This window comes from Nocardia yamanashiensis NBRC 100130 (genome assembly GCF_001613325.1).
Lineage (GTDB): Bacteria > Actinomycetota > Actinomycetes > Mycobacteriales > Mycobacteriaceae > Nocardia > Nocardia yamanashiensis.
The window spans coordinates 1-55,716 of sequence record NZ_BDCD01000005.1 but is presented as its reverse complement, the minus strand read 5'-3'; the positions used below and the strand labels follow the sequence as shown (position 1 = coordinate 55,716).

Annotated in this window: 56 protein-coding genes and 2 tRNA genes (1 of these 58 only partly in view); 22 read left to right on the top strand and 36 right to left on the bottom strand. The window is 67.6% G+C overall.

The window, feature by feature from the left end:
- The 3 genes from NY1_RS05240 to pruA form a co-directional block, all read right to left on the bottom strand.
- Window positions 1-1,013: the 5' portion of an amino acid permease gene (locus NY1_RS05240; protein WP_067709005.1), read on the bottom strand. It extends 421 nt beyond the left edge of the window; only the first 1,013 of its 1,434 coding nucleotides appear in the window; it begins with the start codon at window positions 1,011-1,013; its stop codon lies off the left edge, out of view.
- Window positions 1,014-1,201: 188 nt separating this feature from the next.
- The gene (locus tag NY1_RS05235) at window positions 1,202-2,161 is read right to left on the bottom strand and encodes a proline dehydrogenase family protein (protein WP_067709003.1); all 960 of its coding nucleotides are present in this window, start codon (window positions 2,159-2,161) and stop codon (window positions 1,202-1,204) included.
- Window positions 2,161-3,810: an L-glutamate gamma-semialdehyde dehydrogenase gene (gene pruA, locus NY1_RS05230; protein WP_067709001.1), complete on the bottom strand. Its 1,650-nt coding sequence runs from the start codon at window positions 3,808-3,810 to the stop codon at window positions 2,161-2,163. Before pruA ends, NY1_RS05235 begins: the two co-directional genes overlap by 1 nt.
- Window positions 3,811-4,122: 312 nt before the next feature.
- On the opposite strand from pruA, the gene NY1_RS05225 reads away from it, so the two are divergent.
- The 3 genes from NY1_RS05225 (at window position 4,123) to NY1_RS05215 (ending at window position 8,422) form a co-directional block, all read left to right on the top strand.
- Window positions 4,123-5,352, top strand: a complete 1,230-nt coding sequence (locus NY1_RS05225; protein WP_067708999.1) for a PucR family transcriptional regulator — start codon at window positions 4,123-4,125, stop codon at window positions 5,350-5,352.
- A gap of 172 nt (window positions 5,353-5,524) precedes the next feature.
- Window positions 5,525-6,982 (top strand): MFS transporter, encoded by a 1,458-nt coding sequence (locus tag NY1_RS05220; RefSeq protein ID WP_157762046.1) that lies wholly within the window; start codon window positions 5,525-5,527, stop codon window positions 6,980-6,982.
- A gap of 60 nt (window positions 6,983-7,042) precedes the next feature.
- Window positions 7,043-8,422 (top strand): FAD-dependent oxidoreductase, encoded by a 1,380-nt coding sequence (locus NY1_RS05215; RefSeq protein ID WP_067708997.1) that lies wholly within the window; start codon window positions 7,043-7,045, stop codon window positions 8,420-8,422.
- Window positions 8,423-8,471: 49 nt separating this feature from the next.
- Here NY1_RS05215 and NY1_RS05210 read toward each other — a convergent pair whose 3' ends face one another.
- The 6 genes from NY1_RS05210 to NY1_RS05185 all read right to left on the bottom strand — a co-directional run bounded on the left by NY1_RS05210 (window position 8,472) and on the right by NY1_RS05185 (window position 12,925).
- Window positions 8,472-8,978 (bottom strand): NUDIX hydrolase, encoded by a 507-nt coding sequence (locus NY1_RS05210; protein WP_157762045.1) that lies wholly within the window; start codon window positions 8,976-8,978, stop codon window positions 8,472-8,474.
- A 143-nt stretch (window positions 8,979-9,121) separates the two neighbouring features.
- Window positions 9,122-9,838: a hypothetical protein gene (locus tag NY1_RS05205; protein ID WP_174567158.1), complete on the bottom strand. Its 717-nt coding sequence runs from the start codon at window positions 9,836-9,838 to the stop codon at window positions 9,122-9,124.
- 93 nt (window positions 9,839-9,931) lie between these two features.
- Window positions 9,932-10,723 carry an SAM-dependent methyltransferase gene (locus tag NY1_RS05200; protein WP_084534669.1) on the bottom strand — a complete coding sequence of 264 codons (792 nt, stop codon included), beginning with the start codon at window positions 10,721-10,723 and terminating at the stop codon, window positions 9,932-9,934.
- A gap of 133 nt (window positions 10,724-10,856) precedes the next feature.
- Window positions 10,857-11,366, bottom strand: coding sequence for a carboxymuconolactone decarboxylase family protein (locus NY1_RS05195; RefSeq protein WP_067708995.1), 510 nt, complete (start codon window positions 11,364-11,366; stop codon window positions 10,857-10,859).
- A gap of 36 nt (window positions 11,367-11,402) precedes the next feature.
- Window positions 11,403-11,777: a DoxX family protein gene (locus tag NY1_RS05190; protein WP_084534668.1), complete on the bottom strand. Its 375-nt coding sequence runs from the start codon at window positions 11,775-11,777 to the stop codon at window positions 11,403-11,405.
- Window positions 11,777-12,925: a serine hydrolase domain-containing protein gene (locus NY1_RS05185; RefSeq protein WP_067708994.1), complete on the bottom strand. Its 1,149-nt coding sequence runs from the start codon at window positions 12,923-12,925 to the stop codon at window positions 11,777-11,779. The genes NY1_RS05190 and NY1_RS05185 overlap by 1 nt, the downstream gene beginning before the upstream one ends.
- 167 nt (window positions 12,926-13,092) lie before the next feature.
- Between NY1_RS05185 and NY1_RS05180 the strand changes: the two genes are divergently transcribed.
- The 3 genes from NY1_RS05180 to NY1_RS05170 all read left to right on the top strand — a co-directional run bounded on the left by NY1_RS05180 (window position 13,093) and on the right by NY1_RS05170 (window position 15,962).
- Window positions 13,093-13,965 carry a sigma-70 family RNA polymerase sigma factor gene (locus NY1_RS05180; RefSeq protein ID WP_067708993.1) on the top strand — a complete coding sequence of 291 codons (873 nt, stop codon included), beginning with the start codon at window positions 13,093-13,095 and terminating at the stop codon, window positions 13,963-13,965.
- A gap of 83 nt (window positions 13,966-14,048) precedes the next feature.
- Window positions 14,049-15,341, top strand: a complete 1,293-nt coding sequence (locus tag NY1_RS05175) for an acyltransferase family protein (RefSeq protein WP_067708992.1) — start codon at window positions 14,049-14,051, stop codon at window positions 15,339-15,341.
- A 123-nt stretch (window positions 15,342-15,464) separates the two neighbouring features.
- Window positions 15,465-15,962, top strand: coding sequence for a hypothetical protein (locus tag NY1_RS05170; protein ID WP_233039889.1), 498 nt, complete (start codon window positions 15,465-15,467; stop codon window positions 15,960-15,962).
- Here the strand turns inward: NY1_RS05170 and NY1_RS05165 are convergent, their stop codons facing one another.
- The 8 genes from NY1_RS05165 to NY1_RS05130 all read right to left on the bottom strand — a co-directional run bounded on the left by NY1_RS05165 (window position 15,963) and on the right by NY1_RS05130 (window position 23,783).
- Window positions 15,963-16,730: a MerR family transcriptional regulator gene (locus NY1_RS05165; protein ID WP_067708990.1), complete on the bottom strand. Its 768-nt coding sequence runs from the start codon at window positions 16,728-16,730 to the stop codon at window positions 15,963-15,965.
- Window positions 16,731-16,762: 32 nt separating this feature from the next.
- Window positions 16,763-18,253, bottom strand: coding sequence for a flavin-containing monooxygenase (locus tag NY1_RS05160; protein WP_067708988.1), 1,491 nt, complete (start codon window positions 18,251-18,253; stop codon window positions 16,763-16,765).
- Window positions 18,250-19,170, bottom strand: coding sequence for a ferritin family protein (locus tag NY1_RS05155; protein WP_067708987.1), 921 nt, complete (start codon window positions 19,168-19,170; stop codon window positions 18,250-18,252). The genes NY1_RS05160 and NY1_RS05155 overlap by 4 nt, the downstream gene beginning before the upstream one ends.
- Window positions 19,170-20,066, bottom strand: coding sequence for an SDR family NAD(P)-dependent oxidoreductase (locus tag NY1_RS05150; RefSeq protein ID WP_067708986.1), 897 nt, complete (start codon window positions 20,064-20,066; stop codon window positions 19,170-19,172). The genes NY1_RS05155 and NY1_RS05150 overlap by 1 nt, the downstream gene beginning before the upstream one ends.
- A gap of 2 nt (window positions 20,067-20,068) precedes the next feature.
- Window positions 20,069-21,061 (bottom strand): alpha/beta hydrolase fold domain-containing protein, encoded by a 993-nt coding sequence (locus NY1_RS05145; RefSeq protein WP_067708985.1) that lies wholly within the window; start codon window positions 21,059-21,061, stop codon window positions 20,069-20,071.
- A gap of 86 nt (window positions 21,062-21,147) precedes the next feature.
- Window positions 21,148-21,684, bottom strand: a complete 537-nt coding sequence (locus NY1_RS05140; protein WP_067708984.1) for a cupin domain-containing protein — start codon at window positions 21,682-21,684, stop codon at window positions 21,148-21,150.
- Window positions 21,685-21,915: 231 nt separating this feature from the next.
- Window positions 21,916-22,677: a lysophospholipid acyltransferase family protein gene (locus tag NY1_RS05135; protein WP_067708982.1), complete on the bottom strand. Its 762-nt coding sequence runs from the start codon at window positions 22,675-22,677 to the stop codon at window positions 21,916-21,918.
- Between the two features lie 53 nt (window positions 22,678-22,730).
- Window positions 22,731-23,783, bottom strand: coding sequence for a fatty acid desaturase family protein (locus NY1_RS05130; protein WP_067708980.1), 1,053 nt, complete (start codon window positions 23,781-23,783; stop codon window positions 22,731-22,733).
- A gap of 304 nt (window positions 23,784-24,087) precedes the next feature.
- Here NY1_RS05130 and NY1_RS05125 point away from each other — a divergent pair, with 304 nt between their 5' ends.
- Entirely contained in the window at window positions 24,088-24,438 is a 351-nt protein-coding gene (locus tag NY1_RS05125) for a hypothetical protein (protein ID WP_067709196.1), read from the top strand.
- A gap of 120 nt (window positions 24,439-24,558) precedes the next feature.
- Entirely contained in the window at window positions 24,559-25,188 is a 630-nt protein-coding gene (locus NY1_RS05120; RefSeq protein ID WP_067708978.1) for a UdgX family uracil-DNA binding protein, read from the top strand.
- 69 nt (window positions 25,189-25,257) lie between these two features.
- On the opposite strand, the gene NY1_RS05115 is transcribed toward NY1_RS05120, so the two are convergent.
- Window positions 25,258-25,342, bottom strand: a tRNA-Leu gene (locus NY1_RS05115).
- 136 nt (window positions 25,343-25,478) lie between these two features.
- Window positions 25,479-25,793, bottom strand: a complete 315-nt coding sequence (gene mihF / locus NY1_RS05110) for an integration host factor, actinobacterial type (RefSeq protein ID WP_067708976.1) — start codon at window positions 25,791-25,793, stop codon at window positions 25,479-25,481.
- A 251-nt stretch (window positions 25,794-26,044) separates the two neighbouring features.
- On the opposite strand from mihF, the gene NY1_RS05105 reads away from it, so the two are divergent.
- The 4 genes from NY1_RS05105 to NY1_RS05090 all read left to right on the top strand — a co-directional run bounded on the left by NY1_RS05105 (window position 26,045) and on the right by NY1_RS05090 (window position 28,314).
- The gene (locus NY1_RS05105) at window positions 26,045-26,866 is read left to right on the top strand and encodes a tetratricopeptide repeat protein (protein ID WP_067708974.1); all 822 of its coding nucleotides are present in this window, start codon (window positions 26,045-26,047) and stop codon (window positions 26,864-26,866) included.
- Window positions 26,867-26,990: 124 nt separating this feature from the next.
- Entirely contained in the window at window positions 26,991-27,308 is a 318-nt protein-coding gene (locus tag NY1_RS05100; protein ID WP_067708972.1) for a hypothetical protein, read from the top strand.
- 86 nt (window positions 27,309-27,394) lie between these two features.
- Window positions 27,395-27,479: transfer RNA gene (locus tag NY1_RS05095), tRNA-Leu, on the top strand.
- A 172-nt stretch (window positions 27,480-27,651) separates the two neighbouring features.
- Window positions 27,652-28,314, top strand: coding sequence for a GAP family protein (locus tag NY1_RS05090; RefSeq protein WP_067708970.1), 663 nt, complete (start codon window positions 27,652-27,654; stop codon window positions 28,312-28,314).
- A gap of 13 nt (window positions 28,315-28,327) precedes the next feature.
- Here the strand turns inward: NY1_RS05090 and NY1_RS05085 are convergent, their stop codons facing one another.
- Window positions 28,328-29,353, bottom strand: a complete 1,026-nt coding sequence (locus NY1_RS05085; RefSeq protein ID WP_169815308.1) for an alpha/beta fold hydrolase — start codon at window positions 29,351-29,353, stop codon at window positions 28,328-28,330.
- A 369-nt stretch (window positions 29,354-29,722) separates the two neighbouring features.
- Between NY1_RS05085 and NY1_RS05080 the strand changes: the two genes are divergently transcribed.
- On the top strand, window positions 29,723-31,117 hold the full coding sequence (locus tag NY1_RS05080; RefSeq protein WP_218028310.1) for an MFS transporter: 1,395 nt from the start codon (window positions 29,723-29,725) through the stop codon (window positions 31,115-31,117).
- A 4-nt stretch (window positions 31,118-31,121) separates the two neighbouring features.
- Here the strand turns inward: NY1_RS05080 and NY1_RS05075 are convergent, their stop codons facing one another.
- The 3 genes from NY1_RS05075 to NY1_RS05065 form a co-directional block, all read right to left on the bottom strand.
- Entirely contained in the window at window positions 31,122-31,691 is a 570-nt protein-coding gene (locus tag NY1_RS05075; RefSeq protein WP_067708965.1) for a hypothetical protein, read from the bottom strand.
- Window positions 31,692-31,701: 10 nt separating this feature from the next.
- Complete coding sequence (locus NY1_RS05070) at window positions 31,702-32,703, bottom strand: papain-like cysteine protease family protein (RefSeq protein WP_084534662.1); 1,002 nt, start codon at window positions 32,701-32,703, stop codon at window positions 31,702-31,704.
- A gap of 209 nt (window positions 32,704-32,912) precedes the next feature.
- On the bottom strand, window positions 32,913-33,686 hold the full coding sequence (locus tag NY1_RS05065; RefSeq protein ID WP_067708962.1) for a helix-turn-helix transcriptional regulator: 774 nt from the start codon (window positions 33,684-33,686) through the stop codon (window positions 32,913-32,915).
- Between the two features lie 62 nt (window positions 33,687-33,748).
- Here NY1_RS05065 and NY1_RS05060 point away from each other — a divergent pair, with 62 nt between their 5' ends.
- Window positions 33,749-35,506 (top strand): ABC transporter ATP-binding protein, encoded by a 1,758-nt coding sequence (locus NY1_RS05060; protein ID WP_067708961.1) that lies wholly within the window; start codon window positions 33,749-33,751, stop codon window positions 35,504-35,506.
- Complete coding sequence (locus NY1_RS05055; protein WP_067708959.1) at window positions 35,503-37,215, top strand: ABC transporter ATP-binding protein; 1,713 nt, start codon at window positions 35,503-35,505, stop codon at window positions 37,213-37,215. The genes NY1_RS05060 and NY1_RS05055 overlap by 4 nt, the downstream gene beginning before the upstream one ends.
- Before the next feature lie 19 nt (window positions 37,216-37,234).
- On the opposite strand, the gene NY1_RS05050 is transcribed toward NY1_RS05055, so the two are convergent.
- Genes NY1_RS05050 through NY1_RS05040 form a run of 3 tightly spaced genes read right to left on the bottom strand, consistent with a single transcriptional unit; the run spans window position 37,235 to window position 39,907 of the window.
- Window positions 37,235-37,831, bottom strand: a complete 597-nt coding sequence (locus NY1_RS05050; RefSeq protein ID WP_067708957.1) for a cupin domain-containing protein — start codon at window positions 37,829-37,831, stop codon at window positions 37,235-37,237.
- Entirely contained in the window at window positions 37,815-38,936 is a 1,122-nt protein-coding gene (locus NY1_RS05045; RefSeq protein ID WP_067708955.1) for a 4Fe-4S binding protein, read from the bottom strand. The genes NY1_RS05050 and NY1_RS05045 overlap by 17 nt, the downstream gene beginning before the upstream one ends.
- Window positions 38,933-39,907, bottom strand: coding sequence for a 4Fe-4S binding protein (locus NY1_RS05040; RefSeq protein WP_067708954.1), 975 nt, complete (start codon window positions 39,905-39,907; stop codon window positions 38,933-38,935). The genes NY1_RS05045 and NY1_RS05040 overlap by 4 nt, the downstream gene beginning before the upstream one ends.
- Before the next feature lie 240 nt (window positions 39,908-40,147).
- On the opposite strand from NY1_RS05040, the gene NY1_RS05035 reads away from it, so the two are divergent.
- Window positions 40,148-40,399 carry a hypothetical protein gene (locus NY1_RS05035; RefSeq protein WP_067708953.1) on the top strand — a complete coding sequence of 84 codons (252 nt, stop codon included), beginning with the start codon at window positions 40,148-40,150 and terminating at the stop codon, window positions 40,397-40,399.
- Here the strand turns inward: NY1_RS05035 and NY1_RS05030 are convergent.
- The 4 genes from NY1_RS05030 to NY1_RS05015 form a co-directional block, all read right to left on the bottom strand.
- Window positions 40,396-40,761: a hypothetical protein gene (locus tag NY1_RS05030; RefSeq protein ID WP_067708951.1), complete on the bottom strand. Its 366-nt coding sequence runs from the start codon at window positions 40,759-40,761 to the stop codon at window positions 40,396-40,398. The two genes, NY1_RS05035 and NY1_RS05030, sit on opposite strands and share 4 nt — an antisense overlap.
- 102 nt (window positions 40,762-40,863) lie before the next feature.
- Entirely contained in the window at window positions 40,864-41,601 is a 738-nt protein-coding gene (locus NY1_RS05025; protein ID WP_067708949.1) for a glutamine amidotransferase, read from the bottom strand.
- Window positions 41,602-41,786: 185 nt separating this feature from the next.
- Complete coding sequence (locus NY1_RS05020; protein WP_439955994.1) at window positions 41,787-43,007, bottom strand: AI-2E family transporter; 1,221 nt, start codon at window positions 43,005-43,007, stop codon at window positions 41,787-41,789.
- A gap of 125 nt (window positions 43,008-43,132) precedes the next feature.
- Window positions 43,133-44,299, bottom strand: a complete 1,167-nt coding sequence (locus NY1_RS05015) for a polyprenyl synthetase family protein (RefSeq protein WP_084534661.1) — start codon at window positions 44,297-44,299, stop codon at window positions 43,133-43,135.
- A 237-nt stretch (window positions 44,300-44,536) separates the two neighbouring features.
- On the opposite strand from NY1_RS05015, the gene NY1_RS05010 reads away from it, so the two are divergent.
- Entirely contained in the window at window positions 44,537-45,235 is a 699-nt protein-coding gene (locus tag NY1_RS05010) for a DUF3592 domain-containing protein (RefSeq protein ID WP_067708946.1), read from the top strand.
- Window positions 45,236-45,355: 120 nt separating this feature from the next.
- Complete coding sequence (locus NY1_RS05005; protein ID WP_067708944.1) at window positions 45,356-45,802, top strand: nuclear transport factor 2 family protein; 447 nt, start codon at window positions 45,356-45,358, stop codon at window positions 45,800-45,802.
- Here the strand turns inward: NY1_RS05005 and NY1_RS05000 are convergent.
- The 3 genes from NY1_RS05000 to NY1_RS04990 all read right to left on the bottom strand — a co-directional run bounded on the left by NY1_RS05000 (window position 45,763) and on the right by NY1_RS04990 (window position 47,997).
- On the bottom strand, window positions 45,763-46,461 hold the full coding sequence (locus NY1_RS05000; protein WP_067708942.1) for a hypothetical protein: 699 nt from the start codon (window positions 46,459-46,461) through the stop codon (window positions 45,763-45,765). The genes NY1_RS05005 and NY1_RS05000 overlap by 40 nt on opposite strands.
- A gap of 11 nt (window positions 46,462-46,472) precedes the next feature.
- Window positions 46,473-47,036 carry a hypothetical protein gene (locus NY1_RS04995; RefSeq protein ID WP_233434210.1) on the bottom strand — a complete coding sequence of 188 codons (564 nt, stop codon included), beginning with the start codon at window positions 47,034-47,036 and terminating at the stop codon, window positions 46,473-46,475.
- A gap of 79 nt (window positions 47,037-47,115) precedes the next feature.
- Window positions 47,116-47,997, bottom strand: coding sequence for a TIGR03621 family F420-dependent LLM class oxidoreductase (locus NY1_RS04990; RefSeq protein WP_067708940.1), 882 nt, complete (start codon window positions 47,995-47,997; stop codon window positions 47,116-47,118).
- Between the two features lie 181 nt (window positions 47,998-48,178).
- Between NY1_RS04990 and NY1_RS04985 the strand changes: the two genes are divergently transcribed.
- The 3 genes from NY1_RS04985 to NY1_RS04975 all read left to right on the top strand — a co-directional run bounded on the left by NY1_RS04985 (window position 48,179) and on the right by NY1_RS04975 (window position 51,487).
- A complete protein-coding gene (locus NY1_RS04985; RefSeq protein WP_067708938.1) occupies window positions 48,179-49,414 on the top strand; it encodes a sigma-54-dependent transcriptional regulator family protein in 1,236 nt (411 codons plus the stop codon).
- 146 nt (window positions 49,415-49,560) lie between these two features.
- Window positions 49,561-51,078 carry an aldehyde dehydrogenase gene (gene adh / locus NY1_RS04980; RefSeq protein ID WP_067708936.1) on the top strand — a complete coding sequence of 506 codons (1,518 nt, stop codon included), beginning with the start codon at window positions 49,561-49,563 and terminating at the stop codon, window positions 51,076-51,078.
- A 1-nt stretch (window position 51,079) separates the two neighbouring features.
- Window positions 51,080-51,487 carry a DUF779 domain-containing protein gene (locus NY1_RS04975; protein WP_067708934.1) on the top strand — a complete coding sequence of 136 codons (408 nt, stop codon included), beginning with the start codon at window positions 51,080-51,082 and terminating at the stop codon, window positions 51,485-51,487.
- Window positions 51,488-51,536: 49 nt separating this feature from the next.
- On the opposite strand, the gene NY1_RS04970 is transcribed toward NY1_RS04975, so the two are convergent.
- The 3 genes from NY1_RS04970 to NY1_RS04960 all read right to left on the bottom strand — a co-directional run bounded on the left by NY1_RS04970 (window position 51,537) and on the right by NY1_RS04960 (window position 54,985).
- Window positions 51,537-52,358: a class I SAM-dependent methyltransferase gene (locus NY1_RS04970; protein WP_067709189.1), complete on the bottom strand. Its 822-nt coding sequence runs from the start codon at window positions 52,356-52,358 to the stop codon at window positions 51,537-51,539.
- A 58-nt stretch (window positions 52,359-52,416) separates the two neighbouring features.
- A complete protein-coding gene (locus tag NY1_RS04965; protein ID WP_067708932.1) occupies window positions 52,417-53,970 on the bottom strand; it encodes a succinic semialdehyde dehydrogenase in 1,554 nt (517 codons plus the stop codon).
- A 172-nt stretch (window positions 53,971-54,142) separates the two neighbouring features.
- On the bottom strand, window positions 54,143-54,985 hold the full coding sequence (locus NY1_RS04960) for a DUF11 domain-containing protein (protein ID WP_067708931.1): 843 nt from the start codon (window positions 54,983-54,985) through the stop codon (window positions 54,143-54,145).
- 253 nt (window positions 54,986-55,238) lie between these two features.
- Between NY1_RS04960 and NY1_RS04955 the strand changes: the two genes are divergently transcribed.
- The gene (locus NY1_RS04955) at window positions 55,239-55,703 is read left to right on the top strand and encodes a hypothetical protein (RefSeq protein ID WP_157762042.1); all 465 of its coding nucleotides are present in this window, start codon (window positions 55,239-55,241) and stop codon (window positions 55,701-55,703) included.
- Window positions 55,704-55,716 lie beyond the last annotated feature (13 nt).

The window sequence follows — 55,716 nt, the reverse complement described above, 5'->3', positions numbered from 1 at the left end:
ATGGCGTACCAGACTCGGGTCACGCCGAGCATGAAGGTCAGCACGACGGTGATGATGCCGACGATGGCGCCGATCGCGATGATGTTCGCGATACCGGGCATGCCCACCGACTTGAACGCGGTGGAGAAGCCACTGGTGGGGCTGATCTCGGTGTACTTCTGCATGCCGGTCAGCACCAGCGTCGCCGCCACATACAACACCATGGCGATGGCCAGCGAATACAGAATCGCCTTGGGCAGTTGCTTTTTCGCCTCGGTCGATTCCTCGGCCGCGGTGCTCATGGCGTCGTAGCCGAACACCGCGAAGAACACCGTCGCCGCACCCGTCCACACCGCACTCGTGCCGTACGGGAAATACGGGCTGTAGTTGGCGCTGTCGATCTGGAACACGCCCAAGCCGATGATCAGCAGCACCAGCGCCACCTTGATCAGCACGAACACCGTCTCGAACCGTCCCACGCTGCGAATGCCGCGCGAGAGCACCCAGGCGGTGCCGAGACAGAACAGCATGGCGAACACGTCCACCACGTGCCCGTCGCCGGTGCCGGACGCGCCGAGCATCCAGTCCGGCAGCGTGATGCCGATCTGATCGAGCAGGAAGTTGAAGTACCCGGACACGCCGATGGCGACCACCGCCGCCACCGCCACGTACTCCAGCAGCAGATCCCAGCCGATGAACCAGCCGGCCAATTCGCCCAGGGACACATAGCCGTACGTGTACGCCGACCCCGCCTTGGGCACCATGCCCGCGAATTCGGCGTAGCACAGCGCCGCGCACGCACTGGCCACACCGGCGATCAGGAACGAGATCAGCACCGCCGGCCCGGTGGTCTTGTTGGCCACCGACCCGGCGAGCGAGAAGATACCCGCGCCGATGATGCCGCCGACCCCGATGGCCGTCAGCTGCCACAGGCCGAGATGTCTGGACAGCCGCTCATCGGCGGGGGTGTCCTCATCGACGTCCGAAATCGGTTTGCGGCGCAAGATCTGGCCGCGCAACTCCGCAATGGACATGCGGGATCCTTTCGTTCCGCTGCGCCCCGCGCCGATGCGGGTAACGCAGGTCACACTCGAGCAGGCTCAGCTAATCCGACCATGACATACCCGCGGATCGGCCGATTGGTTAAATAAAGTTCAAAGCGGTTGGCCGATAGGACAACCGGCCGGGCGTCTCGCCCCTCATCCGACACGCCCGGCCGGGGTCACCGCCGCGCGCCGGGGCGCAGGGCGCGCAGGAAGAAGGCGAGATTGGCGGGGCGCTCGGCCAGGCGGCGCATGAAATAGCCGTACCACTCGTCGCCGTAGGGGACATAGACCCGCATCCGATGCCCGGCGGCGGCCAGGCGGCGCTGCTCGTCGTCGCGAATGCCGTAGAGCATCTGGAACTCGAAATCGCCGGGTGCGCGGGCGGCCGAGCGGGCCGAGCCGGTGGCGGCGGCGATCATGGCCGGGTCGTGGGTGGCGATCATCGGATAGCCCCGGCCGTGCATGAGGACATCCAGGCAACGCAGATAGGAGGCGTCCACCTCTGCGCGGGACTGGAAGGCGACGGACGCGGGCTCGCGATAGGCGCCCTTGCACAGCCGGATTCGCGAACCCGGCCCCGCGAACTCACGGCAGTCGTCCTCGGTGCGGTGCAGGTAGGCCTGCAACACGGTGCCCAGCCACGGGAACTCGCGGCGCAACTCCCGCACGATGGCCAGGGTGGAATCGGTGGTGGTGTGGTCCTCGGCGTCGATCGTCACCCACACGCCCGCCGCGTCGGCCGCCGAGCAGATCTTGTGTGCGTGTTCCAGGGCGATGGCGTGCCCCGAACGCGGCAGGGACTGGCCGAGGGCGGACAGTTTGAGCGAAACCTCCAGGGGGCGAACGGTTTCCCCGGAGGCCGGGAGGTCGGCGAGGGTGTGCAGCAGCTCGCGATAATGGTCCACGGTGGCGGCGGCCTGGGCGGGGTCGGTGGTGTCCTCGCCCAGATAGTCGATGGTGACCAACCGGTCCGTCTCCCGCAGTAGCCGGGTGGCCGCGGCGGCGTGCGCCTCCGATTCCCCGGCCACGAAGCGTTCCACCAGTTTCCGGGTCGAGGTCATCCCGGTGACGGTGCGCCGCACGCGCGGTGAGCGCGCGGCCGCCAGCAGTCCCGGGCGCAGCACGGTCGCGAACATCAGGCCTCCCCGTCGATCGCCTGGTGCGGATACCGGTGATCCCGGGGCGGCACGAAGGTTTCCTTGATCGTGCGCGCCGAGGTCCAGCGCAGCAGGTTCTGCGCCGACCCGGCCTTGTCATTGGTGCCCGAGGCGCGCGCCCCGCCGAAGGGCTGCTGCCCGACCACCGCGCCGCTGGGTTTGTCATTGATGTAGAAATTGCCCGCCGCGAACCGCAACCGCTCGGTGGCGCGGGTGACGGCGGTGCGATCGTCGGCGATCACCGACCCGGTAAGCCCGTAGGGCGTACCGCGATCCACCAGCTCCAGCACGGTGTCGAAGCCGCCGGGCGCGGTGTCGTCGTAGACGTGCACGGCCAGGATCGGACCGAAGTACTCGGTCCGGAAGGCCTCGTCGCCCGGATCATCGCCCAGCAGGACGGTCGGTTCCACGAAGTAGCCGACACTGTCGTCGGCCCGCCCGCCGGTGAGCACGGTCAGGCTCGCGGTCGCCTTGGCCCGTTCCAGTGCGGCGGCATTGCGGTCGAAGGCCCGCCGATCGATGAGCGCCCCGCCGAAATTGGCGAAATCGGTGACGTCGCCGTAGGTCAGCGCCGACACCTTGTCGATGAAATCGCCGGACATCCGCTCCCACACCGACTTCGGCACGAATGCCCGCGACGCCGCCGAACACTTCTGCCCCTGATAGTCGAACGCGCCCCGGATCAACGCCGTGGTCAGCACCTCCGGATCGGCGGAGCTGTGCGCGAGCACGAAATCCTTACCGCCAGTCTCGCCCACCAGCCGCGGATAACCCTCGTACCCCGCGATATTCGCCCCGACCGTCCGCCACAACTCCTGGAACACCCCGGTGGAACCGGTGAAATGGATACCGGCCAGCCGCGGATCGGCCAGCGCGACTTCGGAGATCTCCGGCCCCGGCCCGTTGACCAGGTTGATCACGCCCGGCGGCAGTCCCGCCGCCTCGAGCAACCGCATGGTCCAATAGGCCGCCACCGCTTGGGTCTGCGCGGGCTTCCACAGCACGGTGTTGCCCATGAGCGCCGGCGCGGTCGGCAGATTGCCCGCGATGGCCGTGAAATTGAACGGCGTGATCGCGTACACGAACCCTTCCAGGGGCCGGTACTCCACCCGATTCCACACGCCCGGCGAGGAAATCGGCTGGTCCGCCAGGATCTGCCGCGCGAAATGCACATTGAACCGCCAGAAGTCGACCAGCTCGCAGGGCGCATCGATCTCGGCTTGATACGCGGTCTTGGACTGCCCGAGCATGGTCGCGGCGGCCAGGGTCTCCCGCCACGGACCGGACAGCAGCTCGGCGGCACGCAGGAACACCGCCGCCCGGTCCTCGAATGCCATGGCCCGCCACTCGGGTGCGGCGGTAGCGGCCGCATCGATGGCATCCCGCGTGTCCTGCGGCGTGGCGGCGGTACAACTACCGAGCACCGCCGCATGCCGATGCGGCTGCACGATCTCGGTGACCGCCCCGTCCCCCCGCCGATGTCTCCCGCCGATGACGTGATTCACCTCGAGCGGCGTTGCCGCCAACTCGGCCAGCTTCGCGTGCAGCCGAACACGTTCCGGGCTCCCCGGCGCGAATGTGCCGACTGGTTCGTTCACCGGCCGGGGCGGACTGGTGACGGCGTCCATGAATCCTCCTGTATGCAATCGCGACCGGCGCGGCGATCGGCCGGGCCGGGCAGCTGGTGAGCCGTGCCCGAACAACTCGGGCGTCGAGGCGGTACGGCGAGTCAACTCCGCGCACCCCGGCCGGGGATTGAGCCGATCGGCCAAACCTGCCGCCCGCCTTGTTGTACGTTCGGCCTATCGAGGTCCATGGCGCGCCGAGGTTCGCCCCGATCGCGTTCCGCCGGAGCCGCGGTCGGCCGCCGCCGAGCCCGCGGCCGCACGCTCGCCGCGCCATGCGGGATTTCGGGCGACCGATCGAGGAGAGGCGGGACAGTGGCGGTGGACGAACCCGGCGGCGTGCTGCGCGACGAACTCGCCGCCGACACCGACCTGTTCGGGCTGGCGCGGATCGTGGCCCAGCATGCGGGCGGCATGGTGTCCATCGAGGATCCGCGCTCGCATGTGCTGGCCTACTCGGCCTCGAACGAGGCCGCCGACCGGTTGCGCATCCAGTCCATCCTCGGGCGCGAGGGGCCGCGCGAATACCTGCGGGTGCTGCGGCAATGGGGCGTTTTCGACCGGCTGCGGCAGACCGACGAGGTCATCGACCTGCCGCCGCAGGCCGATATCAAGCATCGCCTGGTGGTCAGCATTCGCCAGGCCGCCGGCGGAACAGCTTCCGCGCCAATGGTTCTCGGGTCCATCTGGCTCCAGGAAGGCGAACGCCCCTTCAAACCGGGCGCGGCGGAAGTGCTGCGCGGAGCCTCCGCGATCGCGGCCCGCATCATCTCCCGCAGCCTCGCCGCACCGTCCGCCGAAGCACTGCTCGTCCAGCGCTTGTTCGGCGCGGGTCGCGGCGAGCTCGATATCCCCGCGGTCGCCGACACCTTGCGCATCCCCGTCACCGGCCCCGCCGCCGTCATCGGTTTCGCGCGCCTGGACACCACCACCGCCCGCGACCATTCCGCCCTCGGCAGCACCATGCGCTTGCACGCCAGCGCTTTCCGTCGCGACGCACAAGCCACCGTCATCGGCGATCGCGCCTACATGCTGCTCCCGGCCTATCAATCCGCGACCGCCGTCACCGCCTGGGCGCGCCAGCTTGTCGAACAGCTGGAAGTGTTGCGCGCCTTGCCATTACGCGCGGCGATCGCCCTCCCCGTCGCGGACCTCGGCGCGGTGGCGAGCGCCCGCCACGAGGTGGACCGCGTGCTGGATTCCGGCACCGCCGCCCGCGTCACTACCCTCGCCGATTCCCGCACCGCCGTCCTGCTCGGCGAAATCCTCGACCTGGTCGCGGCCCGCCCCGACCTGCACGACCCCCGCCTGACCGTGCTGTTCGACTACGACCGCGAGCACGCCGCCAACCTGCGCGAAAGCGTCGAGGCCTACCTGCGCGAACACGGCGACGTCCGCAGCGCCGCCACGTCCCTGCGCATCCACCCGAACACGCTGCGCTACCGCCTGCGCCGCGCCGCCGACCTCACCGGCATCGATCTCGACGATCCCGCCGACCGCCTGCTGCTGGAAATCCAGCTCGCCCGCCACCGCCGCACCGGCTGACTTCAACCCGCACCCGCTACGCCACCCCGACGTGCTCCAGCCGGGATCCGCATCTCGCTCCGGGGTGTGCGGATTCCGGCTGAAAGCATGCAGAAATGACGAGGGTGGTCGCTGATTGGGCGGCGGCGCACCGGGTATTGCGGTCGGGGCGACGAGCGAAAGGCGGTGCGGGGTGCGAACCATTTCCACCGATATTCCGGCTCGGCTCGACCGGTTACCCTGGTCGCGCTGGCATTGGATGGTCGTGATCGGGCTCGGATCGGTGTGGATGCTCGACGGGCTCGAAGTCACCGTGGTGGGCAGTGTGGCTAGCCGGCTGTCGGAACCGGGGAGCGGGCTGAACATCAGCGCCGCACAGGTTTCCGGGCTGGCGGCGGCCATGTACGTGGCGGGTGCGGGCACGGGAGCCCTGTTCTTCGGCTGGCTGACCGACCGCTTCGGCCGCAAGAAACTGTTCCTGATCACGCTGGCGCTGTATCTGACCGCGACCGCGCTGACCGCCCTGTCGTTCTCGGTGTGGTGGTTCGTGCTGTTCCGCTTCCTGACCGGATTCGGTATCGGCGGCGAATACGCGGCCATCAATTCCGCCATCGACGAACTCATTCCGCGCCGCCTGCGCGGGCGCATCGACATCGTCATCAACGGCACCTTCTGGCTGGGCGCGCTGGGCGGTTCACTCTTGTCGATCGTCGCCTTGAACACCGATCTGTTTCCCCCGAATGTGGGCTGGCGCTTGACCTTCGGGCTCGGCGCGATCTTCGGCCTGATCATTCTGGTGGTGCGCCGGCACGTGCCGGAAAGCCCGCGCTGGGCGTTCATTCACGGCCGCGACGAACAAGCCGAAGCCACGGTGGCCGATATCGAGGACCAGGTGCGCGCGCAAACCGGCGCCACCCTCGAGGACGTCTCGGACCAGCGTATCGAGATCGAGCAACGCCGCCGGACCGGATTCGGGGAAATCGCCCGGGTGGTGTTCCGCGACTATCCCACTCGCGCGGTGCTCGGGTTCTCGCTCTTCATCGGGCAGGCGTTCCTGTACAACGCGATCACCTTCAATTACGCGCTCATCCTGTCGAAATCGTTCGATATTCCGGACGACCATGTCGGCTACTATTTCGCGCTGCTGTGCCTGGGCAATTTCTTCGGTCCGCTACTGCTGGGCCGATTGTTCGACACGGTCGGCCGGGTGCCGATGATCGCGGGCACCTACATCGGCTCGGCACTGCTGTTGCTGGGCACCGCCTGGCTTTTCCGCGGCGGCCACCTGTCGGCGCTCACGCTGACCGCCTGCTGGTGCGCGGTGCTGTTCGTCGCCTCCTGCGGCGCGAGCGCGGCCTATCTGACGGTGAGCGAGATCTTCCCGATGGAGATCCGCGCCATGGCCATCGCCTTCTTCTACGCCCTCGGCACCATCGCGGGCGGAGTGACCGGTCCCCTGGTTTTCGCCAAGCTGTGCGCCGACGGCGACCCCGGCCGCATCGCGCTGGCCTTCGCCATCGGGGCACTCGCCATGCTGCTGGCCGGGCTGGTCGAACTGATCTTCGGCGTTCGCGCGGAAGGACATTCGCTCGAGGACCTGGCGCGACCTTTGAGTGCGAGAACCGGCACGGCCCGCGCGGAGGAGAACTAACCGCCAGGACCGGCCGGTCGGCGTGCCGCTTTCGCCCCGTCGTCTCGTAACGTGAACCGCATGAGCGAACGCGTGGTGGTGATCGGCGGGGATGCGACCGGAATGTCGGCGGCATCGCAGGCGCGCAGGCTGAAGAACGCGGGTGAGCTCGAGATCGTGGTCTTCGAGCGCGGGCACTACACCTCGTATTCGGCCTGCGGGATTCCGTATTGGGTGGGCGGCGAGGTCGGCGAGCGCGACGATCTCATCGCTCGCACGCCCGCCGAGCACCGGGCCCGCGATATCGACCTGCGACTGCGCACCGAGGTCCTCGAACTCGACGTGCCCGGACAGCGGGTGCGCTGGCGCGACCTGGAATCCGGCGCCGAATCCTGGCTGTCCTACGACAAACTGGTGCTCGCCACCGGCGCGACCCCCATCCGCCCGCCGCTGCCCGGTATCGGCGCCCCGGGCGTGCACGGCGTGCAGACCCTCGACGACGGCCAGGCCCTCATCGACACCCTGGAATCGAATCCGGGCCAGCGTGCGGTCGTGGTCGGCGCGGGTTATATCGGCGTGGAGATGGCCGAGGCGCTCATCCATCGCGGCTACGAGGTCACCATGGTCAACCGCGGCCCCGAACCCATGTCCACCCTCGACCCCGATATGGGCGTGGTGGTGCGAAAAGCCATGGAGGGCATGGGAATCAAGGTCATCGGCGATGCCGAGGTGACCGGCATCCGCACCGCCGCCGACGGCCGCGTCGAAGCGGTCACCACCACCGACGCCGAATACCCCGCCGACGTGGTGGTGCTCGGGCTGGGGGTGCGCCCCAACACCGAGCTGGCCCGCGCCGCCGAACTGCCCCTGGGCCCGGCGGGCGGCCTGGTCACCGACCTGGCCATGCGGGTGCGCGGCCACGAGAACATCTGGGCCGGCGGCGATTGCGTCGAGGTCCTGGACCTGGTGTCCGGCACCCTGCGCCATATCCCGCTGGGCACCCATGCCAACAAGCACGGCCAGATCATCGGTTCCGGCGTCGGTGGCGACTACGCCACCTTCCCGGGCGTGGTCGGCACCGCCGTCAGCAAGGTCTGCGATCTCGAGGTGGCGCGAACCGGGCTGCGCGAGAAGGACGCTCGCGCTGTCGGCCTGCAATACGTCACGGTGATGATCGAATCCACCAGCCGGTCCGGCTACTACCCCGGCACCGCGCCGATGACCGTCAAACTGCTCGCCGAACGCCGCACCGGTCGCCTGCTCGGCGTCCAGATCGCGGGCCGTGAAGGCGCCGGTAAACGCATCGACATCGCCGCCGTCGCCCTGACCGCGCGCATGACCGTGGAACAGATGGTCGCCCTCGACCTCGGCTACGCCCCGCCGTTCTCACCGGTCTGGGACCCGGTGCTGGTGGCCGCCCGCAAAGCGGTCTCGGCGGTGCGCCGCGACAGCCGCGCCTAGGCGCGCGCGGGCCCGCGAACCGGCGGTTCCGGGCACGGCGCCGCGCGCCTCAGCTCCGATAGCCGGACAGGATCGCCCGGATCGACGGCGTCACCGGCAGTTCGCCGTCGAGCGGAACCCATCGGTAGCTGAAGTAATTCGACAGCCGGATCGGCCCGGTCGCTGCCACCCCGACCGCGAAATGCTCGCGTCGCACCGGTTTACCGGCATTGTCGAGGTAGTCGAAGCTGCCCAGATGCCGCTGGATATCGACCACGGTCAGGGCGGTCTCCTCGTACAGCGCTCGGGCGACGGCGGTGGAGAGCCGCTCGCCCGGGCGCACGATGGTTCCCGGCAGATTCAACGGGCTGCGCGTGGACGGGTACTCGTCCCGCTGTAGTAGCAGGATCGCCCCGTTCTGCTCCAGTACCAGCCCCACCCGCAAGGCCACCCCGTCCGTGACGGCCCGCGCCTGCAACTCGGTCAAGACCGACTCGCCGATCGACAATTCCGATGACACCTCGAAATCCCACACTGCGCACCACATCCCGTATGGCTGGACATCCTCGACCAGCACCCAGTCAACGCTACCGGTCGAGATGCACTCCGCGGCAGAGGAACTCACCAGTATCGGTGCTTCTCCGTCCAACGATTCGGCAACCCGGAAACTTTCTCAATTCGGGCGAGCCGTACCGATTCCGTACATCCCGGCGGTAGCGATCAGAAATAGACTCCGGGCTCACAGTAGCCGGTGACCATTTGCCGGTCGCCGTAGCGGACCGACCCCGGATCCCATTGCGCGCCCAGTCCTTCGACGAACCCGCGCACCGTGTCGAGATCGCCGCGGTCGGCGACCAGGATCAGGGCGCCGTCCTCGGTGACCGAACCGCCGCCTAGTCGATCCCGCGCGGCCGGATCGGCCAGGAGCGCGTCGTGCAGGCGGGTCTTGTCGACGCCGGGCACCCGCACCAGGAATCCGTCGGCGCGTTCGTTGTCGGCGGTCAGGAATTCGATGCCCAGCACGGCTTCCTGGTTGTAGCGCACCCGCAGGTCGTCGGCGATCCAGCACAGGTTGTCGCGCCCGGTGCAGGCCAGCTCGAAGCGGCGCGCGGGCTCGTAGGTGATCTGCTGTGAGTCCTGTGACCAGTACACGCCGTCGATGGCCTCGGAGTGCACCGTGAGCCCCAGCTCCATGGCCGCGGTCAGGTTCACCTCCAGCTCGAACTGGGTGAGCGGGTCGTTGAGCCGGGCGTCGGCGGGATCGGTGATGGTGGCGGTGTTCCAGGTGCCGAAGAGTTCGGCGGTGGGCTGCATCCAATTGTCCGCCGCGCACGACCACGGCCCGTAGGCTTCGGCGGCGCCCGAGCCCGCGACGAGCCCGGCCGCGGCGGCGATGACGGCGGCGGCACTAACGGCGGCGATTCTGGCGGTGATCATTCGACCGGCACCCCTCTCGAGAGGGTCGAAATACGACGACTGCACAAACGCGATGAAAGACAATCGCATTGTATTGCGCCGACTTGCCCGGCATTACGGTTTACGGCCGACCCCGCAATAGCAATTGATCTTCGCGTCGAAGGACGCCGGAATCTCCTCGGCCTGTTCGACCCGCCACCGGTGCGGCGGCACCACCCCCGGTTCCACCAGTTCGAGCCCCTCGAACCAGCTGAGCACCTCGTCGCGCTTTCGGATCTGCGCGGGCATGCGGCGCACCCGGTAGACGTCCTGCGCGGCGGCTAGCTGCTCGGGCGCGAAATCGCCGGTGATGATGCAGATCACGAGATACGAGCCGGGCGCGAGGGCGTCGAGGAAAGTCGAAATGATCTTGTTTACGTCGGCTTCGACGAAATGCAGCAGCGCGATCATGCTCAAGCCGACCGGTTGGTTCAGGTCCAGTACCTGGCCCAGCTCCGGCGCCCGCAGAATCGAATTCGGATCGGTGACATCGCCCTGGATATAGGTCATCGTCTCCGGCGCGCTGGCCGCCATGAGCGCACGCGCATGCGCCAGCACCAGCGGATCGTTGTCCACGTAGACCACCCGGGCGTCCGGCGCGGTCTGCTGCGCGATCTGGTGCAGGTTCGGCTCGGTCGGAATCCCGGTCCCGATATCGAGGAACTGCCGGACGCCGGCCTCGGCCAGGAACCGGGTGCTGCGATGCATGAACTGGCGATTCACCCGCGCGGCCACCCGAATATCCGGCCACGCCTTCAGGATCTCTTCCGCAGCAACTCGATCGACCTCGTAGTTGTCCTTGCCGCCGAGGAAGTAGTCGTAGATCCGGGACGTATGTGGTTGATCCAGTGGGACATCTCCGTCCATCCAATCACCGCTTCGAGCCCTTGACCGATAACAGCTTGTCCGCAACAGACTAGTTCCTAGCCCGGGCGCGGCAGGGCAAAAGCGCGGAGCCCTCCCCGGGTTCGGGAAGGGCGGTTTCACGCAGTCGTGGATCCTACTGTCCCGCTACGGGAGTCCACTGGTCCGCTGGCGACCGACCAGGTATCGGTTTGCCGATGAGCGCGACCGGCACGAAGAAGTTCACCTGGCCGATGGCCAGCGCCAGGGTCGCCAGGGCCTTGTCGTCGTAGTGCGCGCTCGCCCGCGCGTACAGCTCGTCGGAGACCCGTTCGCCGGCCGCCGGCGGTTGCAGCACGGCCTCGGTGAGGGCCAGCGCGGCACGTTCGGCCTCGGTGAAGAACGGCGCGTCCTGCCAGGTCGCGACCGCAGCGATGCGCTGCTCGGATTCCCCGGCGTTACGCAGGTTGCCGGCGTGCAGCAGCACCAGATAGGTACTGCCGACGAGCTGCCCAGCCCGCAATTGCAGCAGGGCGATGGTGGCGCGCGGGACCGAACCATTGCCCGTGGCCTTGAACAGCGCCGCGCCGACCTCGCCCATTTCCGGGACGAGCTGGCCGGGATTGGGCAGGCGCGAGCCGGTCGGTTCCTGCGTGGTGATCGACATGATCGTCCTTCTCTCTTTTGATATCGGTGTGGTGGATCAGGCGAGGGCGGCGCGGACCGCGAAGGTGGAGGCGGCGAAAACCAGTGGGCCGCCCCATTTGTCCGGTCCATCGCCGACGGCGATATGCGAGGCCGCCGCGCCGCCGTAGACGAAAACCAATCCGGCGTAGGCCCACTCCTTGGTGCGGGGATGGCCGGGGGTGAGGATGGCGGCCAGTGCCGCGACTTTGGCCGCGCCGAGAATGGTCGCGAAATACATGGGGTAGCCGAGTTTGTCGAAGACATCGCGGACATAAGTGATGCGGGCCAGGTCCCAATAGGAACCGACGGCGGTCTCGGCCAATACCGCGGTCGCGGGCACCCAGCGCGCCAAGCGCATGCCGCGGGAACTGAGAATCGAATTCTGGGTCATCAGCGATTGCTCCTGTGTAGAACGGATGCCAGCCGGGCGTTTTCGGGGGCGGTGAAGGCGAAGGCGGCGCGGCGGCGGGTGTAGCCGTAGGTGAGGCCGGTATGCGGGTCGGCGAAGCCGTCGGATCCCGCGGAGCCGGTGTGGCCGAAGGCGTGTGCGCCGAGGAATCGGTGGATGAGGGTCTTGGCTTCGAAGCCCAGGGCGTAGGGGGCGTTGTCGCCGCGTACGAGATCAGTTCCGGTGGAATGGATCTCGGTGATGCGGGCGATGGTGTCCGGGGACAGCAGGGGTGGGAGGTCGCCGAGGCCGGAGATCGCGGCGGCGTACATGGCGGCCAGGCCGCGGGCACTGCCGACCCCGCCCGCCGACGCCTGGCCGAGCCGGCGGAAGCGGGTGTCGTTGGGCAGGGTCATGACATCGGCGGGCGTGAATCCGCGGGCGTTGAGGTTGTAGGCGATACCTGGAATGCCGTACGGGTTGGGCGAATTCGCCTCGAACGCCGATTCCATTTCCGGGGTGGCGCGCCAGGGCAGAATCGGCAGGTAGCGGTCGTCCAGTTCCACCAGCAGCCCCAGATACACGTCCAAGTCGTAGGGTGCACGAATCCGCTGCTCGAACAGCTCCTGAATACTGCTGCCCGTGACGGCTCGCACCACCTCGCCCACGATCGCGTAGGTCACGAACCCGCCGTAACCCTGTGACGTACCCGGCGCGAAGAACGGCCGCTGATCCGCCAGCCGCTCGGCGATGACGCGATCGGAAGCCAGCTCGGCCACCGTGAACCCGCCGTCGGCATTGATGACACCGCAGCGATGGGTCAGCACCTCGCGGACGGTGATGCGCCCCTTGCCCGCCGCACCGAACCGCGGCCAGTACTCCGCCACCGGGCGATCGACCTCGAGCACGCCGTCCTGGATCAGCAACGCCACCACCAGTCCCGCCGCACCCTTGGTCGAGGAATGCAATCCGGTCAGCGTCGTCCCGGTGACCTGCGCACCCGCCCACAGGTCCACCACCGGCCGCCCACGCACATACGCCGCCAGCTGCGCCCCCGATTCCCCGTCCTCCGTGGCCACCACGGCGGCGAATTCGGTTCGCACATCCTCGAATCCGTCGGCCACGGTGCCATGTATCTCGATCGCGTTCACCGTCTTTTCTCCTTTCGCTCGATCCGTCTGCCGCACTGACGGGCGGCGGCGCGAAAAGGTGACCGATTGCCGGGAAACCCCAGGTAATGGCCGATATCCACCGGCCGTTGTCACATTCCCCCGGCGCGCTCCGTCATCGATACGGACATATCTCTCGAGGAGGAACCGTGCCCGACGCCCTGGCCGACAGTTTCGAACAGCACCGCCCGCACCTGCGCGCGGTCGCCCACCGCATGCTCGGCTCGCTCCCCGACGCCGAGGATGCCGTCCAGGAAGCCTGGCTCCGGCTGGCCCGCACCGGTTCCGCCGAGATCGACAATCTGGGCGGCTGGCTCACCACCGTCGTCGGCCGCGTCTGCCTGGACATGCTGCGCTCACGCAAGACCCGTCACGAGGAACCCCTGGAAGCCGCCCACCTGCCCGACCCGATCATCACCAGCGACTGCACCCCCGACCCCGAACACGAAGCGCTGCTGGCCGATTCGATGGGCCTGGGCCTGCTGATCGTCCTGGAATCGCTGTCCCCCGCCGAACGCCTGGCCTTCGTCCTGCACGACATGTTCGCCATGCCCTACGACCAGATCGCCCCCGTCATGGATCGCACTCCCCAAACCGCGAAGAAGCTCGCCAGCCGAGCCCGCCGCCGCATCCGCGGCGACCTCCCCACCCCCACCCCCGACCGCCACGCCCAGCGCCGCATCGTCGACGCCTTCCTGGCCGCCGCCCGCGAAGGCGACTTCGAAGCCCTCCTCACCCTCCTCGACCCCGATGTGGTCCTGCGCGCCGACTCCGGCACCCTTCGATTGGTCCACGGCGCCTTCGCCGTCGCGAACCTCGCGGAAACCTTCCAGCGCATGGCCACCCGCGCCCACCCCCACCCCGCCCTGGTCAACGGCACCGCAGGCCTGGTCAACACCCTCGACGGCCACCTCTTCTCGATCATGAGCTTCGCCGTCGCCGCCGACCGCATCACCGCCATCGACATCTTCTCCGACCGGTCCCGCCTCCCCCACCTGGACCTCACCGCAGTCCTCGGCTGACGAATAACACAACCCGATTCGACCTGGTTAGTATCGCTAACTGTGTGTTTGATCGACCTGGTTCGAATTTCCGGCGGTACCGCGTGACGAGTTCCGATGAGGCTGTTGCCGATCCGAGCGCGGCGGCCGAAGTGAAAATCAAGACCCGCGGGGGCAGGTTCGAGTTCTTGGACGCGTTGCGTGGTCTGGCCGCCTTGGCGGTCGTGATCCAGCATTGCTCCGAGCTGGCATGGCCCGCCTACGAACGATTCTCGGCGAACTACTTCGGCGCCGGCGTCTTCGGCGTCTTCGTATTCTTCATCGTCAGCGGGTTCATCATCCCCGCATCGTTGGAACGCGGCCGTTCGCTCGGCGGATTCTGGGTGGGCCGATTCTTCCGGCTCTACCCCCTGTATTGGGGTTGCCTGATTGCCGCGCTGGTGCTGCATTTACTCGGCATGTACGGCGGCCCGCCAGGCTGGATGGCCAACCCGGCCTGGAACCTGGTCACCAATTTCTCCATGGCGCACTTCTTCATCACCGGCCACGACTCGGAAATGCTCGTGGTCGCCTGGACGCTCTCCTACGAACTGGCCTTCTACCTGTTCGTCTCACTGCTCTTCATCGGCAATCTCAATCGCCGCTCGGTGCCGTCGGCGCTCATCGCCCTGGCCGCGATCCTTCCGGCCGGTGTGTTCCTTCCCGCCGCTCTCCTCAGCGGCCCCGAGGCGACTCTCGCCACCCGCGTGGCGGTGCTCATCACCACGGTGGTCGTCGCGGTCATCTTCGCCGCTCGCGCCGCAACTCGGCGCGCGGCGCTCACCGCAGTCGTGCTGTCCGCCATCGCAATTCCCTTGGCGCTCAACCAACCCGGCCCGTCCTGGTACTCGGTCGCCATCTTCGCCACCATGTTCACCGGCACGGTCGTCTACCGGATGACCTCCGGCGAGATCAGCCCGCGCGCCGGCTGGTCGGTCTTCGGCCTGGCCATCGCGCTCATCCCCATCCTCAAGATCATCCAGCTGAACCTGCTGCACCAGGCCGTGTTCGAGGTGAGCGGCGGCGCCTGGAAGGACGTCATCACCATCGGCGCGGCCTATCTCTTCTTCGGCGCCTTTCTGCTCCTGCGCGGCCGTTCGTTCCCGGCTCCGTTGCTGTTCCTCGGCCGGATCAGCTACTCGCTCTACCTGGTTCACGCCCTGGTGATGAACTTCGTCCCGCGCTGGCCGGATTTCGGCCCGGTCACCCCTTGGCTCACCTGGGCGACGTGGATCGCCGTCTCGATCGGCCTGTCCGCCCTGACCTACCACAAGGTCGAGAAACCCCTGCACGAACTCGGTCATCGGGTGATCGCCAAGATGGAGGCCCGGCGACAACCAGCGGCTGTTCGGGCCTGATCCGGCCGGAGCTGGAATCGGCTGTCGCACTGGGTGTTTCCGGTGTTAACGGCGGGAGTGCCCCCAAAAGCTGGGGTGCTTGCGTCTGCTAATGACTGCGGGGGTGGGGCCGACAGATCGGGCATGAGTGCAACGCAGAGTCACGTCCGCAAGTCGATGCTCGTTCGCGCCGGCGTGGTTGCCACCTCGGCCGCGGCGATCCTGACCGGTTTCGCTGGTCCCGCCACCGCGGTGCCGAGTGATCAGGCCACCATCTTCTCCACCACCGTCACCCGTATCCCGGGCCCCAGCTGCGCCGCGATCATAAACGCCACGGTGGTGCCGCAGCAGCAGTCCGGGGTGTTCGGGGTCAAGGTGCGGATCGTGCAGGACGGGGAGTTCTGCAGTACGTACCGGATCGCGGTGCGCTGGAAGAACCTCGATTCCGGGCTCGCGAGCGGGCAGTCGAATCAGGTGAACGAGCGCGGGGTGGTGCAGCAGGCGCCCGATGGGGTGATCACCGGGTTCGGTATGGGGCCCGGGGCCGGGCGGGTGGAGGCGAAGATCGTCACGCTGTACGACGACGGGTCCCAGCGTGAGCTGGAACAGGTCAGCGGCGCGGCGACGTTCACGCTGGGCTGATCAGTCGGGCTGGGCGCGCCGGCGCGCGGCGGTTTCGAGGTAGGCGCCGAGTTCGGCTTCCAGGACCCGGTCCAGGGCCTGGTCGAGACCGTCGCGGACGGCACGGGTGCCCAGATCGCGGAACTGGTTGAGCATCTTGGTGGTTTCGGCGATCTCGGTATCGGTTTCCGGGAGCCAGCCGGGGCCGTGCTCGGCGACGATGTGGTCCTTGGCAGCGGTCACCATCAGGCGCGCGATGTCCTCGAGTCGTCCGGCGACCGACTCGTACAGGTCGATCAGGCCGGGCAGGGTGATGCCGTAGGCGCTGAGCGCGGCGAACGTCTCCACCAGATCGGGCCGGGTCAGTTCGGCGGTCTCGGCGTCCAGGCGGATCAACCCGAGTTTTTCCAGCCGGTTCAGCTGATCGGCCTCGACCTGATGCTCGTCGGTATCGCCGAAGAAGGTGTTCACCAGCTCCCGCGGAATCGCCATGGGCGCATCGGGTTTGCCCCAGGTGGTGGTGACCGCCTGCTGCAGCCCCAGCACCTCCGACAGATCCTTGCCGGTCTCCCAGCTGGTGATGAAATCACCGATATGCGCGATGGTGAACCCGCGCTGCAACAACGCGTCGATGATGCGCAGCCGCGCCAGATGCGTGTCGTCGTAGATCAGGGCGCGGCCGCTGCGCCGCTCGGGCGTAGGCAGCAGGCCGCGTTCCTGATAGGCCCGCACATTGCGGGCGGTGGTGCCGGCGGCACGGGCGAGATCGTCGATGCGGTAGTCCGCCACCTGTGTCGCACCCGCCCTTTCCGCTGCGCCGATTACCTGGTGTCGACAGTATCCCGGGGAGTCAGCTCGAAATCAGCCAGGTCGACCCCGGCGAGCTGGCGGGCGTACTGGGTCCCGAACCCCGGGTACATGGTGGCATTGAAACCGTCCTCGGTGAGATACCAGCTGCGGCAACCCGAATTCCAGGTGGTCGCCGACAATCGCCGCTGAATTCCGGCGTTGTAGCGGTCCTGCCGATCGCGGCGCGGTTCCAGCATGCGCAGGTCCCGGTCGAGGATGAGCCGGATCGCATCGGTCAGATAGTCGATCTGCGCCTCCATGTACACCAGCGCCGAATTGTGCCCCGGCCCGGAATTCGGCCCGAAGGTCAGGAACAGATTCGGATAGCCCGCCACCGTGACGCTCTTGAAAGCGTATGCGCCGCCCCGCCATTCGTCGGCGAGAACCCGGCCGTCGCGCCCCGTCACCGGAATCGGCGTGCCCTGTTTGGACACCTCGAACCCGGTCGCGAACACGATGCAGTCGAAGCGGTGCTCGATCCCTTCGGCGGTGCGAATCCCGTGCGGCGACAATTCCGCGATGGGCCAGGTGATGAGTTTGCAGTTCTCGCGCTGCAACGCCGGGTAGTAATCGCTGCTCATCAGCAGCCGCTTGCAGCCCGCCCGGAAATCCGGGGTGAGCTGACGGCGCAGCCACGGATCACGCACCTGACTCCGCAAGTGCAGCAGCGAGATCCGCTCCACCACCCGGGTCAATGGCGTATTCCACACCACTCCGAGCGCCACCGATTCGTGCCCCCAGAACCAGGCCTCGCGCGCCAGCGATTGCGCGGCGGGCACCTGCCGATAGAGCTGCTTGGTGACCGGATTGGTGCGCCGATTCAGCCGCGGCAGCACCCAGCCGGGCGTGCGCTGGAACACCTTCACCGCAGCGGCCCGCTCCACCAGCTCCGGAATGATCTGCACCGCACTGGCTCCGGTGCCGACCACGGCGACCTTCTTACCCGTGAAGTCGTAGTCGTGATCCCAGCGGGCACTGTGAATCTTGTGCCCCTCATAGCTGTCGATTCCGGGCAGATCCGGGAACCCGGCATTGGACAGCGGCCCCGAGGCGAGCACGATACTGCGCGCCTTCACCTTCCGCCGACCGGCCGCGAAACCGATGCTCCACAATCCCGAGGTCTCGTCGAATTCCACCCCGGTGACGGTGTGCCCGAATCGGATCGAGGGCCCGATACCGAACTCCTCGACCATGGAATCGATGTATCCGAGGATTTCCGCGCTGCCGGAGTAGGTGTGCGACCAGTTCGGATTCGGCGCGAAGCTGTAGGAGTAGAGCCGCGACGGAATATCGCAGGCCGCCCCGGGATAGGTGTTGTCCCGCCAGGTCCCGCCGACCCGATCCCCGCGCTCGAAGATCAGGAAGTCGCTGATGCCCTTCTGCCGCAATCGAATAGCCGCCCCGATGCCCGCGAATCCGGCCCCGATGATCGCCACGTCCAGTGGCTTGACCGCCGCGCTCATGCGACCGGCTCGTAGGTGAGTTCCTGCGACCAGGTCGGTTCGGCGGGCAGCAGCCGCTCGGGAATGCGTGCGGTCAGCTTGACCATGGCATCGGCGAACAGGTGATAGGGATGGTCCCGGTTGATCACCCAATTGCTGTGCATCTTGACGATCCGGTACATGGGCACTCGATTGGCGAGCGGGGTGCGCTCCCCCACCTGCTTGAACCGGAGCATCGCCGCGTACAGCTTCTCCTCGTTCACGCCCATCTCGACGATATTGTCGCGCATCTTGTTCAGCAGCGGCACATAGCTGAGCACGCCGATCAGCAGCGACGGTTTGATCCACCCGCCCACCAGATCGATGGCGAGTTTGCGGGCGCCGGCGTGCCCGAGCAGTTCCATGACCGCGTAATCGGTGGCCAGATGCCGGGATTCGTCATTGTTGATCCGCTTGAACACCTCCTGCGCGACCGGATCCTCGATCTCGTCGGTGATGAACTTGATCAGCGCACCGTCCAGCGCCACCTCCAGCATGGGAATGACGGTGCCCAGGAACGACAGCGACATGCCGTCGGCGTGCTTGTCCAGGAAGTCGATGACCAGCTTCACATTGATGTTCGGCGCCGGGATCTCATCGCCGTCGAGCATCCCCCAGCGCCGCATCAGCGCCAGTTCGGCATTGGCGTGCCGCTGTTCCTCGGCGTGGAAGTACCGGTAGATCTCGGCCAGCACCGGGGTCGGCGCCTTCTTGGCCATGGCCGCGAACCCGCGCGCCCCCACATTCTCGATCCACATGAGATCGGCCAGGAACGGCTTGAGCTTGGCGTGCAGTTCCGGCTCGATGAGCTCGGCTCCCGGTGCGTCCCAGTCGATATCGGCCAGCGCCCACTGCTTGGACTTGATTTTGGCCAGCATGGCGTCGAAGTCGAACGACATCAGCGGACTCCTGTCTTCTCGATGGTCGCGCCGGCCGGATCGTCCTGCGGCAGGACACGATTCAGCACGCCGAGCGCGCGGGTGTAGAGGGCGGGGAAATGCCGTTTGAGCTGCCAGACGAGCTGGGCGTCCAGCTGCGGCAGCACATACAACGCACCCCGGTCGTGGGCGTCGAGCGTGGTGGCGGCGACGCGCGCGGGTGAGAAACCGGTCCAGCGCATGAGTTCGCTCGCCAGCCGCGAGGATCCGGAGGTGATGCGGCCGTCGGCGACCACATTCGTCTTGACGAAGGTCGGGCACAGCGCGGTGACCGTGACGCCGGTGCCGGACAATTCGGCGGCCATGGTCTCCGACAGCGACACCACGCCCGCCTTGGACACGTTGTACGCGGCCATCCCCGGCGCGGCCGCGAACCCGGCCGCCGAGGCGACATTGATGATCCCGCCCCGCCCGGCCGCCCGCAGCTGCGGCGCGAAGATCTCGCACCCGTGCACCACGCCCCACAGATTGATGCCCAGCGCCCACCGCCAATCGTCCAACCCGATGTCGCCCACCGGTTTTCCACCGATGCCGACCCCGGCATTGTTGATCACCAGCGTGGGCGGCCCACCGAACACCAGTTCCGCGTGCAAGGCCAAGCTCTCCACGTCCTCACGACGTGACACGTCACAGAACAGGGAATGCGCGGTCCGCCCGTGCTCACGTTCGATCAGCCGCACAGTCTCATCAGCACGTTCCTTGTCGATATCCGCACACAGCACCTCCCCGCCACGCGCGGCCAGCTCGAGCGCGAACGCCCGGCCGATACCGCTGCCCGCTCCGGTCACCACCGCCTTCGCCTGATGGGAGCGCCGCGGTCCGCCCAGCGCCAGGGCGATTTCGCCGATCGGCCACATGATCAGACCGCCTTTACCCGAGTTGTCGAATCGTGTTGCGCGAGAGCCGATGCCACGAATGCCGCGGCTCGCCGCAGCGCGGCCTCGGCTTCCGGGACCAGTAGCGGCAGCGCCTGGAAGACGTGAATCCGGCCCGGCCAGAGTTCGAGTTCGCACGGCGTCCCGGCCGCCGCGGCCATGGCGCCGATCTGCCGGGCATCGTCGGCGAGCATCTCACCGGCACTGGCCTGTACGAACAACGGCGGCAGGACCACTCCGGCCGGGATGACCAGCCGCAACCGCGGTGAGTCGGCGGGTGCGCCCGCGGTGTACTTGGCGATCAGCCTGCGCCCCACCCATGCCGGGGCCATCGGATCGGGCAGGACCCGATCCCGGCTCTCGGCCGCGGTCAAGGCCGGGTCCAGCAGGGGCGAGAACATGAACGCCCCCGCCGGCTGGGCCGCTCCCGCCGCATGGTGCTGCAACAGCAGATCGAGCGTGAGGTGGCAGCCCGCGGAATCCCCGCCGATCACGAGATTCTCGGGCCGGTACCCCTGGGCGAGCAGCCACTCGTAGCCGGCGGCCGCATCCTCGGCGGCCGCCGGAAACCGATGCTCGGGCGCGAGCCGATAGTCCACGACGAACACCGCCAGCCCGGTCGCTTTCGACAGCCGTGCGGCCAGCCCGCGATGGGTACGCGCCGAGCACACCACATACCCGCTGCCGTGGATGTAGTAGATGGCCCGCTCGCTGTGCTCGACCCCGGCCGCCCGCACCCATTCGCCGCGCACGCCGCCCGACCGGACCCGGGTTACCCGCGTCCCCGGCGGGACCGGCCCGCCCGCAGCCATGATCGCGGCGATCAGCCCGCGCCCGGCGGCGATGCCCAGCCGATTGTCCGGCAACAACGCATTGACCTGCCGCAACCCCATCACCGATGCGACCGCGGCAACCCGCGTTCGCACCGATTCCCGCTCGGGTACCGCCGTGGCGACCTGGGGCGAGGAGGTCGCCATTGACCCTCTTCTCGTCATACGCCACAGCATCATCGATCAATGTGCCATTAGTCAATGGCAAATATGTGCCCGAACCGTGATCCGCCTCAGGCGTTCGGCTGCCTGCGGGTGATGACCACGGGTTTCACCTCGGCCGGGATGGCGTCGAACGCCGACACCGGGATGCCGAAGGACGCCGCGAGCACATGCCGCGGCAGGCTGTTGATCGTGCCGACGATGCCGATATCGTCGTTCGGCTCCTGGGTACTCGAATTGAAGATCACCAGCACATCCAAAGGCTCTGTGTCACTGGCGTTCTCGAAATAGTGGAAGAACCCTTGCGGTGCGAACACCAGATCGGTGGGACCGGCCTCGAACAGCTCGTTGTGATACGACCCGTCCGGATGCGTACCCAGCATGCTCCACCGCGCCCGCCCGGCGATCACGTAATTCAATTCCCACGCCGTCGGATGCCAATGCGGCTCCCGCACCCCGCCGCCCTCCAGATGCACGAAATACACCGCTCCCTGCTGCCCGCGCAACACCGGAAAGTTGTCCTCGTGCGCCCCCTGCAGGGTTCCGCCGTCGAACTCGCTGGGCACTGCCTCGGAAAAGCGGAACAGGTACGGGTTGTCATCTCCCATGGTCGAACTCTCCCTTCGGTTTCGGCGCACATGTGGTCGCGAACCCCGAGTGGGCGGGCCTGTCCCGAACGTGGCCGCCGAATGAGGGCCCACCCGATCAGATTAGACCTACTGGTCTTTTGTATCGGTGGAGCGCCGAGCGGCGATATCGAAGCGGACCTGGGTCGGCCTGGGCGGCACGGATTGGGTCGACAAACTCGGTCGTGAATCCGAGCCCGTGAGATCCGAGGCTCAGTAGGCGGCGACTGCGCCGTCGAGTGCGGCTTGCAGTTCGTCGCGGGCGATGCGCGTGATGTCGGCGGGTTGGGACGGTAGTTCGCCGATCGGCATGCCGAAATAGAAGCTGGCGGAGCGGACGTCTGTCTTGCTCAGTTCCGCGGCGGGATCCGGGCGGGGGCCGTAGCTGAGGCCGAGGCTGACCAGCACCGGGTCCGCGGCGAGGGTGCGTGCGCGAGAGACGATGTGGCCGATGCCGCCGCCCAGTTCGAGCACCCGGGTGTGGTCGATGTAGTTGCAGGTGCCTTCGGGGAACAGGGCGATGCTGTCGCCGCGCGCCAGGACCACCGCGCAGGTGTCGATCAAGCGTTCCGACGCGGCGTTGACCGAGGAGCTTTCGTGGTCCTTGCTGCGGAAGACCGGCAGGCCGCCCATCATGTCGAGGGTGCCCCGCATTTTCCGGTCGGCGAATACTTCGTGCTTGGCCAGTACCCGGGTGTGCCCGATCACGGGGCGCAATGGGCTGCGCCAGGCCGCCGCGCTCACCGTGTAGGGGTCCTTCTCCGACAGGTGGTTGATCGAGATGATCAATGGCCGGCCGTCGGAGATGAAGTCCCGCAAGGCTTTCCGCGCACTGTCCGCGTAGTGCACGCGCGGCTGGAAACGTCGCCCGAGCAACCAGTACGCGGCTTTCGCTTTCACCAGATTCTGTCGATGATCGCGGTAATAGTCGTACACGGCGTCGGTGTTTTCGAGGCTGACCTCGGGCGGTTCCATGACCACAGCGTATCGCCAGCAAATAAGTGGTGATCGCCGTGCGGTGCCAGTGCTCAGCGGTCGGCGGCGCGGAGCGGCGCACCCACTTCGTGCAGGTGTTTCAGCGCCTCGCGGTAGGAGGAGATCAGCCCGGTCTCGTGGTAGGCGACGCCGATCTCGGCGCAATAGGCGCGGACGATCGGCTGGGCCCGGCGCAGGTTCGGGGTCGGCATGCTCGGGAACAGGTGATGCTCGATCTGATAGTTGAGCCCACCGAGAGCGATATCGGTGAACGTCCCGCCGCGCACATTGCGCGAGGTCAGGACCTGCCGGCGCAGATAGTCGGGGCGCTCGTCCCCGGTCAGCGTCGGCATGCCCTTGTGATTCGGGGCGAAGATGCAGCCCATGTACAGCCCGAACAGCGCCTGATGCACCACGAAGAACGCGACCGCTTTGTCCGCCGGCAACACCACCGCGAGCGCCGCCAGATACGCGATCGCATGAACCAGCAGCAACCCGCCCTCCAGCCCGCGATGCTTCAGCGACCGCCGCCGCAGCGCCCGGACACCGGCGACATGCAGATTGAGCCCCTCCAGCAACAACAATGGAAAGAACAGAAAAGCCTGCGCCCGCCCGATGATTCGAGCCAACCCCCGGCTACTGCGTGCCTGCCGCTGCGACCAGACCAGAATGTCCGGCGCCACATCCGGATCGAGTTCCTCGTGATTGGGATTGGCGTGATGCCGCGTGTGCTTGTCCTGCCACCACCCGTACCCCAGCCCGATCCCCGCGTTCCCGACCACCCGCCCGGCGATCTCCGTGGGCCGCCGCGTCCGGAACACCTGCCGATGCGCCACGTCATGCATGACGAGCGCGACCTGAGCGAATGCCACCGCCAGGAACGCGGCCACCGCGAGCGTCCACCACGAGTCGCCGACCAGCACGAATGCCACCCACCCACCGATGAAGGCCAACCCGACCAGGCTCAGCCGGATCGCGTAATAGCGTGGCCGCCGCTCCATCAGCCCCGCCGCGGAGACCCGGCGCAGCAGTCGAGCGTAATCACCGTCGGCGCCGCGTCGAGATGACGTCGGAGACGGCTCGGGAACCAAGGCAGATGTCGTCATGAGATCTTTCCTGAGAGCTGAATCAGCGATACTCCCCGACGCTCGTAATCCGCTGCGGGGATTGACGATTCGAAGCTATCGACCGGATTCTCGTCCGTTGTAGTACCGCGGTACGGCACGGCATCCCCCTGTGGCGTGAGGCCACCCCGGGCAACCCACCGCGCCCCTGTAACGCACAACGGCCAGTTTGTGACGTAAGTCACGTAAGGGCGGTCCGTGGCACGCGCGACGGTCCGCCGAAGCTCGAATTTCGCGTGGGCCTATCAGGGTCGGGGTATCGAACCCCACGCTGATGGAGGTCGTGATGAGATCGCTCGGCAAGAAGACACTGATCAGCCTGTCGGCAGCCACGCTGCTCGGCTCGGCGGCACTGATGGGCGCCGGGCCCGCAGCAGCGGACCCGTGGCAGGACCCATGGCAAACGGAATGCAATGCCTACCCGGTGAACAACACCTCGGCGTATTCGACCTGCAACTGGTTCGGCCGGCAACACCAGGTCAAGATCCAATGCCGCTACTGGTGGGGCTGGTTCGGCAGCAGCTGGGCCACCTACGAACGGCGCGGCCCGGTCGTCTGGGGCCCACAGCAGTCGTGGGCGCACTGCGACACCCCCGGCACGCTGCAGAGCTGGGAGGTCGTGACCTACTGGTGGTAGCGGCAGGCCCGCGTGCCGTCGCATTCGATGGCACGCCGGAGTCAGGAATTATCGAATACCGCCGCGCATAGCGGGTAAATCGCCGGTGACCACCAACGTCGAGCGGCGAAGGAGACGCCTGTGCGGGCACCCGGCGCGGCGGAGTACGTCCCACCCGGCGCGGATATCGCCGACCTGCGCGCCGCCGCCCGCGCCTGCCACGGCTGCGACCTCTACCGCCACGCGACCCAAACCGTCTTCGGCGAAGGCCCCGCCTCCGCCGACGTGGTCATGGTCGGTGAACAGCCCGGTGACCACAAGGATATCGACGGCCACCCCTTCGTCGGCCCCGCCGGCCGCCTACTGGACCGCGCCCTGACCGAAGCCGGCATCGATCGCGACCGCCTCTACCTGACCAACGTCGTCAAACACTTCAAATTCGAAGAACGCGGCAAACGGCGGATCCACAAACAGCCCGGCCGCACCGAGATCGTGGCCTGCTCACCCTGGTTCGACGCCGAAATCAACGCCGTCCAGCCACAATTGGTCGTCTGCCTGGGCGCGGTCGCCGCACACGCCGTGCTCGGCCCCACCTTCAAGATCACCGCCGAACGCGGCGAAACCCATACGGCCGAACGATTTTCGGTGATCGCCACCGTTCACCCGTCCGCGGTCCTGCGCGCCCCCGACCGCACCGCGGCCTACGCGGATTTCGTCCGCGACCTGCGCCGGGTCGAAGCCGCGATCCGCGGCCTGCGCGGCACCGCATAGCATCCCCGCGCAGGGCCGGATAAAGAAGAAGAGCAGTTCCCGGTGAGGGGAACTGCTCTGGCTTAACTGTGTCCGGAGGGGGACTTGAACCCCCACGCCCTAATACGGGCACTAGCACCTCAAGCTAGCGCGTCTGCCATTCCGCCACCCGGACCGGTGGTGCTCAGCAAGGTTATCGGATCAGACCGCGTGGACCAAATCGGCCTGTTTCCTGCGGGTTTGTCGAACCTGGGCGAGGCCGGGAGTGGTTGCCGCCGGGCCGGATTCCGGCCGGCGGCGACCTCCTGGCATCAGGCGTTCAACGCCTCCAGCAGTGCGGCGCGCTGGCGCGAGCCGAGTCCGCCGATGCGGCGATCGGCGGGGATCTCCGCCTCGTCCATCAGCTTGGCGGCCTTGACCGGGCCGATGCCCGGCAGGGCCTTGATGACCGCGGCCACCTTCGTCTTCTTGACCAGGTCCTCCTTGTCGGCACGCTTGAGGACCTCGGCCAGGCTGACCGACCCCTTCTTGACCTGCGCGATCAACTCGGAGCGCGCCTTGCGCACCGCGGCGGCCTTGGCCAGCGCCTCGGAGCGTTGTTCGGGGGTCATGGTGGGCAGAGCCATATGTCCTTACCTTTCACTCGTTCGCTGGTACGTCGCCGACGAGTAAACAGGACACCGGCCGCCACGCGGTTACGACACACCGCGCGGACCAGGGGAACTACTCCAGCGATCCCGCTTAGAGCCTCCGAAAACGCAGGTCATCCGACCAGAAGTTAGCTGGCATGGACACCTGGCAAATACCGGGTTCAACCTGCGCCGCAGGGGCTACGGTGGGCCGCGACAGCACATGCGCACCGGTGGAAGGCGGGGCAATGAAGGGGTCGTACTCGTACGCCGAACCGGTATCGACCGCGCCGCCCCTGGCCGACTGCTACAGCGGTGTCGAGCCGCTGACCTGGAACGGAGCCAAGGTCTATCCGCTGCACAGCGCACCGATCGGGCTCTCCCCCACCACCGTGAGCCTGAATCTGCGAGCCGTCGCACCGCGGCGCGGGGTGCGCAGCCTGGGCATCGGGCTGGCGGTGGACGCCGGTTACGTGCTGCTGAGCGGTCGCCAGTTGATGGGGGTTGACGTCTGGAGTGATGCCATGACCGGCGGCATCGACCTGCAGGTGTGCCCGACCGCCGACGCCGTCATCACCCTGACCCCGGTCTGGGTGGACGACACCGGCGCGGTGCTGTCGTGGTCGGGCAATTACGGCATGCTCGTCACCCGCGAATCCGCCTGCACGGTCCTGCACTGCAGCACCGGCGTCGGTCCCCCGGATTTCGGTGAACTGGTCGTCGAACTGACCACCGCGACCACCCCGCCGCCGCCCGAACCGCCCGCCGAACTCGGTCGCTACCAGGGCGCGCTCTACGACCTCGGCGTGGCCATGCACGGCCGCGGCGAAGTCCAGCAGGCGTGCGAATTATGGCGTCAGGCAGCAAGTTTCGGCCACACCGGCGCCGCCTACGATCTCGGCGTGGTGCGTTTCCGACAGGGTGAATTCGCCGAAGCCGAACGCTATTGGCGCAGCGCCGCCCACGACGGTGACGTCCGCGCCATGGCCGGCCTGGCCGCCGTGCTGGAACGCCGCGGCAATATCAGCGAAGCCCGCGTCTGGAGAGCCGCTGTCGCCGCCGAACAGTGACGCAACTCACACATATCCGGCGAATATCAGGGTCCAGCCAGGATTGCCGCCGGGTCGCGGCGCTCTACGCTGACGGGCGATCGCGCCGACCCCCTCCGGCGCGCCACGATCCGAAGGACTGACCATGACCACCCTGCGCTGGGCCACCGCCGCGGCCGCCGCCACCTTCGCCGTGACCCTGCTGTCCGGCTGCTCCGACGTCGAGAAGGCCCTCAACAAGGGCGGCGACACCAAATGCAGCGAGTACCTGACCCAGAGTGCCGACACCCAGCGCATCACCGTCACCAAGTTCATCAAGCAGCAGTCCGGCGACGAATCCGAACCCGCAGGCGTGACAGTCGATTTCACCATGGCCTCCGTACAAGCCCTCTGCAAGGTCCAAGCCAACGGCGACACCCAGATCAAGAACGCTGACATCGCAGGCATTTTCGTCAAGAAGTAACCCCCTGCACCCAGGCTCCGCCGCAGGTCAGACCATCGATTTCCGTTCTGCGGCAAGCCTCGGCTAATCTTTGTGTCACATCACCGGTCCGGGTGGCGGAATGGCAGACGCGCTAGCTTGAGGTGCTAGTGCCCGTATTAGGGCGTGGGGGTTCAAGTCCCCCTCCGGACACCGCGAATCCTGAATCCCTCTGCATCGCAGAGGGATTCAGTGTTTCTCCGGGTGCATCGACGGCCGACGCGAAGTCTTCCGGATGCCTCGCCCGTCTGTAGCGGAAGCGAAACGCGCGCCGCGAGCCCCTGCAATGAGCCGATCCAGGGCAATCTTCTGGCAACCTGATGCCGTGGGTGCGCTACTGGGTGAACTGTTGCCGCTGGCGGTGGGTGTGGCGATTTCGCCCATCCCGATCATCGCGGCCATTCTGATGTTGTTGTCCAGCAATGCCGGTCGCGCGAGTCTGGGTTTCGCCGCCGGCTGGGTGGCAGGCATAGTCGCGGTCACGGCCGTAGCCGCGGCGGTGGCGCAGGCGGGCGATGGCCAACATGCCGGTGGATCCACCTCTCCGGTCATCGCCTGGGTCAAGATCACACTCGGAATCGTGCTGGTACTCCTGGCCATTCGCCAGTGGCGCGGCCGCGGCGACGGCGAAGAGCCGGGCTGGATGAAAGCCGTCGACCAGCTCGGCACACTCAAAGCCGCAGGACTCGGTGCGGCACTCGCGGCAGCGAACCCGAAGAACCTCGTACTAGGACTGGCCGCAGGCGCGACCATCGGCGGAAGCGGACAGACCTCCGGCACAGCAACCGTCGCAGTGGCCGTCTTCACCCTGATCGCCGCGTCCACCGTGCTCGGTCCGGTACTCGCCTACGCCGTGGCCGGTGACCGGATGCGCGCCACCCTCGACAACCTCAAGAGCTGGCTGCAAACCTACAACGCCCAGGTGATGGCCGTGGTGCTGCTGATCCTGGGTGCCAGCCTGACCGGTAAGGGCTTGGCCGGCTTGTGAAAATGCGGCGCAGTCAGTCCTGGAAGTTCACTCGGACCCAGGCGAGCATCGCGTCATAGCCGTCGTGATTGTTCAGTGAGAGCGCGATGTTGTGCCCGGACCCCGGCTGGACATGGGCCTGCAGGTTCGATTGCGGGCCGTAGAACAGCCGCTGCGATTCCACGACCTGTTCCGCAGTGCAGGCGGTGTGCTCCGGCGGACTGCAGAAAAACGAGTCGGATTCGCCGACGACCAGCAGGGCCGGGGCCGAGATGGGGGCGAGGGCCGCCGAGACCCAGGGGACGGGAATCGTCATCATCTCGCCGACAGTGTCGGTCTGCTTGTAGCGCTCGTCGGCCGCGAGCAGCTCGGGGTCGTAGTTGCCCGCCTTATAGAAAAAGGAACGGCTACCCGGGGTCATAGTGAGGTACAGCGGCAGAGAATCCCCCTGTGGCACACCGTTTTCGGGTGCGGCGACGCCGTGCCGGGCGAGCATTCCGACGCTCGCGACCACGCCGGGCGGGATGAGCCATCCGGTCGCGATCACCCCGTCCACGTCCCGGTAGACCGCGGCTTCCTGTTCGGCGATCAAGGTGCCGAGGGAGTGCCCGACCGTGACGACCTTGTCCCAGCGCGCGCCCAATTCGCCGTCGCGCACCGCCTGCACGAGTTGGTGCACGGTGTCGGCATGGGTCACGGTCGTGAGTTCGAGGGCGGTCGGGCGCGAACTGTTGCCGGTCCCGAGCCGGTCGATCGCCAGCGTGGAATAACCTGCCGCAGCGGCATATCGGGCATAGGAGTATTTGCCGTCGAATCCCGGCATGTCCCAGTAATGATGGTCGTAGGTGATGCCGGGTATCAGCACCTGAAGCACCGTCGACGGACCGCCCGCAGGGTCGCAGATCTCGCCCCACATCCGTTCGGTCCGCCCGGCCAGCTGCACCGGAATGTTCACCTCGCGACAGACGGTGTCGGCTTCGGCGTGGCCGCGCGCCGGCGCCATCGTCATTCCGGCCGCCGCGATCGCCAGTGCCAGCGCCGCGCGCACCATTGTTGTCATCGAATTCCCCCGATCGACTGCTCCCGGCGTCATGCCAGGCGCTTAACTGCAACCGGTTCTAGTGAACTTGTCAAGCGATCAGTACGGGTTCGCGACCACAGTGAGGGCCGCTCCGCCGGGGCGGCTCTCACTGTGAGCCTCGACAAAATCAGTGGCATCTGCGTAGCAAATTGATTAGCCTAAGGAAAGTAATTGGGCTCCCTCGGCCACGACGACGATGTCGTAGCGCCTGTCCCGAGCCCGCTGGCGATATCCGAGTCCGCGCGCCTGCCAGGCGCCGGCGGTCATCATCACCCCTCCGGGCGATAGCGGTTCAGGGAGCGGAACCCCGCGTACCTGAAGCAAGTCGCACCCCCAGGAGGTAAATCTGTGAGGCCGGGAGTTGTGCCGCCCCAGACCGATGCTCGATACGCACCCGGCGACACCTCTCCCCCGCGCACCACCTTCGCGTCCCTGCGAAATCGCAACTACCGCTTGTTCTTCACCGGTCAGGTCGTTTCGAACATCGGGACCTGGATGCAGCGGATCGCACAGGACTGGCTGGTGCTCACCCTCACCGGATCGGCCGCCGCGGTCGGAATCACGACGGCGCTGCAGTTCCTGCCGATGCTGTTGTTCGGGCTCTACGGCGGTGTCCTGGTCGATCGGCTGCCCAAGCGGCCACTGCTGCTGTTCACACAGTCGGCGATGGGCGTGACCGGCCTGGTGCTGGGTGTGCTGACGCTGACCGGTCACGTGCAGGTATGGCACGTCTACGCAACGGCTTTCGCGCTCGGCCTGGTCACCGTGGTGGACAATCCGGCGCGGCAGACGTTCGTCTCGGAGATGGTGGGACCGGATCAGCTGGCCAATGCGGTGAGTTTGAATTCCGCCAACTTTCAATCGGCTCGCCTGGTCGGCCCCGCGGTCGCGGGCGTGCTGATCGGTGCGGTCGGCAGCGGATACGCGTTCGTCTTCAACGGCTTGTCGTTCGTGGCCCCGATCGCGGCTCTGCTGCTGATGCGGACCGCCGAACTGCGGCAGGTCGAGCGCACTCCGCGCGGGAAAGGTCAGCTGCGGGAAGGACTCCGGTATGTCGCGGGCCGGCCCGAACTGCTGTGGCCGATCGTGCTGGTCGGCTTCATCGGCACCTTCGGATTCAATTTCGCCATCTGGCTGACGGCGTTCACCGACACCGTCTTCCATTCCGGCGCCCAGACTTACGGCCTGCTCAATTCGCTGATGGCGGCCGGTTCCCTGGCCGGTGCGCTGCTGGCGGCCCGGCGGGCGACCTCGCGATTGCGGATGCTGGTCGGGGCGGCGATCGTCTTCGGACTGCTGGAGATCGTGGCCGCCATGACCCCGTCCTTCTGGCTGTTCGCGCTGCTGCTGATTCCGATCGGCATGTTCGGCCTGACCGTGAACGTGACGGCGAACTCCTCGATCCAAATGGCCACCGATCCGGCCATGCGCGGGCGCGTGATGGCTTTGTTCATGATGGTTTTCACCGGCGGCACGCCGATCGGCGCGCCCCTGGTCGGCTGGATCACCGACACCTACGGCGCCCGTATCGGTTTCGCGGCGGGCGGCGCGATCTCGGCGCTCGCGGCCATCGCCATCGGCCTGATTCTCACGCGTATCGCGGGTGTGCGATTGCGTGAACTCCGCACCCGCGCCGACTGGCGCGAAGCACTGCATCCCCTGCTGCCGGTGCAGCCGGAAACCGTGCCGCCGGACCCGGCTCCCACGGACCGCGACCGACGGCCGACGCCGGTCGCGGCCTGACCGCTCACGCCGGCGGCGTCACCGTATTCCGCGCCAGCTCGCCCAATTCGGCGAGGAAGTCCCCCGTGGGAACGGGCTTGCCTTCCTTGCCGATCGGCGACGGCTCGAGCGGCACCAGCAGATCATCGCCCGGCGAGTGCAGCCACAACGCCATCACATAGAGCGCGGGGATGCGCAGCAGCCGCAGCTCGTACCCCTTCTTCTCCAATTGCGGCAGCTTGCGGACGACCTTGACGGCCTTGTCGGTGCCGAGCACGAACGGCCCCTCGGTGAACTGCGAAACCTCCTGCGTCCCATCGGCCGCGGGCGCCGTCTCGGCACTGGCGATGACCTGATTCCCGTCGCTGACGAGATACCGCCAGCCCACCGACCGGGCGTGCTCGAGCCCCGCCTCGGCGGCGAGATCATCGAGCCCCATCGTGAAGACCTCGTGCGGCGTGGTCAGCGCGAGCTGCTCCTTGCGCGCGCTCTTCAAAGCTTTGGTGGAGAACTTGCCCCCGTCGGCGAAGGCGTGCAGCCGCCCCTTGACCTTCTCGGGTACCTCGGCGGGCGGTTCGGGCAGTTGCAATGGCATGGCGTGCTCCTCAGCGCTTGGTCTTGTAGGAATGGGTCCAGGTCCCGGTGCCCTGGTAGCGGTTGCGGAAGGCGTCGTCGGTGACGTCCGAGTCCCCGTACCAGGGATCGGCGACGCTGACGTATTCGGTTGCGCCGGAGGTGAATCGGCCCCGCAAAACCATGAAGTGCCCGCCACCGCCGGACCACCCGACCCGCGCCCCGACCGGCGTGGACTGATTCAGCTCGGCGGCCAATTGCACGGTGGTCAACGGCGTCGTCATCTGGTTGAAGTGCCCGACGCGGGTCAGCGCGCGATCCAGCCACCACGGCTGATTGCACGGCGCCGTCGAGGCCGCCCCGCCGCAGCAGTCGTTGCGCCCCACTTCGGCATTGACGACGGTGCACTGCGTCCACGGCGTCGCCGCGTTGAAGTAGGCCGCCACGCTGGTCGAGGTCGCGGCCCAGCACCATTGCGTCTGCTGCTGATGCTGCATCTGGAAGTCGAGCCGCTGATCGGCGAGCGCGAGCACGAACTTCTCGTGAATCCCGCCCTCGGCCGCGAACTGCGCGTTGACGATCCCGCCGCCGCCGGCGCTGTACGCGGTCACCCCGCTGCCGTTCAACCGCAGATACACCTTCGGAAACCCAATGGATTCGAACGAGAACGACCCGTCCGGCTGCGGACTGAGATGGAACTTCTCGTACGGCCCGACTCCCCCGGACCCGTACTGGCAGTTGACGTTTCCACCTCCCGCCTCGGTCTGCGAGGTCACCCCGCTCCCGTCCAGCCGGAGAAACACCTTCGGAAACGCCACCGACTCGAACGCATACGACCCGTCGCTCTGCGCCCGGACCCGGAACTTCTCGTACGACCCCGCCGTGTACTGACAATTGACCCGCCCGCCCCCGGCGTCGGTCGCGCTGGTCACCCCCGTCCCATCCATTCGGATGAACACATTCGCGAAGGCCGTCGACCGTATGGTGATCGGCGTCTCCCCCAAGCTCGCGAGGTCGGCTGCTGACAATGGCATGATGCGCCTTCTTCCGTCCGGCTTATCCCCTTACCCGGCTCGGATCCCCTTGCACTGGTATTGATTTCGTCCATGCCGGTGGGATGCGTCCAGTGCAACGCACCCGCTCCCACCCGAAAAGGGTCTTTGGTCCCGAACCGGACACGCATTAGAAGTTGGCAAACAAGCGAAACCGGTTGGTGTGCAACCGATTTGGTGATCGAGACAAGCTATGCGGGCGCCCCGAGGTCGAATCGGATGCCCGCGCGCAGGATCCGCGTCGCGGGCAATCCGATCATGCCGCGAAAGGTCTCACTGAAATGCGATGGCGTGGCGAACCCCGCGTCCATGGCCGAGCGCGTCAGATCATGCCCGGCCACCGCCCCGCGCACCGTGTGCACCATCCGATTCCAGCGCTGATAGCCGCGAAACGTGGTGCCACACTGCTGGGTGAACAATCGCAGGAAATGCGTGGTCGACAACCCGAGATTGGCGGCCACCTGCTCGGCGCGGAAGGTGCGCGCCGGATCGTCCCGAATCCCGGCGGCGATACGTTCGATACGCGGATCGGCGACGACACCCGCACCCGCGACCGCTCGTTCGTAGATCAGATCCGGATCCACCACCGGCGCCTGGCATAGCTCGATCAATTCCCGCTCCCGCCGATGGCCGAGACCGAAACGTCCGGCGGCAGCGGTCATCTCGCCCCCGATGGCCGCGCCGGGCGCACCCGAGGGATCGATGAACAGCGTCAGAATCCACCCGCTGGTGGCCACGGCGCGCTGGGTCGTCCGGGCGGGCGCGAACGAACTCCCGGTGCTTATCGGCCCGTGTGCGGTGTGCACGATCAGCGGCGCTGCCAAACCGACGCTGAGCATGCCGACCGAGGGCGCGTGCGGGTCGACGCCCAGATCCGGGCCGATATATCCGATATGGCCGGGCCGCACCCACGCCACCGGTGTCCGTGCCGGACCGCAGATTTCCGAAAGCGCGTCGGTGCCCACGCTTGCCAGGGTATCGGTACGCGGCCGGACCACGGCGGTCGCCGCGAAGTCCGGAGGAAGTCATGCGAGGTGTTTCCGAGGTGGTGCGCCCCTATGCGGGCGGGTTCGCCGCGGTGGTGTTGTTCCAACTGATAGGCGCGGTAGCGGGTTTGGCTCCGCTGCTGGCGGTGGCCGAACTGGGCCGGGTGCTGCTGTCGCCCGGCCCGATCGATCACGCTCAGGTCTGGCTGGTGGTGCTGGCGGGTGCGGCCGGATTGCTGGTGCGCCTGCTGTTCACGGCCGCGTCCTCGGGCATCGGTCACCTGCTGGACGGCCGGGTGCAATTGTCGTTGCGCCGCAAGCTGGCCGCACGGCTGGGCCAGGTTCCGCTGGGCTGGTTCGCGCGTCGCCGGACCGGTGAGCTGACCCGATTGGTCGGCGACGACGTGAGCGCAGTGCACCCGTTCATCGCGCACACCCCCGGCGAGCTGATCTCCGCGTTCGTGGTGCCGCTGCTGTCGCTGATCTACCTGTTCGGCATCGACTGGCGGCTCACCCTGATCACCTTGATCCCGGTGGTGCTGGCCGTGGCCCTGGTCCCACTCATGATGACCCCGCCCCGCCTGCGCGAACAGGAAGGCTTCGACGCCGGTATGGACCGGGTCGCCGGCGCGGTCGTGGAGTTCGTGCAGGGCATCGCGGTGGTCAAGGTGTTCGGCGGCGCCGGGCGCGCCCATCACGCTTTCCGCACGGCGGTGGACGATTTCGTGGCCACCTTCTACCGCTGGGTGCGCGGGCTGGCGCCGATCGCGGCGGGTATGCAACTGGTGTTGTCGCCACCGTTCGTGCTGCTGGTGGTGCTCACCGGCGGGTCGGTTCTGATCGTCAACGGATCGCTGACCCCGGTCGATCTGCTGCCGTTCCTGCTGCTGGGGCTGGGACTGACCGCACCGGTGGCCGCCCTGGGCCACGGGTTCGACGACATACAGGCCGCGAACCGGGCGTTAGGTCGCATCCGGGACGTCCTGGACGAACCGTCCCTGCCCGAACCCGCGCATCCCCTTGCGCCACAGGGGCATCGAGTGGAATTGCGTGGCGTGCGCTTCGGCTACGACACCGAACACGAGGTCCTGCGCGGCGTCGATCTGGTACTCGAACCCGGCACGCTCACCGCCCTGGTCGGCCCGTCCGGCGGCGGCAAATCCACCCTCGTCCAATTGCTTCCGCGCTTCTTCGACCCCACCCACGGCTCGATCCGGCTGGGCGGCGTCGATCTGCGCGAACTCGACAGCCGCGAGCTCTACCGCACGGTCTCCTTCGTCTTCCAGGACGTGCGCCTGCTCCGCGCGTCCATCGCGGACAATATCGCCCTCGCCGTCCCGCACGCCGATCCCGAAGCGGTGGTCCGCGCCGCCCGCCTGGCCGGCATCCACGAGCGCATCCTCGAACTCCCCCGCGGCTACGACTCGGTGATCGGAGTGGACGCCGGACTGTCCGGCGGTGAGGCGCAACGCCTTTCGCTGGCCCGCGCCCTGCTCGCCGACACACCGGTGCTGGTGCTCGACGAGGCGACCGCCTTCGCCGACCCGCACACCGAGCAGGCCGTGCGCCGCATGCTGGCGACGCTCGCGGGCAGCCGCACCATCCTCGTCATCGCCCACCGCCTGGAAACCATCGCCGACGCCGACACCGTGGCGGTCCTGGACGACGGCGTCATCGCCGAACAGGGCGCCCCCGCCGAACTATTGGCCCGCGGCGGCAGGTTCGCCGAATTCTGGCACTCGCATCGAGCCGGCGCCGACGAAATCCGTTCCGGCGCACTGCAAGGAGAACTCCGATGATCCGCACGCTGCTTCGTGTACTGGGCCCGGATTACGCGCCCCCGGTCCGCCGCACTGTGGCCCTGATGACGGTGACCGCTGTCGCGGAGGGCCTGTCGTATGCCCTGCTGATTCCCCTGCTGCGCGCCCTGTTCGGTGACCGCCCCGCCGACGCACGGCCCTGGCTCATCGCGTTCGGACTGGCCGTCGCGGGGTTCGCCGTGCTGCGCTATCGCAGCGACCTGTCCGGTTTCCGGGTCGGCACCACGCTGCTGCGCGGCATGTATCACCGCCTCGGCGACCACCTTTCCCGCCTCCCGCTGGGCTGGTACAGCACCGGCCGGACCGGTGAGGTGGCCGTGCTCGCCAGTCGCGGTGTGCTGGAGGCGATGAGCGTCATCGCCCACCTACTGGCCCCGTTCATCGCGGCCACGGTGACACCGCTGACCATCGTGGCCGTCATGCTGGCCGTCGATTGGAGGCTGGGTCTGGCCGCCCTGCTGGCGGTGCCGCTCGTGGTGATCGTTCAGATCTACACCGGGCGCTCCACCGCGGCCGCCGATGCCGCCGGAGCCGAACGCACCCATGAAGCCACCGGCCGGGTCATCGAATACCTGCAAGCCCAACCGGTGCTGCGGGCAGGCGGGCGCACCACCGAACGCTTCGGCCTGCTCGATGACGCACTGAGCGACCTGGAACGCGCCTCGCGCCGCTCCGCCCTCTCGGCGCTGCCCGGCATCCTCGGCCTGACCCTGACCGTGCAAACCGCGTTCACCGCTCTCCTGGTCCTGGCCGCCTACCTGGTCCTGGACGGAAGCATCGGTGCGGCAGCGGTTCTGGCGATCCTGGTGCTGGCCGCCCGCTGCGCCGACCCACTGCTGTCACTGGCCGGAATGGGTGGGCAGCTGCGTGCCGCCCGCGCCGTTCTGACGCGACTCGAAACGCTGCTGCACACCGAGCCGCTCCCGGAGCCTGCGGAACCAGTACGGCCGCAACGCCACGACCTGGAATTCGACGCTGTCACCTTCCGCCACGGCGAGCGCACGGTCATCGACGGTCTGTCGCTGTCGGTGCCGCAAGGCCGGCGGCTCGCCATCGTCGGCCCGTCGGGCGCGGGTAAAACCACGGTGCTGCAACTGCTCGCGCGGTTCCACGACGTGCACGCGGGGTCGGTGCGCATCGGCGGCGTGGACGTCCGCGCCATGAGCACCGAGGACCTGATCTCCAGCATCGCCGTCGTCTTCCAGGACGTATACCTCTTCGACGGCACCATCGAAGACAATGTCCGCCTGGGCAATCCCGGCGCCACCGCGGCCCAGGTACGGGCCGCCGCGGCCGCCGCCCGCCTGGACGAGGTCGTCGACCGGCTCCCCGACGGCTGGTCCACCAAGGTCGGCGAAGGCGGCGCCCGGCTCTCCGGCGGTGAACGCCAACGTGTTTCGATCGCCCGCGCACTCCTGAAGGACGCCCCGATCGTGCTGCTCGACGAGGTCACCTCGGCCCTGGACCCGATCAACGAGGCCGCGGCCGACGCGGGCCTCGAACGCCTGCTGACCGGCCGCACCGTCGTCATGATCGCCCATCGCATGCGCACCGTCCGCAATGCCGACCAGGTCCTCTTCCTCGATCGCGGGCGATTGGTGGAATCGGGCACGCACGAGCAACTGCTGCACCAAGACGGCCGCTACGCCGAGTTCTGGAATCTGTCCCTGGCCCCAGCGGACCTGTGACCCGTACTCCCGAACGACCTCATCGGAAGATGTGGGCGCGTAACCCGGCGGCGGGGGCGTATCCCCGCCGCCGGGCGAGGCGGCCCGCCAAGGGCAGCAGTACTCGCTGTTGCACGGTGATCGGGAGCGTCGCCGCGTAGGTCACCGAACCGGTCGTGCCCAGCATCATCAGCAGATGTAGTAGCCGCAGTTCCTGTTGTGCGTTGACCTTTCCGTCTCGGATGGCCTGGCCCAGCGTCTTGCCGAACGACATCAGCCAGACCGGTCCCGGCGTGTAGAGCGTGCGCACGACGATGGGCCGGTCGGTGTCGTTGTACGGATCGATATGCGGCGCACCGGGCTCGACGGTCAGCACCTCGTCTTTCGTCAGCCGGCCGCCCTTGTGTCCGCACCGATAACGGGCGCTGTCGCCGTCGAGCAGGAACGAATGCTGTGTCGTTCCGAGGTGAATGTGCGCCGGTCCCTTCCCGGTTCCGGGCGGCAGTACCCGCGTCAATCCCAGGTACTGCCTGCCTTCGACGAAGAACCACGGATGCAGTTCCACTCGCGCGCCGTTCGCCCCGGCGTAGATCTCGAAGATCGGCAGATCCCGCCGGAGTTCAGCGCGGGTCGGCATGACGCTCCGGTCTGGGATCGATCTCCGGCTCCGGCACCTCCACCCGGCGCGCGTGCCGGATCGTCTTGTGCGGGAACCGATTCACCACGTGCTTCTCGGCATCGGAACCCGCGTCGACGTACACGTACTCCGGTTTGCGCATCAGCGGCGCCACGATCTCGCGGGCATGGGTCTCGGGATCGTCGAGGTAGCGGCCCAGCACATCGGTGCCGGCCGGGCACACCGCCACGCAATACCCGGCCCGGTACTGCGGTGAGAACGACAGGCTCTGCCACACCGCGAGGGTTTCGCTCGGCGTCACCCGCCGCCGGTAGTCGGCGGCGTCCGCGCTGTCCACCACGTCTTCGACCCAGCCCGCGAAGTTCGACAGTTCGTGGTGATTGTTGTGGGTGTAGCAGGCGTCGAAGTCGAAGCCGCCGTCGGCGTGGATGGCCCCGACCGGGCAGGTGGTCACGCACAGCCCGCAATCGATGCACGGATTCGAGGCGACCGGCGTCGAGTACTCGGTCACCGCATGATCGACGAGGATGGTGCCGAGCACGATGAAGGTGCCGAACCGAGGGTGAATCACATTGCGGTGCAAACCCATCTGGCCCAGTCCGGCCGCGACCGCCACCAGCTTGTGCGACACCACCCAGCTGCGATTGGGGAACCGGTGAATCTCGGCCGGGAACCCCGCGGCCGGATACATCGCCCGCACCCCGTGCCGCTGCAATTCCAGGCAGATGTGCCGGGCCGCCTCGTGCGCCAGCTCCTGCGTGGTCGCCACGTCCCGATTGCTCGCGCTGATCGACCGGCTCTGCAGATTGTCGCGACTGGTGCGCAGGCAGAACCCGATCAACGTGCGAGTGCCCGGCAAAGCTTCCAGGACGTAATCCCTTTCCCCTTCCAGTCCCGGTGTCGCCAGATCCGCGAATCCGACATCGTCGAGCCCGGCGGAGAGGCACAGCTCCCGCAGCCACCCGGCCTCGAGCGACCCGGGTTCGCCGGTGGATTGCCCCGCCTGCTGTGCGAGCGCCGCCGCCACCGTCGGATGCGGCTGCTCCTTCGTCCCCCGCACCACCGGCACATGCAGCCGATTCCAGCGCCGCGCCTCGTCGTTCACAACGCCTCCGGGGCCGCGTCGACATCGTCGGGCGGCATGATCCCGCTGTCCACCTGCCGCACGATCTTGGCCTTGAACCGCTTGCGCACATGGGTTTCCGCATTGGAGCCGGCGCTCACGTAGATGTTCTCCGGTTTGCTCTGCAACGGCCGCAGCACCTGCTGCAGATGCCCCTTGCGATCGGCCAGATACGGTCCGATCACCTCCGATCCGGCCGGGCACACCGCCACGCAATACCCCGATCGATACTGCCGCCGCGACTGCATCGTCGTCTCGCGCGGGCTCATGCGCTCGGCGTAGTCGCCGGCATCGGCGCTGTCGGCCATGGTTTCGGCCCAGTCGGCGAAATTGTTCACGAACTGGTTGTAGGTATGCGTGTAGCAACTGTTGAAGTCGAAACTGCCGTCATTGTGAATGGCCCCCACCGGGCAGGCCGCCACGCACAAATAGCAGCCCAGGCACGGATTCCATTCGATGGGCCGGTTGTACGGCGCGATCACCGCATCGGTGAGCACCGTGCCCAGCCCGATGAAGCTGCCGAACCGCGGATGGATCACGCAGCGGTGAATCCCCATATGCCCCAACCCCGCCGCCACCGCGACCGGCTTGTGCGAAACCGTCCAGCCCCGGCTGGGCAGCCGCTGCACCTCCACCGGGAACGTCACCGACGGATACAGCGCGCGATAGCCCCGATCCTGCAACGCCAGGCTGATCCGGTGCCCGATCCGATCCAGCACCGGTATGGCCGTATCGATTTCGGTGTTCACGCTGCTCGCCGCCCGGCTCCGGAAATTCTCCCGCGTCACCCGCACGCACACCGCGATCAGCGACCGGGTACTCGGAAGCGCCTCGCGCACATACTCGACCTCGCCCTCGAGGCCCGGGGTCTCCAGCGCCACGAACCCGACGTCCTCGGCCCCCGCCTCCAGACAGACCTGCCGTAACTCGGCCGCATCCAATATTTCGGACATGCCACTACCTCCTGCGGATACAGACTCCGCGCGCCACCGGAATTCATCGGTGTGGAAGCAGGAATCGGCCGCACGAGCCAGCACCGACATTCATTATCGATGCAGCCCAGCGAAAGTGGCAGCGGGACGCACCGGTTCACCGGTTGTTTGCTGACAAGATCGCGGGTAGCCTCGTGCCGCAATGGACTAGCGACCTACCCGAAGGGTGTATCGAATGGTTCCTTGCCGCCGGGAGCCGGCATGAATGCCGCAAAGCTGCCCAGACGTTTCGTGGTTCACATCGATTTCGGTTCGGGCCCAAAGCATCTCACCGCCAGCTACACGGCCCCCGCCGACATCATCGCCCGCTTCGCCCCCGCCCTGCGTCAATGGAATCCCGACTACCGCGTCGAGATCGAACCGATCGACCCGGATGCCGAAAACTTGCCGCCCGGCCTGCCCACCTGGCGCCTGTTCGCCTGGGACGAGCCGGACGCCGCACCCGGCGTCTAGAACCGGCGTTGCGCCTCGCCGAGTGATATCGAGACCAGGTCACCGGCGGTGAGACAGGAGCTGTCGAAGACGACCCGGTTCTCGGTGTCGGTGACCGTGGCGCCGTAGCCGCTGCCGGCGGAAGCGTGGAAGTGCACGTAGCCCTCCGGTGCGATCACAGCAGGCGGCGTACCGAGCGAGCAATCCGCGATCAGGGTGGGGCCGGGTGCTCCGGCCAGGTCGAAGTCGTAGCGGAGGACGTCCGATTCGGCGTCCACGGTGAGGTATTCGATCCGCGTCGCGAAATCGCCGCGCCGGACGATGACCCGGTAGACGCCGGGTTCGGGGAAGCGGTGCGATACGCCTGCATCGATGGTGCTCATGCTGCGTTCCTAGGTCCGTGGAATTCCTGCGGGTATTCCGGATTCCCAGCCTGCTGCGATCGTTCGCCGCGCACACGAGTAGTCGCGTACTCGTTTTCGGGCCTATTCGGCGCGGTACCGCTCCACGAACCCGCGCAGGATGCGCTGCGGTGCGACGATGACCTCCCGATGGCCGATCGCGGTCAGCTGCTCGGCCTCGCTCGGATCGAAATATCCTTGGTCCCGGTAGATTTCGATGCGCAGCGCCAGGCCGTGACCGTCCAGCTCGGGATGGAACTGGGTCGCGTAGACGTTCTCGCCGACCCGGATCATCTGCACCGGGCACTCGCGCGAACTGGCCAGCAGCACGGCCCCCGGCGGCACCTCTTGACAGGCCTCCTTATGCCCGGCGAACGCGCGGAACGCGGCGGGCAGGTCGCGGGTGAGCGGATCCTCCCGCGCCTGCGCCGTGAGCTCGATGGTCAGCGGCCCCGCCGACTCCGCGAACCGCTCCTCGCTGACCCGCCCGCCGAGCACCTCGGCCAGAATGCTCAGCCCGTAGCACGCCCCGAGATACGGCAGATCCCGCCGCACCACCTCGACCAGCACCTTCTTCAACTTGGGCTCGAACAACAGCTGATACGGATACTTCTTGTCCTCGGGATTGCTGACATTGCTCGGCCCGCCGCCGACGATCACGCCCCAGAACTCGTCGAGGTCGAGATCGGGCAGTTCGTGATTCATCTCGATCCGCGTCACCTGCGCGGCCCGCAACCCACCGGCCTCGAGGATCGCCTCGTATTCCTGATCCGAGGCCGCTTGCTCCGGGCGTAACTGCAGCAGTAGACAGCGCTTGGCCATGGCACACATTGTCAGCGTTTCCGACCGGTCTCTCTCGAATATCGCCCGCCCGGGTGAGCCGATGCGGGCGGCCTGCTATGCTGCGTGCAGAAATCTTCACCGCGGGGAAGTTCGAGTTATCTGTAACCGGCGGTTACACTAAAATCTCCTCCTCCGCGACACTCTCGGAAGTCTCGCAATCCGGCTCATTCCTCCCGTTCCTCGTCCAGCGACGGGAACACCGTCTCACGCAGTAGCACCAGCAGCGCCGCCGCCACCGGAATCGCCAGCAGCGCGCCCGTGATGCCGAGCAGCGCCCCGCCGAGCAATACCGCCACCACCGTGATCACCGCGGGCACCTGCACCGTGCGCCCGATGATGCGCGGCACCAGCAGATAGTCCTCGACCATGCGCAGCACGATGAAGAACACCACCGTCGCGATGGCCACCGGCAGCGAAACCGTCAGTGCGACAAGGGCGACGATGATCCCGGCCAGCGTCGAACCGACGGCGGGAATCAGATCCAGCACCGCCACCAGCACCGCCAGAATCAGCGGATACGGCACGTGGAACGAGTACAGCCAGCAGAACGTCAGCACGGCGGTGATCAGCGAGATGAGCACATTGCCGAGGATGTAGCCGCCGACTTTGGCGAAGATGGCGTCGCCGAGCAGGATGGCGCGCGGTCGCCGCTCGCGCGGGAACAGACGATAGACCGAGGCCCGGATGCGGGGGAAGTTCGCCATGAAATAGACGGTGAGCACCAGCACGATCACCGTCGAGGTGAGCAGGCTGAACACCGTGCGGCCCGCGTTCAGCACCCCGCCGGCCACATCGCTCGAATTCTGGGTCAGCGTGCGCTGCACCCGATCCTGCAGCTGAAACCGGGTATTCAGTTCCGCCACCAGGGGATACCGCTCGCCCAGGTGCGCCACCGTGTCCGGTGCGTGGTGCAGCAGGCCGCGCCCCTGGGTGACCAGCGGCGTGATCGCGGCCGCCAGGAAGCCCGCCAACAGTCCCACCATGACCAGGAACACCGTGGTGACCGCCGCCCAGCGCGGAAACCACGGCCGCACCAGCCAGGACACCGCCGGTTCCAGCCCGATCGCCAGGAACAGCGCGATCCCGATCAGCGTCAGCACCTGCCCGGCCGCCAGCACCGCCTGGATCAGCGCATAGGTGGTGGCCACCCCCGCCGCGCCCATCACGCCGATCATGAACGGGGACCGCCGGTCGAACTTGCGTCCCGGCCGGCCCAGCGGATGCCGGGACGAACGGGCCTGCGCCGCTTCGGCTTCCGCCTCCAGAATGGGCTCGCCCTCGGCGCGGGTATGCGGTTGCGCGATGACGTCCTGATGCCCCGGGGCGCCCGCGTGCTCGTCACCCGTCGCGTTCACCGTCGATCCTCTCCGTGCCGGCTCGGGCACGGAGCCGGTCGTGCTCGCAGCGCGTCGCCGGGGCAGCCCTCGGAGCCGCGTCGTTGTGCCTGCTCAGGCAGTAGCCGGTCGCGGCGGCCACAAACCGGTGGGAGTCCCGCGACGCGATCGGTGATTCAGCGATCGCGATAGGCCACCAGGTGCGCCAGCGCGACGAGATCCCCGGCCTGCGGTTCGGGCGGTAAGGCGGCCAGCGCGGTGTCGAGCGCGGCGGCGGCGCGGACCAGGGTGCGTTGCCGCCCACCGGCCGCCTCGACCAGATCCGCCGCGCGGGCCGCCCGGGCCGGGGTCATCGGCTGACGTGACTGGTACATGCGTGCCAGCTCACGTCCCGCCCCGGTGCCGGAGGCGAGCGCGCACACCACCGGGAAGGACTGCTTGCGATGAATCAGGTCGCTGTGGGCGGGCTTTCCGGTCACCGCCGGATCGCCCCAGATATCGATGGCGTCGTCGACGAGCTGGAACACCAGGCCGAGCTGGCAGCCGAAGGTGTGCAGGGCGGAAACCACGGCGTGGTCGGCGCCCGCGCACAGGGCGCCGAGCGCACAGGCGCAGCCCAGCAGCGCACCGGTTTTCCCGGCCGCCATGTTCAGGTATTCGTCCTGGGTCACGGTGGCGCGGGTTTCGAATGCGCAGTCCTCGTACTGGCCCCGGCACAGGGTGAGGGTGGCGCGGGCCAGCCGGATCACGGCCTCGCCGCAGACCTCGTCGGGAACACCGTCGGACAGGACGCCCAGCGCGAGCGCCTGCAGCGCGTCGCCCAGCAGGGTGGCATTGGTCTCGCCCCAGATCCGCCAGACGGTCGGACGGCCGTGGCGCATCGGATCGGTGTCCATGACGTCGTCGTGGACCAGCGAGAAGTTGTGCAGCAGTTCGACGGCGGCCGCGGCGTGCCGGGCCGATTCGACCGTCCCGCCGCAGGCCGCCGCGGCGGCGAAGGTCAGCGCCGGCCGCAATGCTTTGCCTTGTGTGCCGGTGGTTTCCGCGCCGTGTTCGTCGCACCAGCCGAAGTGGTAACCCGCCATCAGGTCCAGGGGTTCGGCCAGGGAGTTCACCGCCGCGCGCAGCACCGGATCGATGGCGGTTCGCGCGCGGGCCAATTGGCGGCGCGCGGCCCGATCGCCGAGACCGTGGTCCCGGGCGTCGGGCGAGGGCTTTCCGGGTTCGCCTGTGCGCTGGCAGGTTTCGGTGCGGGCGGCCACGACCGGACGGGATCGTCCCCAGCGCCGTTTGCCGTCGGGATGCTGTCCCGCAATGGTTTCGGCTGATTTCGGCAATCGCATGTTCGGCCCCGCTCGCTCGGACACGGCCGCCGCTGCCACCCGTCGGGGAAACGTGGGCGGCCATGCGTGGAAGCCCATCCTCCCACCTGGGGCGGAGTTCCCGGGCCGGAGCACGGATCTCGGTTCGGCAACGGCCGGTGCGAACGGGTCTCGGGTCGGTGAACCGGGCAATAGCGACGATCCGGACGTTTGGCTGATCTATCAGCATGTTCTCCCGCTATGCGCGATCCTGGAGGTATGTCCGGACAGGTGATGTCGGGAACGCGGGGCGCACTGTTCGGTGTGGCGCTCGGAATCGCGCTCGTCGCAGCCGCATTGGTGTGGGCCGCGGTGAATGTGCGCGGGCTGGCCGGCACCGAACGGGTGGACGGCATCGTCACCGCGGACTCCCAGGGCAGCGCGCGCATCGTCGAATACACCGCGGCCGACGGCAAGCAGTACACCACCCGCACCACGGTGAGCACCGTGCTGCACCACTACCGCACCGGTGATCGCGTCCCCGTGGCCTACGATCCCGCCGACCCCGCGCACGCCCGCCTGGCCGACTTCACCACGGTCTATTCACCTTCGGTGTTCATCGGCGGTTTCGGATTGCTCTTCGCGGCCGCCGCCGGCTGGGGTTATCGCAGCGCCCGCGCCCGCCGCCAGCTGGGCGCGTGGCTGGACGGCAACGGCCGCGAGATCTGGATTCCGGCCCAGCACGCCCGCGTTCAGATCACCGCCCGCGACTCCAGCACCGGCCGGCCGACCCGCTTCAGCGTGAACGTGTACTGGGTCGACAAACCCACCGGCCGCACCTACACCGCCGACAGCGACCCCCTCGACACCGACCCCACCCCTCTGCTCGCCACCGGCCACCCGGTCCGGGTCCTGTACGACCCGGCGAACCCCACCCGCAATCGCCTTGCCCTGCAACCGGAACCGCACGAACACTGACGACCGGTCTGGACGAGATGCATTGCATCCCGGGATCTTTGGGAAAACACAAGATCAGCCGCAGGACTTCCGTACGCTGGCGCTCCGACCCAGCACACGTTTTCGCACCACGGAGGCATCATGCTGTCCCTGCAGGAGATCTCGGACCGTTTCGAAATCGAGGACCTCATGGTCCGGTACTCGCACGCGGTGGACACCCACCAGTGGGACCTGCTGGACGAGATCTTCACCCCCGACGCGCATATCGACTACACCGCCATGGGCGGGCCCGCCGGGGATCTGGAATCGACCAAGAAGTTCCTGGCGGGCGTGATGCCGCACTTCTCGGCGTTCCAGCACCTGCTGGCCAATTCCTCGGTCCGGGTGGACGGCGACCACGCCACCGCCCGCACCATGTGCCACAACCCGATGCTCGTGGCCGGTTCCGACGGGCACACCCAGCTCATGCTGTGCGGCCTGTGGTACCACGACACCTTCGTGCGGCTGGACGGACGGTGGCGGATCAAACAGCGGGTCGAGGAGAAGAGCTACATGTTCGTGGCCGCGCCCGCGGTGTCGAGCAACTGATCGAACAGCTGCCGGTACCCGCGCAGCGCCTGGCGCAGTTCCTCGGTGTCGTCGTGTTCCGCACGCGCCCACCGGTTCTCGAGCGCCTGCCGGCGCTGCGCGTAGGTCTCGGTCAGCTGCTGGATGGTGCCTTCGACCAGACCGTTCGCCCGGGTCACCGCATCGCGCGGGTCGTCGACGAACATGGTCTGCACCTCGCGCCATTCGTCGCGCAGGCGACCCAGATCGGCTTCCGCGAGCACCCGCTCGCCGCCGTTCCCGCCGGGATGTCCCGTGCCGGAGTGCGGATTCGATTGCGCGACCGGGTTATCCGCCCGCTCGCCGCCGGGATCGGGCGCGACCTGAGCGCCGCCCGGCGACCCGCCGCGGCCCAGCTCTCCGGGCATCCCCTCGTGCGGTGGAGGGGTCCCGCCGTGCCGCTGCGGTTCGGTGAATCCATGCTGTCCCGCCTGCGGATCACCCGGCGTCGGCCGCAGCTCACCGGTCTCCGCGTCCCGTCGTGCCCGCGTCTGATCCGGCTCGCCCGCCGGCATCTCCTGCCCGGGCCGCATCACCTGCCGGTCGGGAGCGTCGTCCGCGCGCAGCCGCGCGTCCACCTCCGGTTGCGCCTGTCCCGCCTCGGGTTCGGGCTGATTGCGGCGGTCCCTGCTGATCTTCATGATTCCGTCCTCTACTTCCGATGTGCGGGCTGCCCGGCGTCGCGGCCGTCCAGCAGATCCACGAACAGCGCGCGATAGGAGACGATCGCCGAGCGCATATCCTCGGTCGACGCCTCACCGCGCCCGGCCCGGCCCGCGATCTCGTGCGCGGTCCGGTACTCCTCGAGCGGCCGCGCGTGCGTCACCGACAGATCCGCCACCTGCTGGTCGTAGCTGCCGGTCGGATAGCCGCGCTCACCCATCACCCGGGTCAGCAGCTGATCCGCCGCGCCGAGCGCACCGGCCGGATCGTCGATGAACTGCTCCTGCACCTGCGCGAATTGCAGTCCGTAGCGCCGCTTCTCGTCCTCGGTGAGCTCGCGCAGCTCGAGCTGCTCGTGCCGCTTCTCCCGCTCGGTCAGCTCGCGTTCGGCGACCTTCCGGTTCTGTGCCTCCGCCACGGTCCGGTCGTATTCCGGTCCGAACCGGTCCCGCAACCTGCGGCTCCGCATGCGCGGCAGCAGCGCCAGCGCGACCACCGCCAGAATCGCGATGATCACCACAATGACGATCACCGTCCACAAAGCGCCCGACATCCGTTCCTCCTAGCCGAGTTCGTCGTTCTGCCGACGCAATGCCTCGCTGGAAGATCGTCAAACGTGCCGGGAGCGCCTGCTATTCGCCGCGCAGCAGCGGAATGAGCGGCGCGAACCGTTCCATATTGTGCTCGAGGACGCTGAAGTAGTTGAAGCCGAAGCGATCCCGGCGCTGCTGCAGGGCGGCGGCCATCTCGTCGAGGCGGCCGATGAGCAGGGTCGGAATATCGGCGGGATCGTCGGCGAGGCCGAAGGGCAGGTGGGTGGTGAGGCGTTCCAGCGCCGCGTCGCGGTCCTCCGGTTCCACCACGGCCTGGATCAGCAGGTTCAATTCGACCCGGTCGCCGCGCGCGCCGAGCAGTTCGCGCACGTAGTCGGTCTTCTTGGCGGTGGTGGCGGAATCGGCGAGGCTGATGTGCCCGCTGTCGGCGGCGTGCCCACCGGTGAAGGCGATGATGTCGGCGCGCTCGGCGGCCAGGCGCAGCACCCGTTCACCCCAGCCCGCGATGAGCAGGGGCGGACCGCCCGGTTGCGCGGGGGCCGGCTGGTATTCGGGGTTCGTGAACAGCTCGCGGAGGGTGCCGATGGTGTGTTCCAGATGCCGGACCCGCTCCCCCGCGGACGGGAACGGGATTCCCGCGGCATCGAATTCGGCTTGCACGTAGCCCGCACCCAGCCCGAGCTCCACCCGGCCGTCGGTCAGCTGATCCAGTCCCGCCACGTCCCGCGCCAGCAGCACCGGATTATAGAAAGGAGTATTGAGCACGAACGTGTTCAAGCGCGGCCGCTCGGTCACCGACGCCGCCAGCATGAGCGCGGGAAACGGCGCCGGCAGGTTGAGATGGTCCGGCACGCCGATGACGTCGTAGCCGAGTTCCTCGGCGCGGCGGCATTTCTCGATCCAGGCGGCCCGCGAGCCGGGGACGGTGAGGTTAACGCCGAAGCGGAAGGGAAGCACCATGGATTCCTGTCTACCAGCCTGATTCGCCGCCCGCGGGCTGCGCGAACGCAGACTCGGCGAACACTGCGAAGCGAACTCGGCGGAATTAACGCGCGCAGTGCCCGGAATTGGGCTGCACGCGATGGGGGCACGCGCCATCATGGGGTATCGCAAGTCCGGCTGCCCGCGAGGAGATTGTGCGATGACGCAGGTGCCCGCTCGCTCGGAGCATCGTGCCGAGCTGGAGAAGGCGTGGGCGCGCTGGGCCACCGGGATGGGCAAGGCGACCGGTCGCCCCCGCCAGCTCGATGCCGTGCCCACGCTGCGCCACGAAGTGGTGGAGTCCTGGGAACGTTCGCTACGCACGGTCGATCCCGCCCGCGCCGTCGCCCCGGCCACCGATCGCGACGAATTGGGTTCGCGCTGGGCCGAATCGCCGCTGCGCACCCCGGTCACCGAACTGGCGGGCGAGCTGCGCGCCATCACCGAGGACGCGGGCATGATCGCGGTGGTCACCGACGAGGTCGGCACCGTGCTCTTCAGCTGCGGCGACCGGTCGGTGCGCCGCCGGGCCGAAACCGTCAACCTCGCCCCCGGCGGCTGCTGGGACGAACCGTACATGGGCACCACCGGCGTCTCCATGTCCCTGCACACCGGTCGCCCCGGATCCGTCTGGGCCGCAGAGCATCTGGTGGAGGCCCTGCACGGCTGGGTCTGCTACTGTGCGCCGATCCGCGCCGCCGACGGCCGGCAACTGGGCGTGCTGGATCTGTCGACGTATTGGGACCGCGCGCATCCGCTGATCCTCACCACCGTGCGCGCGCTGGTCACCGCCATCGAATCCCGTGTGCACGTGGAACAGTCGCGCCCCGCGCCCCGCACCCGTCTGGAGTGCCTGGGCCGCCCGCACCTGTACAAGGCGGGGAAACCGGTCGCCATGCGCCCGCGCCAGCTGGAGATCCTCACCCTGCTGGCGCTCGAACCCGAGGGCTTCACCGCGGAACGCCTGCGCGAGGCCGTCTACGGCGACCGATCCGTCGCGGCGAGCACCCTGAAGGCCGACGTCTCGCGCCTGCGCCAGGCCACCGACGGCCAGATCGCCGACCGCCGCTACATGCTCACCGAGCCCATCGGCTGCGATGCGGTGGAACTGCTGGCCGCGCTGGAAGCCGGTGATCTCACCACCGCCGTGCGCCTGTATCGCGGTCCGCTGCTACCGGATTCCGATATCCCGGGCATCGTGCAATGGCGCGAGCATCTCGACGTCTGCCTGCGCACCGCCGTGCTGGCCGACCGCAATCCCGAGCACGCCCTGCGCTTCGGCCAGCGCTGCCCCGACGATATCGAGATCCACGAGCACGCCATGCTGCTGCTGCCGCCCGGCGACAGCCGCCGCGCCCTGGCCGCCGCGCGCCTGCACACCGCTACTAAAGGCTGAGCCGCAACGCTTTCCGGACGCCGACGCGGCGCCAACCGGGTTGCAGTGACCTGCCTACTTTTCACCAACCCAGCGGCAACCTGCCGCCAACCACACCGGTTCATAGTGACCCCCGTCACCGCAGCATTGCGATCAGGAGCCGCGCCATGATCTATGCAAAACCGGGCGCCGACGGCAGCATCGTCGCCTATAGCCGCCGCTACGACAACTTCATCGGCGGCGACTGGAAAGCCCCGATAGAAGGCCGTTACTTCGACAATCCCTCGCCCATCGACGGTGAAACCTTCTGCGAGGTGGCGCGTTCCGGGGCGGCCGATATCGATATGGCGCTCGAGGCCGCGCACCGGGCCACGGCGACCTGGGGTGCCACGTCGGTGACCGAACGTGCCAATATCCTGAACAAGATCGCCGACCGGATCGAGGAGAACCTGGAGCGGCTGGCGGTCGCCGAGACCTGGGAGAACGGCAAGCCCGTCCGCGAGACCCTCGCCGCGGATCTGCCGCTGGCGGTCGACCATTTCCGCTACTACGCGGGAGCCGTTCGCGCACAAGAGGGTTCGCTCTCGGAGATCGACGCGGACACCGTCGCCTACCACTTCCACGAACCGCTCGGCGTGGTCGGGCAGATCATTCCGTGGAACTTCCCCATCCTGATGGCGGCCTGGAAACTGGCGCCCGCGCTGGCCGCCGGCAACTGCGTCGTCATCAAGCCCGCTGAACAGACCCCGGCCTCACTGCTGCTGGTCGTCGAGCTCATCGCCGATCTGCTGCCGCCCGGAGTTCTCAACGTGGTCAACGGATTCGGCGTGGAAGCGGGCAAGCCGCTGGCGTCCAGCCCGCGGGTGGCCAAGATCGCCTTCACCGGTGAGACCACCACCGGGCGGCTCATCATGCAGTACGCGAGCGAGAACATCATCCCGGTCACCCTGGAGCTGGGCGGCAAATCGCCCAATATCTTCTTCCCCGATGTGGCCGCGGCCGACGACGACTTCCTGGACAAGGCGGTCGAAGGGTTCGTCATGTTCGCGCTCAACCAGGGCGAGGTGTGCACCTGCCCGTCGCGGGCGCTGATCCATTCGTCCATCTATGACGAGTTCCTGGCACGCTGTATCGAACGCACCAAGGCCATCAAGGGCGGTAACCCGCTCGACGATTCGACCATGATCGGCGCACAGGCCAGCAACGATCAGTACGAGAAGATCCTGTCCTACATCGATATCGGCCGCAAAGAGGGCGCGCGGGTGCTCACCGGCGGCGAGATGCGCAAGGTCGAGGGCTACCCCAACGGGTTCTATATCGAGCCGACCATCTTCGAGGGCCGCAACGATATGCGGATCTTCCAGGAGGAGATCTTCGGACCGGTGGTCGCGGTGACCCGGTTCGACAGCGAAGCCGAAGCGATCACCATCGCCAACGACACCCTCTATGGGCTCGGCGCGGGCGTCTGGTCGCGGGACGGCAGCACCGCCTATCGGGTCGGGCGCGCCATCAAAGCCGGTCGGGTGTGGACGAATTGCTTCCACGCCTATCCCGCACACGCCGCGTTCGGCGGTTACAAGAAGTCCGGCATCGGCCGCGAGACGCACAAGATGATGCTGGACCACTATCAGCAGACCAAGAACCTCTTGGTCTCGTACGCACCGAAGAAGCTGGGGTTCTTCTGATATGAAGACGGGTTCCGTGTCCAGGGTGAGCATCACCGAGGCGGCCGCCGACGTGTTGCAAGGGCTCATCTCCCACCACGGCCCGGTGATGTTCCACCAATCCGGCGGCTGCTGTGACGGCAGCTCCCCGATGTGCTACCCGCTGGGCGAGTTCCGCGTCGGTGCGGCCGACGTACTACTGGGCCGCGTCTTCCCGGACACCGCGTTCTGGATGAGCGCCGACCAATACGAATACTGGCGGCACACCCACCTCACCGTCGATGTCGTTCCCGGCAGAGGCGGCGGATTCTCCCTCGAAGCGCCGGAAGGCGTCCGATTCATCATCCGGTCGAGACTATTCACCGATACCGAGACGGCGGTGTTGGAAGCGGCTCCCGCTCCGCCCAGAGGCATCGACTTGACCGGATGAGAAGCGGTGGTGCGGCCGGTTTCTCCGGGCCGGCCGCACCACCGCGCCCCTACTCCGCTTTCGGGGCGACGCCCGTGCCCAGCCACGCCGTCGTGGACAGCGCTTCGCCCGGGGTGTAATGCGCCTCGAGGTGGTCGATCATGGCCTGCTCCTGGGCTTTCCAGACCGCCGGATCGGTGGTGCTGCGAGCCATGTGCATGGGCGCGCTCCCCCGGGTGAGCTTGTCCCACAACTGCCGGGCCGACACATAGGCGAAGGATTCGGTGTGCGGGCGCACGGTTACCTCGGTGAAACCGGCTGCCCGCAGCTCCCGCTCGAACACCTCCGGATTCTCCAGGGTGAGCGGATTCGGTTGCGGCACCGCGAATTCCGGATTCCCGGCGTGCACCGCCTCGTACAGCAGCGTCATCAGCGGCGAATCGGCGACCGGCGCCCAGCTCGACACCACCGCCAGCCCGCCGGGCCGCAGCACCCGGCGCAGTTCGGCGAAGCCGCGGGCGCGATCGGGGAAGAACATCAGGCCGAAGATGGAGAACGCGACGTCGAAACGCCCCGAGGCGTAACGCAATTCCTGTCCGTCGCCGACCCCGGTCAGCAGGTTGGTCGTCCCCGCCCGCATGATGGCGTGCCGCAGCCGCCGGATCATGGCCTCGGAGAAATCGACCGCGACGACCTCGCGCACCATCGGCGCGGCGAGCAGGGCCAGGGTGCCCGGGCCGGTGGCGACGTCGATGATCTTGGTATTGCGCGCCGGCGCGGCCAGCCGCAGCGCCTCGACCGCGAACGGCCGCATCAGGTCGGTCATCACATCGTCGTAGCCGTCGGCGATATCGTCCCAGGGCGTGGGCGCGGCCAGCGGGTTGTCCGGCATCGGCATTCCTTTCGACCGGCCCCAGCCTACGCAGGGCCGGGGCGGCCGGCAGCGTGCCCTAGCGACCCGGCAGGAAGCGGATGCCGCGCGCCAGCGTCATCAGCAGCGGCTGCCACTTCTCCTGCGAAAGCAGCGGCGGCGGATCGAGATTCAGGAACCGGGTGACCACGACGGTCTGCGGTTCGGTGAACTTGAGCAGCCCGTCGGGACCGTGCCGGCGGCCCACGCCGGAGATCCCCATGCCGCCCATGGGTGCGCCGGTGGTGCCCCAGGCGGGCGCGTAACCCTCGTCGACGCAGACGGTTCCGGCGTGCAGGCGTTCGGCGATGCGCTCGCCCGCGGACTTGCTCTCCGCCCAGACGCTGGCGTTCAGGCCGTAGGCGGTGTCGTTGGCGCGGGCGATGGCCTCTTCCACATCGGCCACCGGGTAGATGGAGACCAGCGGGCCGAAGGTCTCGTTGCGGCCGCACTCCATCTCGTCGGTGACGTCGGCGAGCACGGTGGGCTCGTAGAACAGCGGACCCAGATCCGGGCGGGCATTGCCGCCGGTGAGCACCTTCGCGCCCTTGGAGACCGCGTCGGCGACATGCTTGGTGACCGTCTCCAGCTGGGCATTGGAGATCAGCGAGCCCATATCGGCCGAGAAGTCGTAGGCCACACCGAGTTTCGCTTCCTTGACCGCGGCCACGAACAGGTCGGTGAATTCGGCGGCCACCGACTGCTCCACGTAGAGCCGCTCGATGGAGATGCACAGCTGCCCGGCATTGGAGAAGCACGCGCGCACCGCGGCCTTGGCGGCCTTGTCGAGCTTCGCGCCCTTGGTGACGATCATCGGGTTCTTGCCGCCGAGCTCGGCGGAGAACCCGATCAGCCGCCGCCCACACTGTTCGGCCAGGGTGCGGCCGGTCTCGGAGGAACCGGTGAACATCAGGTAGTCGCAGGAGTCCACGATGGCGGTGCCGACCACGGTGCCGGGTCCGGTCACCACCGCGAACAGATCGCGCGGCAGCCCGGCGCGGGCGAGCAGTTCGGCATTGGCCAGCGACGAATACGGCGTCTGGCTGTCCGGTTTCACGACCACGCCGTTACCGGCGAGCAGCGCCGGGATGGAATCGCCGATCGAGAGCAGCATCGGGTAGTTCCAGGGCGCGATCACCCCGACCACGCCCTTGGGCACATGCCGCACGGCCGCGCGATTGAGCACCGGGAACGCGCCGGGCACACTGTGCGAGGTCAGCAATTGCGGTGCGACGCGGGCGAAATAGCGGGCCGCGAACATCAGCCCCATGATCTCTTCCTGGGCCGCCCAGCGCGCCTTGCCGGTCTCGGCCTGCACGATGTCCATCAGGTATTCGCGGTTCTCGACCACCAGCTCGCGATACCGCTCGAACACCTCGGCCCGCGCCTTCGGCGTGCGCGCCGCCCATTCCACCTGCGCCGCACGGGCTTTGGCCATGGCCTCGGCGACGTCCGCGGCGGTGCCGACCGGCACGGTGCCCAGGGTCTGTCCGGTGAAAACCTCGGTGATCGCTCGATTCTCGCGGTCCTGGGTGGTATCCACCGCCGCGAAGGTCCGCAGACGTTCGAACACCGCGGGTGCCGGGACGGGCATCGTCGCCTCCTACTTACAAGTAACTTGCCGGTACACACAATCTACCCCGGCGGGCGGGCCCTGGATGCCGACTACCGAACTCGGGCCGGTCGGGTCGGGTTTCGGGCCGGAAATGTCGATTCGGCGCGGCTCCGGTGGGGAGCCGCGCCGAATGCGCTGTTCGAGTTGGATATCAGGGCTTCAGCACGCACGGGTCGGTGGGCAGCAGGCCCCGGTTGACCACGTTGTTGCCGATCTGCACCGTCACCTTCGACTCGACCGGGGTCAGGCCGTTGGCCGAGATCTTGACGGTGAAGGCCTGGGTCTCGGTGGTGGCCGCGATGCACTTCGCGCTCCAGGAGATCGACTTGCCGTCGGCGGCGATCGAGAAGGCGACGTAGTCCTTCTTGGGTTCGGTGCTGGTGACCAGTTCGATCTTCGGCGTCACGCCGGCCGGGGCGTCGACCAGATCGGCGATCGGGGTCTCGGCCTGGCCGTTGGTGTTCACCGACGCGGTGTCCTGCTTGGCGACCAGCTGCCCGGTGGCGCCGCCGACCGGCAGGGTGGTGGTCAGGGTGTTGGACGAGGCGTTCGACTGGAACGCGCCGTTCGGGGCGAAGCCCTTGACCTCCGCCTCGCTGGAGATGGCGGTATTGGCGGCGGTCTTGCTGTCGACCATCACGGTCATGGTGGCCGAGGCGCTCTTGGTCTTGGTCACCTCGCCGAGGGTGAACTGCACCTTCTTGCCCTGCAGGTTGCCGCCGGACTGGTAGGTGGTGCTCTGCGGAACCGTCAGCTCCGCAATCACATTGGTGAACGAGTCGTTGCCGGTGGTGCTGACGGTCAGCGTGCAGGCGACCTCGTCGCCGGGGAACAGGCTGCCGGGCGTCTGCACGTCCTTGCACTCGTACTTGGTGGTGGGGGTCGCCACGGCGTAGGCCGGAGCGGTCCCGAACTGGAGCCCGGCGGCCGCGAGCGCGAACGTCGAGGCGACCATCACGGCCCGTTTCAGCGCGGGCTTGGGGGCACTGGTCATTGTCTTTCACCTTCCTGGTCGGTTGATCGCCCCCGCGCTGTGTGCGGTTCCGATCACCCTTGCTCTCTGCTGCACCCAGGTTCGGCGGACCGACTCTGCATCCACCAATGAACGACTAACGGCCCAGCATCCGACCGGTTTGCCCGTTTCAAAAATTGATCTGTAACTCCCCGCGCGTGGCTGACGAAGAATCCCGCAGCAGTACCACCGAATAGCAACCATCGAGTTCACCGTTCGGAAGGGATTGTTCTTCATGCGCAGCTTCACGTATCGGGTCGCGGCTCTCCTCGCGACCGCAGCTCTGGTCACCGTCCCGCTCGCGGGCACGGCCCAGGCCGAAGATCCGGCGCCACTGTATTTCCGGGCCGGCACCTTCAGCTGCTCCATCGCATCCGACGGCACCGTCGGCTGCGATCTCGCCGCTTCGGCTTGGCTGACGATGAGGGTCGGCCAGGTCGATATCCCGCTCCCGTTCCAGGTCACCCAGATCGTCATCGACGTCCCCTGGGCCCCGGGACACCCGGGTTTCGCCCCCGGCGCCTACACCATGGCCGGCGGCAACCCGAGCATCGATCAGGTGGCGACGGGCAGTGATACGTGGGGACCGTGGGTGGAGCACGCCGGCGCGAAGTGCGCCGTGGGATTCCACGGCAGTTTCTCCTGCACCAGCAAGGGACACACCTTCGCCCGGTACGGTTCGGCCATGTCGGCCAGCTGAAACCCGGAAAGCC

Bases quoted from the DNA above. Each gene is read 5' to 3' on its own strand.
- NY1_RS05105 (WP_067708974.1), top strand. From the start codon at position 26,045: ATGAAGGGGTCGTACTCGTACGCCGAACCGGTATCGACCGCGCCGCCC.
- NY1_RS05150 (WP_067708986.1), bottom strand. From the start codon at position 20,066: ATGTGGCCGATCGGCGAAATCGCCCTGGCGCTGGGCGGACCGCGGCGC.
- NY1_RS05190 (WP_084534668.1), bottom strand. From the start codon at position 11,777: ATGACCCAGAATTCGATTCTCAGTTCCCGCGGCATGCGCTTGGCGCGC.
- NY1_RS05130 (WP_067708980.1), bottom strand. From the start codon at position 23,783: ATGACGACATCTGCCTTGGTTCCCGAGCCGTCTCCGACGTCATCTCGA.
- NY1_RS05195 (WP_067708995.1), bottom strand. From the start codon at position 11,366: ATGTCGATCACCACGCAGGAACCGACCGGCTCGCGCCTGCCCAATCCC.
- NY1_RS05205 (WP_174567158.1), bottom strand. From the start codon at position 9,838: ATGATCACCGCCAGAATCGCCGCCGTTAGTGCCGCCGCCGTCATCGCC.
- NY1_RS05055 (WP_067708959.1), top strand. From the start codon at position 35,503: ATGATCCGCACGCTGCTTCGTGTACTGGGCCCGGATTACGCGCCCCCG.
- NY1_RS05050 (WP_067708957.1), bottom strand. From the start codon at position 37,831: ATGCCGACCCGCGCTGAACTCCGGCGGGATCTGCCGATCTTCGAGATC.
- NY1_RS05135 (WP_067708982.1), bottom strand. From the start codon at position 22,677: ATGGAACCGCCCGAGGTCAGCCTCGAAAACACCGACGCCGTGTACGAC.
- NY1_RS04965 (WP_067708932.1), bottom strand. From the start codon at position 53,970: ATGCCCGTCCCGGCACCCGCGGTGTTCGAACGTCTGCGGACCTTCGCG.
- NY1_RS05170 (WP_233039889.1), top strand. From the start codon at position 15,465: ATGAGTGCAACGCAGAGTCACGTCCGCAAGTCGATGCTCGTTCGCGCC.
- NY1_RS05070 (WP_084534662.1), bottom strand. From the start codon at position 32,703: ATGCCATTGTCAGCAGCCGACCTCGCGAGCTTGGGGGAGACGCCGATC.
- NY1_RS05145 (WP_067708985.1), bottom strand. From the start codon at position 21,061: ATGGCGACCTCCTCGCCCCAGGTCGCCACGGCGGTACCCGAGCGGGAA.
- NY1_RS05155 (WP_067708987.1), bottom strand. From the start codon at position 19,170: ATGTCGTTCGACTTCGACGCCATGCTGGCCAAAATCAAGTCCAAGCAG.
- NY1_RS05085 (WP_169815308.1), bottom strand. From the start codon at position 29,353: ATGACAACAATGGTGCGCGCGGCGCTGGCACTGGCGATCGCGGCGGCC.
- NY1_RS05025 (WP_067708949.1), bottom strand. From the start codon at position 41,601: ATGGCCAAGCGCTGTCTACTGCTGCAGTTACGCCCGGAGCAAGCGGCC.
- NY1_RS05000 (WP_067708942.1), bottom strand. From the start codon at position 46,461: ATGAAGATCAGCAGGGACCGCCGCAATCAGCCCGAACCCGAGGCGGGA.
- NY1_RS05005 (WP_067708944.1), top strand. From the start codon at position 45,356: ATGCTGTCCCTGCAGGAGATCTCGGACCGTTTCGAAATCGAGGACCTC.
- NY1_RS05235 (WP_067709003.1), bottom strand. From the start codon at position 2,161: ATGTTCGCGACCGTGCTGCGCCCGGGACTGCTGGCGGCCGCGCGCTCA.
- NY1_RS04985 (WP_067708938.1), top strand. From the start codon at position 48,179: ATGACGCAGGTGCCCGCTCGCTCGGAGCATCGTGCCGAGCTGGAGAAG.
- NY1_RS05015 (WP_084534661.1), bottom strand. From the start codon at position 44,299: ATGCGATTGCCGAAATCAGCCGAAACCATTGCGGGACAGCATCCCGAC.
- NY1_RS05040 (WP_067708954.1), bottom strand. From the start codon at position 39,907: ATGTCCGAAATATTGGATGCGGCCGAGTTACGGCAGGTCTGTCTGGAG.
- NY1_RS05160 (WP_067708988.1), bottom strand. From the start codon at position 18,253: ATGAGCGCGGCGGTCAAGCCACTGGACGTGGCGATCATCGGGGCCGGA.
- NY1_RS04990 (WP_067708940.1), bottom strand. From the start codon at position 47,997: ATGGTGCTTCCCTTCCGCTTCGGCGTTAACCTCACCGTCCCCGGCTCG.
- mihF (WP_067708976.1), bottom strand. From the start codon at position 25,793: ATGGCTCTGCCCACCATGACCCCCGAACAACGCTCCGAGGCGCTGGCC.
- NY1_RS05125 (WP_067709196.1), top strand. From the start codon at position 24,088: ATGAGATCGCTCGGCAAGAAGACACTGATCAGCCTGTCGGCAGCCACG.
- NY1_RS04975 (WP_067708934.1), top strand. From the start codon at position 51,080: ATGAAGACGGGTTCCGTGTCCAGGGTGAGCATCACCGAGGCGGCCGCC.
- NY1_RS05215 (WP_067708997.1), top strand. From the start codon at position 7,043: ATGAGCGAACGCGTGGTGGTGATCGGCGGGGATGCGACCGGAATGTCG.
- NY1_RS05010 (WP_067708946.1), top strand. From the start codon at position 44,537: ATGTCCGGACAGGTGATGTCGGGAACGCGGGGCGCACTGTTCGGTGTG.
- NY1_RS05140 (WP_067708984.1), bottom strand. From the start codon at position 21,684: ATGGGAGATGACAACCCGTACCTGTTCCGCTTTTCCGAGGCAGTGCCC.
- NY1_RS04960 (WP_067708931.1), bottom strand. From the start codon at position 54,985: ATGACCAGTGCCCCCAAGCCCGCGCTGAAACGGGCCGTGATGGTCGCC.
- NY1_RS05075 (WP_067708965.1), bottom strand. From the start codon at position 31,691: ATGCCATTGCAACTGCCCGAACCGCCCGCCGAGGTACCCGAGAAGGTC.
- NY1_RS04970 (WP_067709189.1), bottom strand. From the start codon at position 52,358: ATGCCGGACAACCCGCTGGCCGCGCCCACGCCCTGGGACGATATCGCC.
- pruA (WP_067709001.1), bottom strand. From the start codon at position 3,810: ATGGACGCCGTCACCAGTCCGCCCCGGCCGGTGAACGAACCAGTCGGC.
- NY1_RS05035 (WP_067708953.1), top strand. From the start codon at position 40,148: ATGAATGCCGCAAAGCTGCCCAGACGTTTCGTGGTTCACATCGATTTC.
- NY1_RS05030 (WP_067708951.1), bottom strand. From the start codon at position 40,761: ATGAGCACCATCGATGCAGGCGTATCGCACCGCTTCCCCGAACCCGGC.
- NY1_RS05200 (WP_084534669.1), bottom strand. From the start codon at position 10,723: ATGGACGGAGATGTCCCACTGGATCAACCACATACGTCCCGGATCTAC.
- NY1_RS05060 (WP_067708961.1), top strand. From the start codon at position 33,749: ATGCGAGGTGTTTCCGAGGTGGTGCGCCCCTATGCGGGCGGGTTCGCC.
- NY1_RS04995 (WP_233434210.1), bottom strand. From the start codon at position 47,036: ATGTCGGGCGCTTTGTGGACGGTGATCGTCATTGTGGTGATCATCGCG.
- NY1_RS04955 (WP_157762042.1), top strand. From the start codon at position 55,239: ATGCGCAGCTTCACGTATCGGGTCGCGGCTCTCCTCGCGACCGCAGCT.
- adh (WP_067708936.1), top strand. From the start codon at position 49,561: ATGATCTATGCAAAACCGGGCGCCGACGGCAGCATCGTCGCCTATAGC.
- NY1_RS05100 (WP_067708972.1), top strand. From the start codon at position 26,991: ATGACCACCCTGCGCTGGGCCACCGCCGCGGCCGCCGCCACCTTCGCC.